Source organism: Achromobacter sp. EG18 (assembly GCF_059759395.1).
In genome coordinates this window covers 1-57,671 of the sequence record NZ_CM186213.1, presented here as the reverse complement: position 1 = coordinate 57,671, position 57,671 = coordinate 1, and the positions used below count along the sequence as shown (strand labels likewise).

Below are 57,671 nucleotides of genomic sequence, written 5' to 3'. Positions count from 1 at the left end.
CATGCCGTCCTTCTTGAGCAGCACGCGGCGGCTGACCCAGGTATCGGTGCGGACTTCGTCGGCGGTGCCGATCACATCTTTGACATTGCGTACGATCATTGACGTTTTCCTCCAAATTTCAGGATGCGGGCGGACTGCCCCTCTTCGGCCAGCGCGTCGGCCACGCTGGCCTCGATCACTTCCAGGCCCTTGGACAGCAATTCTTCCTCGATGGTCAGGGCCGGCAGCAGCTTGAGCACTTCGTCGTGCGCGCCCGAGGTCTCGATGACCACGCCGCGCTTGAAGGCGTTGGCGGCGATGCGGTTGGACAGCGCCGGGGTGGCGTTGCTCACCAGGCCCTGAATCAGGCCGCGGCCACGCACCGACAGGCCGGCGTTGGGATAGCTGTGCACCAGGTTTTCCAGCCAGTCGCGCACCAGGCGCTCCTTGCGCTGGATCTCGGCGGTGAACGCGGTGTTGGTCCAATAGGTTTCCAGCGCCTGGGTGGCGGTGACGAAGGCCAGGTTGTTGCCACGGAAAGTGCCGCTGTGGGCGCCGGGCTTCCAGACGTCCAGCTCGGGCTTCATCAGCACCAGCGACATCGGCAGGCCGAAGCCCGACAGCGACTTGGACAGCGTGATGATGTCCGGGCGGATGCCGGCGGCCTCGAAGCTGAAGAAGGTGCCGGTGCGGCCGCAGCCGACCTGGATGTCGTCCACGATCAGCAGCATGTCGTGGCGCTTGCAGAGTTTGTCCAGTTCCTTGAGCCAGCGCAGGGTGGCGACATTGACGCCGCCCTCGCCCTGCACCGTCTCGACGATGACGGCGGCGGGCTTGTCCATGCCGCTACTGGGATCTTCCAGCATGCGCTCCAGGTAGGCCATGGTGTCCACGTCCGGGCCGAAGTAGCCGTCATAGGGCATGAAAGTGGTGTTGGCCAGCGGGTAGCCGGAGGCGTCGCGGAACTTCATGTTGGCGGTGACCGCCAGCGAGCCGCCGCTGACGCCGTGAAAGCCGTGCGTGAAGGAGATCACATTGGGACGCCCCTTCACCTGGCGCGCGATCTTGAGCGCCGCCTCGACCGCATTGGTGCCGGTGGGGCCGGTGAACTGCAGGGTGTATTGCCAGTTGCGCGGCTTGAGCAGCACGCGATCGACCGCCTCGAGGAAGCTTTTCTTAGCGCTGGTGGCCATGTCCAGGCCATGCACCACGCCGTCCGCCTGCACGTACTCGAGCAGCTTTTCCTTGAAGATGGGATTGTTGTGACCGTAGTTCAACGTGCCTGCGCCGCTGAAGAAATCGATGTACTCGCCACCGTCCTCATCCACCAGCGTCGAACCCCTGGCCTGGCTGAAGATCACGGGAAACGACCGGATATAGCCTCGTACTTCCGACTCCATCCGGTCAAAGATTTTCAAGTCCATGTGATTAATCCTCCCTTTCATCTCATAAGTTGACAGACGGCCAGATCCCTTCCGCATGCGCGCCGGGCGCAGCCGGATGCGTCAAAGCCATCCCGGTTTTCGACAGGACCGCGTTGCCGCCTAGGGGGCGGGCAGGGTGAACGGGCCTATCCTCAACAACATCTCGTCGTCATGGTCCGCGCCGCCGAAAAGCTGCCGATCGAAGAACGGCTGCTCGGAGACGTGGGCGCCCAGCTCGCTGGCCAGGCCGGCGAAGGTGCGGCGCGAGGCCTGGTTGTCAGGCGCCACCGTGGTTTCAAGATGACGAACATGCACGAGCCCCTCGCGTTGCAAGAGCGCCCGGAGCATGGCGCGGCCTAACCGTTGGCCGCGTGCGCGGGTGTGCACGGCGACCTGCCAGACGAACAACACGTCGGGCCTGTCGGCAAGCACGTAAGCGGAGATAAATCCATCGATGCGTCCTCCGGCGCTTTCGGCCAGGACGCAGGTGCCGCGGTTGTGCTCGCACAGGAGCAGGTACGCGTATAGGGAATTGAGGTCGAGTGGCGGGCACTCGGAAATGAGCTGGTGGATCGCGGCGCCGTCCTTGCGGCGGGGCTCACGCAACAGATGCGTTTTGTTGCCCGCCGCCGGCGCCACGGCACTTGAGGTCGTAGGGTCGTTCAGTTCGTTTGCTCTCATACAACCAATCCTGATTCGGGAGGCGCGCCACCCGTGGGCACCTCGAGGATGGGCGACGAGACATCGCCCTGGGTTTCCGTCGCCACCCCGCTCTCTTCTTCCATGAGCGCGACGATGCGCTCGAGCGACAGGGTGATGGTGGCCTGCTCCAGCTCCGGCAACGCGTTGAGCGCGTCGGCCAGGTGCTTCTGCAGCGGCGACGGCGCCTGCTGCGCGACTTCGCGGCCGGCATCGGTGGCCGTCACGAAGACGATGCGGCGATCTTCGCGGCCGCGTTCGCGGCGGATCAGGCCCTTGTCTTCCAGGCGGTCGAGAATGCCGACGACCGTGCTGGGGCTGACGTGGATCTCGCGGCTGATCGCCGTGGCCGTCAGCGGCCCGTTCGCAATGACCGTGCGCAGGCACATCAGCTGCGGCGCGGTAATGTGGCTCACCGCGGACAGCTGGCGCGAATGCAACGCAATGGATCGCGTGATCCGGCGCAGCGCCCGCAGGATGCGCAGGTCGTATTGCTGCGCGGCGTCGGTTACGGTCTGTTTATTCATGACTGAATTAGTTCAGCTAAATTGATTTCTATACGAATGATATGGGTGACCCATCCCCGTGTCAAACCGGATTGACCCTCATTTTGTAATCATTTCCGCGCAATCCGCCGTCAAGTCGCCGGGGGCGTTCCAGGGAAACGCCGGCGTTACGATTTGCCAGAGTTGTTCTACATTCCGCAAATAAAACATCTGTTTTTCTTTTTGCCAAGACGGATGTAGCATTTGTTTTATCTCTCCTTCCCTGCTGCCATGATCGCGCCTCTGCAAGACCATCTGCGCCACCTCAGCGCCACGCTGCCCGCCGAGCTGCAGCGCGCCGCCCAATGGGTGCTGGCCAACCCCGCCGAAGTGGGGCTTTGGTCGATGCGGCGGCAGGCGCAGGCGGTGGGCGTATCGCCCGCCACCATGCTGCGGCTGGCGCGCGCCGCGGGCCACGACAGCTATGAGGCCTTCCGCGCCCCGTTCCAGCGCGCGCTGGCCGGCGCCGCCGAGGATGGTCTGCGCGAGCGCGCGGCGCGCCTGCAAGTCTCGCACGCCCGGCGGTCCGGCGGCCCCGGGCAGGACGCGCTGACGCAATGGCAGACAGCGGCCCTGGCCTCGATCCGGCAGGTCAACGACGCCGCCGCTTTGGACGCCGCCGTCGACACCATGCTGCGGGCCCGCCAGGTCGGCTTCCTGGGCACGCGCTCCGCTTTCGGCATCGCCTTCCAGATGCGCTATGCCTACCACCTGCTGCGCCGCAACGGCATCCTGATCGATGGCCTGGGCGGCGCGTCGGCCGAAGATGCCGACAGCCTGCAGGCGGGCGATGCGCTGGTAGTGGTGTCGCAAGCCCCCTACCCCAGCGCCACCGTGCGCCTGACGGCCCAGATCGCCGCCCGCGGTGTCACCGTGCTGGCGCTGACCGACAGCCCCACCAGCCCAGTGGCCCGGGCCGCTCGCCATGTATTGCATTTTGCCCGCCCCGCCGAGGCCGGCGCGGACGCATCGGCGCCGCGCGGCCCCGCCTCGTTCTTCCACAGCACCGCGGGCCTGCTGGGCCTGGCCGAGCACCTGATCGCGCGGCTCGCGGCCCGTGGCGGCGACGAGGTGCTGCAACGACTGACCGAGATCGAAACACGATTGCGGGACGAAGGCGCCTATTGGCAGGAGCCGGCGCCGCGGGGCGGCCGCGACCGCGCTCCGGTCCCTGATTGAACGCGCCCGCGCCCCGCGCTCACGCCAGCCCCGACATTTCACGCCCCTTGCCAACGTTCCCGTCCCGGAGTCCCTCGCCATGACCAGCACCCGAGTCCTTCATCGTTCCCTGCGCAGCACGCCCCCGGTCGCGGTCCGCGGCCAGGGCGTGTGGCTCTATGACCAGCAGGGCCGCGCCTACCTGGATGGCTCCGGCGGCGCGGCGGTCTCGTGCCTGGGCCACAACCATCCCGACGTGCAGGCCGCGATGCATGCGCAGATCGACGCGCTGGCCTACGCCCACACCAGCTTCTTCACCACCGAGGTGGCCGAAAGGCTGGCGGCGACACTGGTCGCGGACGCGCCCGCCGGCACCTCGCACGCCTACTTCGTCTCTGGCGGCTCGGAAGCCATCGAGGCCGCGCTGAAGATGGCGCGCCAGTACTACGTCGAGATCGGCCAGCCGCAGCGCCGCCATATCGTCGCGCGGCGCCAGAGCTATCACGGCAACACGCTGGGCGCGCTGGCGGTTGGCGGCAACGCCTGGCGCCGGGCGCAGTTCGCGCCATTGCTGATCGACGTGGCCCACGTTGCGCCCTGCTACGCCTATCGCGACCGCCACGACGGCGAAACCGACGATCAGTACGCCGAACGCCTGGCGCAGGAATTGGAGCAGACCTTTCAGCGCCTCGGCCCCGACAGCGTGATGGCCTTCGTCGCCGAGCCGGTGGTGGGCGCGACCTCGGGCGCGGTGACCGCGGTGTCGGGCTACTTCCGCCGCATCCGCGAAGTCTGCGATCGCCATGGCGTGCTGTTGATCGCCGACGAGGTGATGTGCGGCATGGGTCGCACCGGCACGCTCTACGCGGTCGAGCAGGAAGGCATCACGCCCGACCTGATCACCATCGCCAAGGGCCTGGGCGGCGGCTACCAGCCGATCGGCGCGGTCATGGCGCAAGAGCGCATCGTGCAGGCGATGCAGCAAGGCAGCGGCTTCTTCCAGCACGGTCACACCTACCTGGGCCACGCCACCGCGTGCGCGGCCTCGTTGGCGGTACAGGAGGTGATCAAACGCGACCATCTGCTGGCGCGCGTGCGCACCCAGGGCGACGGCTTGCGCCAGCGCTTGCAGCAAGCCCTGGGCGAGCACCCGCACGTCGGCGACATCCGCGGCCGCGGCCTGTTCATGGGCGTGGAGCTGGTGCGCGACCGCGCCAGCAAGGCGACCTTCGATCCGGCGCTGTCGCTGCATGCGCGCATCAAGCGCGAAGCCATGGCGCGCGGCCTGATGGTCTATCCGATGGGCGGCACCATCGACGGCCGCCACGGCGACCACGTGCTGCTGGCCCCGCCCTTCATCATCTCCGACGACGAACTGGACCAACTGACCGAGCGCCTGGCCGGCGCCATCGACGCCGCCATCGCTGGCGGCGGCGCCTGACGCCGCGCTAGCTTCCCTGTTCCGCCGCCACGCGGCGCCAGGCGGGCCAGGCGCCGATGGTCAACGCGCGCAGCAGCCACTCGACCGGGCCGTAGGCATGGCGGCGCAGCCACCATGCCGACAGCGGCAACTGCGCCACGAAGATGGCCACCGCTATCAGCACTCCCGCCCCGGGCGAAACACTGCCCGACAGCCGCAGCCCCCACGCCTTGAAGATCAAGGCGCAAAGCAACGATTGCATCAGGTAATTGGTCAGCGCCATGCGGCCCGCCGGCGCCAGGCAGCGCGCCAGCCAGGCTCCCGGCCGCGTGCGCATCGCCAGCAGGAAGGCGGCGGCGTATGACATGCTCAGCAACGGCGCGGTGAACAGATCCATCGCCAGGCCCGGCGTCTCCCACAGGGCGCTCATCGCAGGCAGCGCGCTGGTCGCATAGGCGGCGGATCCCGCCAGTCCGGGCAAGGCCCCCAGCGCGCACAGCAGCCACAGCACGCGCGGCTGGCGCCATGGATCGGCCAGCGCCTGCCGGCGCCCCAGGGCATATCCGACCAGGAACATCGCGAAAACGAAGGGGCCCTGCACCAGCAGGATGACACCCCAGATACTGGAGGTCAGTTCGTACCAGTGCCGCGCGATAGTGGTGCCGATGGTGCCGCGGTAGGCCGCCAGCGCCGCCTGCGCGTCGGCCACGTAGGCGGCGGCGCCAGAACGGCTCAGGGCTTCGGTGCCGGCGGGGTCCAGCAGGCTAAGGCCGGCCAATAGCGCCCAGGCCAGCGACACCAGCCCGATCAGCCACAACGCCAAGCGCAAGGCGCGGCCCGGCGCCATGCCGCGAACGGCCATCAGGGCGAGCCCCAGCAGCGCGTAGGTCAACAGGATGTCGCCCTGGTAGAACAGCACGGCGTGCGCCAGGCCCAACGCCGCCAGCCCTGCCAGGCGGCGCAGGAAGCGCGGCGCGAAGGCCGCGCCGCCGCGCTCGGCGGCGGCCATCTGCAAGGTGAAGCTATAGCCGAACAGGAACGAGAACAGCAGGTAGAACTTGGTTTCGAACAGCCACGCCACCAGCCACCGCACGGCCAGGTCCGCCCGGCTCGAAAACGCCGGATCGGCGATGCCGTTGGCATAGAACGGCGAGGCGAATACGCCGATGTTGACGACCAGGATGCCAAGCAAGGCGAAGCCGCGCAAAGCATCGACCTGCGCCAGCCGCGGCGGCGCCATCGCGACGCCGCCGGTGGCGCCATTGGCGATGCTGCCGTGGACGGCGCTCATGGCCGTTCTCCCGCCGCGCCCGGCGCCGGCGGCAGGCACCCCTGCAACGCCGCGTCAAGCAAGCGGCCGCCCGCCGCCGCGTCGAATTGCGGATCGACCACGGACCGGCTGTAGATCCCATCCAACAGCAGCAACAGCATGTCGGTCATTTCCGCCACCGGCCGCGGCATGGCGGTTTGCGGCAGGTTGCGCCACACGGCCGCCAGCAGCGCCGAAAGCGACGCCTTGCGTTCGTCCTCGTTGGCCATGACCAGCGCGTGCACCCGAGGATTGCGCACCGCCTCCGCCAGGATCTCCATGCCCAGACGGGCAAAGCCCGGATCACGGTACTGCGCCAGGTTCTCGTCGATCCAGCCGATCAAGGCGGCACGCGCGTCGGCCGCCGGAGGATCCGCCTGCCGGCGTTCGCGCAATGTGTCGGTATCCGAGGCGATCAGCGCCTCGATGATCTCGGCCTTGCTGGCGTAGTAGTGGAACAGGTTGCCGGGACTCATCCCGGCGCGTGCGCAGATCTGCGCGGTCGAGGTGGCGTGGAAACCATTTTCCGCGAAGCACTCGGCGGCCGCGGCCAGTATCTGGCGGCGCCGCTCCAGTTGCCGGGCGGGATCGATCTTGCGCATGCGGCTGACGGAGAATTATTTAATAGACTGATTGATCTATCTATTAAATATCACGCCACGGGCGACGGTCAAGCCAAGGGATGAAAAAACGGCGGACCCGAGGGTCCGCCGTTGATGGCCGCGCCCGCCGGCAGGTCAGCCCAGCACCGGCGACAGCAGCGGCTGCTTGGGCCGCACATCCAGCGCCCGTCCCTTGCGGGCGCGCTTGCCGACGTACTCGGCCAGCGCCGCGCCCGCCAGGATGTCCTCGGTGTGCTTGTTGCGGTAGATGCCCGCCGCGCGCAGGCCGAGCGCGCCGATCGGCACGGTCTGGTCCAGCTTGTCGGCGCCGTCCAGCCCCATCAGGATGGTGCCACGCCCGCCGCCGGACAGCGACTTGACTTCGTCCAGCCCGAACACCAGGAACTTGCCCTTCTGCGACAGCAGCGCCAGTTGCGTGGCGCCCTCGAACAGCGGCACCGGACGCAGCAGTTCGTCGCCCGCCTCCAGCGTGATGAACTGCTTGCCCGCGCGCTGGCGGCTGGTCATGTCCGACAGCTTGGCGGCAAAGCCATAGCCGCCGCGTGTGGCCAGCAGCCAGCGGCTGTCGGCCGCCGCCGCGATGGTGTGGACGATGCGGGTGCCGCTTTCCAGGTCGATCATGGTGGTGACCGGCTGGCCGTCGCCGCGCGCCGAAGGCAGCCCGGCCACCGGCACCGAGTAGACACGGCCGTTGTCGCCCATGGCGATCAGCGTGTCGGTGGTGCGGCATTCAAAGGCGCCATAGAGATCGTCGCCCTGCTTGAAGCCGAACTGCGAGGCATCGTGGCCGTGGCCCTGGCGGGCGCGCAGCCAGCCCTTCTGCGACACGATCACGGTGACCGGTTCGTCCAGCACCTTGGTTTCGAGCACGGCGCGCTCGGCGGTCTCGATCAGGGTGCGGCGGTCGTCGCCATATTGCTTGGCGTCGGCCTCGATTTCCTTGATGAGCAAGCGCTTGAGGGTGTTGGGATTGTCCAGCAGTTCCTGCAGCGCGACCTGCTCCTTGCGCTTGTCCTCGAGCTCCTGCTCGATCTTGAAGCCTTCCAGGCGCGCCAGCTGGCGCAGGCGCATTTCCAGGATGTCCTCGGCCTGCCGGTCGGACAGGTTGAAGCGCTCCATCAATGCCGCCCGCGGCTCGTCCGATTCGCGGATGGTCTGGATCACTTCGTCCACGTTCAGGTAGACCACCATGCGGCCTTCCAGCACGTGGATGCGGTCGATGACCTTGTCCAGACGGAAGCGGGTGCGGCGCAGCACGGTATTGGTGCGGAACGCCAGCCATTCGGTCAGGATGTCGCGCAGGCCCTTCTGGCGCGGACGGCCGTCGGTGCCAATGCAGACCAGGTTGACCGAGGCGCTGCTTTCCATGCTGGTCTGCGCCAGCAGGGTGTTGACGAACTCGTCGCGGTCGACGCGCGAGGTCTTGGGTTCGAACACCAGGCGCACGGCGGCGTCCTTGCCGGATTCGTCGCGCACCGCGTCCAGCAGGTTCAGCATCACGGCCTTGGCCTGCGTCTGCTCGGGCGTCAGGCTCTTCTTGCCGCTCTTGACCTTGGGGTTGGTGATTTCCTCGATTTCTTCGAGCACCTTCTGGCACGAGGTGCCGGGCGGCAGCTCGGTGACCACCAGCTGCCACTGGCCGCGCGCCATTTCCTCGAACTGCCAGCGCGCCCGCACCTTGAGCGAGCCGCGCCCGCCGGCGTAGATCTGCGCGATGTCGGCGGCCGGCGTGATGATCTGGCCGCCGCCAGCGAAGTCCGGGCCGGGGATCATGCCGAACAGCTCGGCGTCCGGCAGTTGCGGCTGCTTGATCAGCGCCACGCAGGCCTGCGCCACTTCGCGCAGGTTGTGCGGCGGGATTTCGGTGGCCATGCCGACCGCGATGCCGGAAGCGCCGTTCAGCAACATCACCGGCAGGCGCGCCGGCAGCATCTGCGGCTCTTGCTGGCTGCCGTCGTAGTTGGGCACGAAATCGACCGTGCCCTCGTCCAGTTCGTCCAGCAGCAGCTTGGCGATCGGCGTCAGGCGCGCTTCCGTGTAGCGCATCGCCGCGGCGTTGTCGCCGTCGCGCGAACCGAAGTTGCCCTGGCCGTCGATCAGCGGATAGCGCAGGGAGAAGTCCTGCGCCATGCGCACCATGGCGTCATAGGCCGCCTGGTCGCCGTGCGGGTGGTATTTGCCCAGCACGTCGCCGACGACGCGCGCGGACTTGACCGGCTTGGCGCCGGCCGCAAGGCCCATGGCCTGCATGGCGAACAGGATACGGCGCTGCACGGGCTTCTGCCCGTCGCCGACGTCGGGCAGGGCCCGGCCCCGCACCACGGACACTGCATAGTCCAGATAGGCCTGTTCGGCATAGCGCGCCAGGGTGATGGCGGCGTCGCCGCCCTCGTCGGGCGCGGCGTCGAACAAACCTTGTTGATTGCTGTCGGTCATGATGGTTTCAGGTAGACAAATTCATTGAAACGGCGTCATTGGGAACGCGCGGCGCCCAGCAGCTGGGAGTCGGCCACGTGCTCGCGCAATTGGGCCCGCACCGCGTCCAGCGTGGCGGCGTCCTGCCCGCGCTTGGGAATGATCACGCCCTGCAGCGTCCCCAGGATGACATACAGATGCTGCGGCGTTTCCTCGACCCGCCGCACGTCGACCCAGTCGATGCGCCCCGAGGCGTCGGCGATGCTGTCCTCGATGCCGTCGGCGCCGAAGACCAGCTGGTGACGTCCCAGGAACATCCCGTCCGGCCGCTTGGCCAGCATGCGGCGCGTGTTCATGCGCACCAGTCCCGGCAGCACGAACTCGTAGGCCAGCGCCAGCAGCGCCAGGATGCCCAGGCCGACCGCCAGCCCCTCGAAGTACACCGGCAGCAGCAGGCCCCAGTTCGGGCCATGCCCGTCCCAGGTCTGCCAGACCAGGTAGCCCAGCAGGACCACCACCATCAACACCGCGAAACGCAGGTGCGACAGGTAGCGGCGGCGGCGCAATTCGGGCCGCTTGTACACATAGGCCGCGAATTCGGCGTAGTCGTCGGCGGTCAGGTCGACCGCCATGGCGGCGGACGGCGGCGGGGACGAGGGCAACGACATCAGATGTCCAGCTCCGCCAGGTTGCCCTTCTCTTCGATCCAGGCGCGGCGCTGCGAGGACTCGCCCTTGCCCATCAGCATGTCGAACATGCGGGTGGTGTCTTCGGGGGTCTGGTCGCCATAGCCCACCGGCAGCAGCCGGCGCGTGTCCGGATTCATGGTGGTTTCCCACAGCTGCTCGGGATTCATTTCGCCCAGGCCCTTGAAGCGGCTGACCGCCCAGCTGCTTTCACGCGAGCCTTCCTTGCGCAGCTTGTCCTGCGCGGCTTCCAGCTCGCCTTCGTCAAGGCAGTAGATCTTGCGCGCCGGGCGCTTGCCCTGCGCCGGCACGTCCAGGCGGAACAGGGGCGGCTTGGCGACGTAGACGTGGCCGGCCTCGACCAGCTTGGGAAAGTGCTTGTAGAACAGCGTCAGCAGCAGCACCTGGATGTGCGAACCGTCGACGTCGGCATCGGACAGGATGCAGATGCGGCCGTAGCGCAGCCCCGACAGGTCGGGGGTGTCGCCCGGGCCGTGCGGATCGACGCCGATGGCGACCGAGATGTCGTGGATTTCGTTGTTGGCGAACAGGCGGTCGCGGTCGACTTCCCAGGAATTGAGCACTTTGCCGCGCAGCGGCAGGATGGCCTGGAATTCCTTGTCGCGGCCCATCTTGGCCGAGCCGCCGGCCGAATCGCCCTCGACCAGGAAAACCTCGGTGCGGGTGGCATCGCTGGATTCGCAGTCGGTCAGCTTGCCGGGCAGCACCGCCACGCCGGAACTCTTGCGCTTTTCGACCTTCTGCGCCGAACGCTGGCGCGCCTGCGCCTGGCGGATGGCGAGTTCGGCAAGCTTCTTGCCGTATTCGACATTGCTGTGCAGCCACAGGTCGAGCGCGCTCTTGGCGAACCCGCCCACCAGGCGCACGGCGTCGCGGCTGTTCAGGCGTTCCTTGATCTGGCCCTGGAATTGCGGGTCCAGCACCTTGGCAGACAGCACGAAACTGGCGCGCGCGAACACGTCCTCGGGCAGCAGCTTGACGCCCTTGGGCAGCAGGCTGTGCAGCTCGGCAAAGCCCTTGACCGCGCCGAACAGGCCTTCGCGCAGGCCCGACTCGTGGGTGCCGCCGGCCGGCGTCGGGATCAGGTTGACGTACGACTCGCGCACCGCGTTGCCGTCTTCGGTCCAGGCCACCACCCATTGGGCGCCCTCGCCTTCGGCGAAGGTTTCGTGGTCGGCGCCGGCGTACTGCTGGCCCTCGAAGAACGGCACCATCAGCTCGGCGCCCGCCAGCGCCTCGGACAGGTAGCCGCGCAGGCCGTCCTGGTACTGCCAGGTCTTGGTGTCGCCGGTCTTTTCGTTGACCAACGAGACCTTCACGCCCGGCAGCAGCACGGCCTTGCTGCGCAGCAGGTGGGTCAGCTCGCCCAGCGGGATATTGGGGCTGTCGAAATATTTGGCGTCGGGCCAGACCCGCACGCGGGTGCCGGATTTCTTGCGGCCGCCTTGGTCGTAGGGCGCCAGCGGTTCGGCAACGTCGCCGCCCTTGAACACCAGCCGGTTGACAGCGCCATCGCGCCACACCACCACTTCGAGGCGGGTGGCCAGGGCGTTGGTGACGGACACGCCGACGCCGTGCAGGCCGCCGGAAAAGGCGTAGGCGCCGCCGCCAGCCTTGTCGAACTTGCCGCCCGCGTGCAGCCGGGTGAAGACCAGCTCGACCACGGGGGCGTTTTCCTCGGGGTGCAGGCCGACGGGAATGCCGCGGCCGTCGTCCTCGACGGAGACGCTGCCATCGATGTGCAGCGTAACCAGGATCTGCTTGCCGTGGCCGGCCAGGGCCTCGTCCGCGGCGTTGTCTATGACTTCCTGCACGATGTGCAGGGGGTTTTCGGTGCGGGTGTACATGCCCGGGCGCTGCCGCACGGGCTCCAGCCCTTTCAGGACGCGGATGGACGCCTCGTTGTAACGTGGAGTGGCCAAGTTATCCCCAACATCTGTGGAAAAAAACCGACATTTTACGGATAAGCCCAGATTCTGCGCGGCTCCGGGTGGGATGCGCACGACCTGACCAGCTCCGAATTCGGTAGGATGACGATAGAGACACAGCCAGCGGATCCGGGTTCAATGCGCCGGATCGCGATAACTGCGCCGCGATATCCTACACAAAAGCGGTGAATACTGTTGTTATAAACAGTGGTATGCCTGTTGTTATTGACAGTGGTATGCTTTAATCCATTCCACAAACAAGAACAACGGCAAGGCGCGTCCCTTTTTACGCGCCTTTTGCTGCCGAACCGAGAAACACCATCATGAGCGACCAAATCAAGAACGTCAGTGACGCCAGCTTCGATGCCGATGTGTTGAAATCCGGCCAGCCGGTGCTGGTGGACTACTGGGCTGCCTGGTGTGGCCCCTGCAAGATGATCGCCCCGATCCTGGAAGAAGTCGCCACCGAATACGCCGGTCGCCTGACGATCGCCAAGCTCAACGTGGACGAGAACCAGGGCACCGCCGCCAAGTACGGCATCCGTGGCATCCCCACCCTCATGCTCTTTAAAGACGGCCAGGCTGCCGCCACCAAGGTTGGCGCGCTGTCGAAGTCGCAACTTACGGCATTCCTGGACGGCGCGTTGTAAACTGCGTGCTGTGAACGAACGCGCCGCCCTGGGGGCGGCGCGCATTCAATACCGCGCGAGCCCGTCCGTGGCGCGCCGCCAGAACCCTCCTTTACTTTTCCCCCAACACTCACCGCGATGCACCTCAACGAACTGAAGGCGCTGCATGTCTCGCAGCTGCTGGAAATGGCCGCTGGCCTGGAAATCGAGAACGCCAACCGCCTGCGCAAGCAGGAGCTGATGTTCGCCATCATGAAACGGCGCGCCAAGCAGGGCGAGCAGATCTTTGGCGACGGCGTGCTGGAAGTCCTGCCCGATGGCTTTGGTTTCCTGCGCTCGCCCGAGACCTCGTATCTGGCCAGCACGGACGATATCTACATCTCGCCGTCCCAGATCCGCCGCTTCAACCTGCACACCGGCGACTCGATCGAAGGCGAGGTGCGCACGCCCAAGGATGGCGAACGCTACTTCGCGCTGGTCAAGGTGGACAAGGTCAACGGCGTGGCGCCCGAGGCGATCAAGCATCGCATCATGTTCGAGAACCTGACGCCGCTGCATCCGAACCAGCCGCTGCGCCTGGAACGCGACATCAAGAGCGAGGAAAACCTCACCGGCCGTATCCTCGACGTCTTCGCCCCCATCGGCAAGGGCCAGCGCGGCCTGATCGTCGCCAGCCCCAAGTCCGGCAAGACGGTGATGATGCAGCACATCGCGCACGCCATCACCACCAACTACCCCGACGCGGTCATGATCGTCCTGCTGGTGGACGAGCGGCCCGAGGAAGTGACCGAAATGCAGCGCACCGTGCGCGGCGAAGTGGTCGCCTCGACCTTCGATGAGCCCGCCACCCGCCACGTGCAGGTCGCCGAAATGGTCATCGAAAAGGCCAAGCGTCTGGTCGAAATGAAGAAGGACGTGGTGATCCTGCTGGACTCGATCACCCGCCTGGCGCGCGCCTACAACACCGTGGTGCCGGCTTCCGGCAAGGTGCTGACCGGTGGTGTCGACGCCAACGCCCTGCAACGTCCCAAGCGCTTCTTCGGCGCCGCGCGCAACCTCGAAGAAGGCGGCTCGCTGACCATCCTGGGCACCGCGCTGATCGAGACCGGCAGCCGCATGGACGAAGTCATCTACGAAGAATTCAAGGGCACCGGCAACTCCGAAGTGCACCTGGAGCGTCGCCTGGCGGAAAAGCGCGTCTACCCGTCCATCAACCTGAACAAGTCGGGCACCCGCCGCGAAGAACTGCTGATCGCGCCGGACCTGCTGCAGAAGGTCTGGGTGCTGCGCAAGTTCATCCACGACATGGACGAAGTCCAGTCCATGGAATTCATCCTGGACAAGATGCGCGCCACCAAGACCAACGCCGAATTCTTCGACATGATGAAGAAGAAGTAAGCCGTCGCCGCCCGCATGCCGGGCGCACGCATCGATTTGGCGAGGATTGCCCCACGGCGGTCCTCGCCAAATGCTTTTTGGGGGTCTGTATCGCCATGCCAGCGATCGCTGGGGCAGCACTGATCAGTGCTCGATGAACTCTTCCAGGCTGCGCGGCTTGGGCGTCTGCTTGGGCGCCGGCTTGCCCGACGCGTCGATCGGGTCGATCTTGGGATCGTCCCAGCTGCCCGTCACGGCGTATTCCATGGTCATGGCGCGGGCCAGCGGCTGCTTGAGCACCCATTGGGTCACGAAGGCGCCCAGGCCGATCAGCGGATTGACCGCCAACGCCGTCACCATGGCTGCGCCACTGGCGTCGAGATTGGGAATCACGACCGCTTTCAGATCCCAACGCTCCTGCACGATGTTGACGCCCCCCGCCAGCACGATGGCCGCGACCGGGCCATTGATCTTGTAGCCCTCGGTATTCAGCGAACCATCGGCCAGCTTGATCTGGCCGCGCACGGTATCGAAAGGAAAGCCGTCGCGCAGCAGGTTGGTCGGATTCACGTCGAGCCGGGCCAGGCGCTGCAGCGACTGCAGCGACAGCAGCTCGAGCAGGCGCGCCGTACGCGAATTCACGTGCATGAAACGGCCCTTGTCCAGGCTGATCTCGGCGTCGCCCACCAGGTCGGCGATGTCATGGGTCCATGGCAGGTTGCGCCAGGTCGCCTTGCCCTTGATGCTGCCGGTCCCGCCGGACACGACCCGGTCAAAGCCGATACGATCCATGAAGCTGCCGACGTTCTCGAACTTGGCGGTGGCGTCCACCGTCAAGCCACGCTCCGGGCCTTCGAGGCGCCAGGCACCGGTCGCATTCAAGGCCGCGGCGTCATTGGTGATCGACAGTTTATCCAGGCGCCACTGGCGACCACGCTCCAGATTCGTGCCCAGCACCTGCAATTCGCCCAGGTTCTTGCCATAGAGGCGGAATTCCTTGGCCTGCAGGTCGATGGCGGGAATGTCCGACAGGTCGTTGCCCGAGGAAAGCGCCTTGTCGGCCTCGTTGGTGTCGTCGGCGCCGCCCAGCGCGAGATACTTGAAACGGGCGGTGATCTGGCCGGCGATCGCGCCGGACGCTTCGCGCCATGACAGCGAACCGGCTGCCTGGCGCGACTGGATGTCCACGCGCCATTGGGCCGGCGCCGGACGGGTGGCGTACAGGGTCAGGTCGTTCAGCGTGTAGCCGCTGGCGCGCAGCAGGCCCGCGCTCAGGCTGACGCGCTCGGCAACCGGCAGCAGCGGCCGGGCCGCCGCGCGCCCCTTGGCTGGCGGCGGGTTGAAGCCGTTGGACACGGCTTCCCAGGCGTCCATGTCCAGTTCCGGCAGGCTGGCGTTCAGGCTCAAGCCGCGTTCGGGCAGGCTGGCGGGACGCTCGATCCCGAGCGCGCCGCGGGTGAAGTATGACGGCGAGGCATCGGCCGGATCACGTTCGAAAAGCGCATTGAGATTGTCGCCCAGGCTGGCGGTGAGCCAGCGCCTGCCCTTGGCTCCCGGATCCTGCGCGGCCCCCCATTGCAACTTCAGGGGCCGGGCCAGCGACGCCGGCTTGCCCACGGGCGCCGGCATATCGATCGCCAGGCCGGTCAGATCGGACTCCACCGACAACTCGACCGAACCGCCGCGCTGGTAGCCGATCCGGCCCTTGTAGGCGGTCTTCCCGGTAAAACGGCCCATCGACGGCGTATTGCTGATCTGCGTCAGCCCGGATCCCGCCAGCACGCCCTCGAAACGCAAGGCATCGGTCGGTTGCGCCAGGCTGCCGCTGAGCTTGACCGGTCCGCCCAGGAACTGGGCGCGGATCTCCTTGGTGCGCACGCCCTTCTCCGAAAAATCCAGGTCGCCATGCATCTGGCTGAGCAAGGGCATTTCCGGCATGAAGGTGAAGGTGTTGTCGGCGAACTGGATCTTGCCTTCCACCTGCGTGTCGTCGGTGTTCATCAACGGCACTTTCAACTTGAGCGGCATGCGCCAGGTGCCGGTGCCGCGCGCCTCGTCCAGCGCGCCATCCAGCAACTGGCCCAGCGGCGAGCTTTCCGAGAGCGCCAGGTAGGCCGGCACCGGACCGCTGGTTTCACCATTGACGGTCAATTGCGCATTGTGTTCCATGTCGGGAATGGAGGCGGTCACCGCGCCCAGCGTCACGGTCTGGCCTGGGCCGGTATGCGCCAGCGCGCCGCCCGGACTGTCGAGCACCAGCCCAACCTTGTCGATGCGGAAGCTGCCCGACAGGTTCTCCAGCATCGGCCAGCCCTTGCGGTGAGGGCGCGCCGGCGCGTAGTCGACCTTGGCGCCGGAATAGGCGCCGGCGATGACGAACTCGCCGCTCGATCCGGCCGCCCCGAAGGGAAATTCGTCCAGGTCGCCCTTGAGCACGATCGACGCCGACTCCATCTGGCCGGCCGGCAGTCCGGTCGCGAGCCATTCGCGCGCGTCCGCGTTCACCTCCAGCGGCAGATAACGATGGATCGCGTTCATGGCGCCGCGCACTAGCGTGCCGCGCATGTCGACGCTACCCGCCGCGCTCTTGCCTTCCCTGCGCCACTGCCCCTGCAGGCGCACATCCAGATCGTCATTGGCGATCCGCAGTTGGGCCACGTCGATGAACCAGTCGTGTTCGCTGGTTCCCTTGATGCGGGCGTCCAGCGCCACCTCGTCGGCTCCCAGCTCGGGTTGTTCGAATATGCCCGGCAGCGCCACGCGCAATTGCTCGGCATGGCCAATGACCGAGAGGTTGGCCGCGCCGGAACTGCGCGCCAGCGGCACGCGCTCGCCGTCGATGAAATCGCCCGGCACGCCCTCGATACGGACTTGCGCATAGCCGGCGCGCACCGCGGTCGCACCAGGCGCCGCCGACCAGTCCACCCCCCGCGTGGCCACGTCGGCCGTGAGCGTGGTGAACTTGCCATGATCGAGCTGCAGCCAGGCGCGGGTGCTGATGCGTCCCTTGATCGGCGGCGGCGACAGCCAGGGCGCCCAGGCCAGGGGTTCGGCGTCATCCAGCGCGGCGTAGAGCTGCCCGCTCCAGTTGGCCGGGCTGGCGGCATTGGCCGAGAACAGGCTGCGATTGAATTCTCCGCGCAGGTCCACTTTGCGCGCCAACACCGGATCGCCGTCGGCGCGCAGCACGAAGCGATGCGACAGGCTGCCATTGCGCACCAGCAGATCGACGTTGTTCAGCACCAGATCCGGCGCCTGGCGCAATTCGTCCTGCCAGCGGATGCGGGCGCCACGGATCTGCACCTCGCGCTGCCCGGTCAGCCAGCGCAGCGCCGGATGATTCAGGTCCGACTGGTGATCGCTGGCATTCAGGTCGATGCCCTGCCCCGCCACCCACAGGCGGTTGGCGGCGTCGCGGCGCAAGGTGAGGTCCGGCTGCTCCACCCGCAGGCGCAGCAACGTGGGCGACAGGGTGAACAGGCTGCGCCAGGCCAGCACCGCCGACACCGAAGGCAGGCTCAGGACCGGCTCCGGCACGTCGTCATAGACTTGCACCGCGCTGAGTTCGAGCTTGGGGTTCAGGCCCTGCCAATCCGCCCGGATGGCCCCGATCGCGACGCGTGCGCCCAGCGCCTGGCTGGCGTAGGCTTCGATCTGGGGGCGCCATTGGTCCACGCGCGGCAAGACCCAATAGCGCACGCCCAGGAGCCCGATGGCCACGACGCCGTACACGGTCAGCGCCACCCAGAACAGGCAGCAGAACACTTTCTTTGAAACAGACACGGATCGGTGGGCAGGAGAATAGTCTTGCGGTATCGTCCCCACTTATACCTGAAACGCGTCCATTCGTCTCCCGTCCGATCGCCATGTCCATGCCCGCCCTGTTCGCCCCCGCCCTTGCCTGGTCCGGCCACCTGCGCCGCCGTCTCGATGCCCATCCGGACCTGGCCGCGTGGCTGGAAGACGCCGTACGGGAACCCGTCACGCGGGAACGGCTGGCGCACTGGCAGGCCGAGCTGGCCGGCCCCGGCGCGCCGGACATCCTGCCGGTGGAATTGTGCCGCCAGGTGCTGCGCAAATTGCGCGAGCGGGTCTTCAGCACGCTGATCGTGCGCGACCTGGCCGGCCAGGCGCCGCTCGAGGAAGTGGTGGGCGCGATGACGGCGCTGGCGGATGCCGCGGTGGCCGCCGCCTATCGCAGCGTGGCCGCCGAATTGGCCGAGGTGCACGGGGTGCCGCGCGACCCGGCCACCGGCCTGCCCCAGGAAATGCTGATCGTGGGCATGGGCAAGCTGGGCGGCGCCGAACTGAACGTGTCCTCCGACATCGACCTGATCATGCTGTACGGCGAGGAAGGCGACACCGATGGCCCGCGCCGCATCAGCCACCACGAGTTCTATGGCCGCCTGACGCGCCGCATGATGCCGGTGCTGTCCGAGGTCGACGCCAACGGCCAGGTGTTCCGCACCGACTTGCGCCTGCGTCCCGACGGCGACGCCGGTCCGCTGGCCTGGAGCCTGGACGCGCTGGAGCACTATCTGATCGGCCAGGGCCGCGAATGGGAACGCTACGCATGGCTCAAGGCGCGCCTGATGCCGGCGCAGGCGTTCGAGGGCAGCGACAGCGCCGCCCAGGCCCGTCAGCTGGAAAGCCTGCGCGTGCCCTTCGTCTACCGCAAGTATTTCGACTTCGACGCCTTGGCCGCCCTGCGCGCCCTGCGCGAGCGCATCCGCCAGGACTGGCAGCGGCGGGCTTCCGCCCGCAACGGCATCGACAGCGCCAACAATATCAAGCTGGGCGATGGCGGCATCCGCGAAATCGAATTCGTGGTGCAACTGGCGCAGTTGATCCGCGGCGGCCGCATGCCGGCACTGCAACAACGCGGACTGTTGCCCGCCCTGCACGCCGAATGCGTCGCCGGCCTGGTTCCGGCGCAAGACGCGCGCCGCCTGGAGGATGCCTACCGGTTCCTGCGGCGCACCGAACATGCGCTGCAATACCGGGAAGACGAACAGACCCATCTCCTGCCGGGCGACCCGGCGCTGCGCGCCGGATTGGCCGCCGCCCTCGGCATGAGCGCGCAGGATTTCGAAACCACGCTGGCAGCGCATCGCCAGTTCGTCTCGCAGACCTTCCGCAACGTGTTCCGCATGGTCGGCATGGACAAGGCGGACAGCGCCGATGCCACCGAAGAAACCACTGCGGACGAAAGCGACGAGCAATGCGAACTGGCCGAGCAGATCCGCCAGGCCTTCGGCGAGCAGGCCGACGACCTGCTGCGCCGCACCGAAACGCTGCTGGGCAGCCATCGCGTGCGCAGCCTGCCCGAAAGCAGCCGGCGCCGCATGGAAACGCTGTTGCCGGCCGCGCTGCGGGCCGCCCGCCAGACCGACGCGCCGCTGGACGCGGCGGTGCGCCTGTTCGACCTGATCGAGAAAATCGCCCAGCGCAGCGCCTATCTGGCCCTGCTGGCGGAATACCCCGACACCCTGGCGCGGGTCGCGCGCATGGTCGCGGCCAGCCCGTGGGCGGCCCAGTACCTGACGCAGCATCCGCTGCTGCTGGACAGCCTGATCGACTGGCGCACGCTGTTCGAACCGCTGGATTTCGCCCAGATCGCACGCCAGCTTTCCGCCGACCTCGACGCCTGCCGCCTGCCCGATGGCGATCCCGACATCGAGCGCCAGATGAACCTGATGCGCGACGTGCAGCGCCAGGCCAGCTTCCAGTTGCTGGCGCAGGACCTGGAGGACGAGCTGACGGTCGAAAAGCTCGCCGACCAGCTATCCGCGCTGGCCGACCTGCTGCTGACGGAAACCATCCGCCGCACCTGGCCGCTGGTGAACAAGGTCGCGGGCGCCGAACCGCGTTTCGCCGTGATCGCCTACGGCAAGCTGGGCGGCAAGGAACTGGGCTACGCCTCCGACCTGGACCTGGTGTTCCTGTATGACGATGCGCGCGAGGACGCCGCCGAGGTCTACGCCAAGCTGGGCCGCCGCATGACCTCCTGGCTGTCGACCATGACCTCGTCGGGCCGCCTGTATGAAGTCGATCTGCGCCTGCGCCCGGACGGCGACGCCGGGCTGCTGGCGGTATCGGTCGAAGCCTTCGAGCAGTACCAGCAAAAGCACGCCTGGGCCTGGGAACACCAGGCCCTGACCCGCGCCCGCTACGCATCCGGCGATGCCGCGGTCGGCCAGCGCTTCGAGCAGATCCGCGAAGCCATCCTGGTGATGCCGCGCGATACCGCCAAGCTGCGCGAGGAAGTGCTGGCGATGCGCCAGAAGATCAACGCCGGCCATCCGAACAGCACCGACCGGTTCGATCTCAAGCACGACGCCGGCGGCATGGTCGACGTGGAATTCGTGACCCAGTACCTGGTGCTGAGCCATGCCGGCACCCACCCGGTGCTGGTGCGCAACCTGGGCAACATCACCCTGCTGCGGCTGGCCGGCGAGGCCGGGCTGATCGATCCGGCATTGGCCGCGCGCGCGGGCGACGCCTACCGCACGCTGCGGCGCGTGCAGCACCAATTGCGCATGCAGGGGGTGGAAAAGGCGCGCGTGGCGCCGGACCAGTTGCAGGCCGAGCGCACGGCCGTGCGCGAACTGTGGGATGCGGTGCTGGGCTGAACAACGGGGGACGCCCCCCTCCGCTTGCCACGCGCCGCCCGCCGTCACGGCAACTCGGCGTAAAATAAGGGGTTTTCCGCCTCATTGCCCGCTTTGACCATGTCCGAATTCGTGCGCCCCAAACTCGACCTGCCCGTCGGCCGCAGCAAGGTGCTGTTGCACTCGTGCTGCGCGCCCTGTTCCGGCGAAGTCATGGAAGCCATGACGGCTTCCGGCATCGACTACGCGATCTACTTCTACAACCCGAACATCCATCCGGTCAAGGAATACGAGATCCGCAAGCAGGAGAACATCCGCTTCGCCGAGCAGCACGGCATCGAATTCATCGACGCCGACTACGATATGGACAACTGGTTCGAGCGCGTCAAGGGCATGGAAGACGCGCCCGAGCGCGGCGAGCGCTGCACCGCCTGCTTCGACATGCGCTTCGAGCGCACCGCGCTGTATGCCCACGAGCATGGCTTCGACACCATCACCAGCTCGCTCGGCATTTCGCGCTGGAAGGACATGAACCAGATCAACGGCTGCGGCGAACGCGCGGCCGCGCGCTACGACGACCTGGTCTACTGGACCTACAACTGGCGCAAGGGCGGCGGCTCGTCGCGCATGATCGAGATCAGCAAGCGCGAGAACTTCTACCAGCAGGAATACTGCGGCTGCGTCTATTCGCTGCGCGACACCAACCGCCATCGTCGCGCGCAGGGCCGCGAGCGCATCCACATCGGCGTGAAGTTCTACGGCAAGGAAGACCTGATCAACGCGGAAGAGCTTTAAGGCCTGCGTGGGTCCGCGCCGGCCCCGCCCGGCCGCTCAGTCCGGCTCGTCCGTCCGGCGTCCCTGGCGCCGGTATTCCGACGGCGACACCCCATAGCGATTGCGGAACGCGTGGCTGAAGCGCGCCGCGTCCGAGAACCCATGCCGGAAGGCGATCTCGCCGATCTGCCGCGCGGTCTGTGCGGCGTCGGCCAGCATGTCGCGGCAACGCTCCAGCCGCGCGCCGAGAATGAAGTCGGCCGGCGTGGTGGCCGCCTGCGCGAACAGGTTGTACAGATAACGCCGCGACACGCGCAGCGCCTCGGCCGCCGTGGCCGGCGACAGATCGGGGTCATGCAGGTTCTCGATCAGGTACTGCTGCACCCGCCGCAATTGCGCCTGCCGCAATTCAGCGGGGTCTTGCGCCCCGCCCCCGCCCGCCCGCTCACTGATGTCGAGCCCCATCATCTGCATCACCGCGTTGGCGGCGTCGCGCGCGGCGCTTTCGGACAGGTGCGCGTGTTCGCTCAGGGCCACCCGCAGCAGATCCATGGCCATCCGGCCGCAACCATGGCGGGCGCTGAAACTGCGCGCCACGGCGTTGCGCATGGCCGGCAGCCAGGCTTCGGACTGCTTGGCGGGCACTTGCATCACCAGGAAATGCGCATTGTCGTCGACATCGACCTCGTACGGCCGGGTGGTGTCGTAGATGCCCCATTCGCCCGGCATCAGCAAGGCGGTGCGCGCGGCCTGGCGGATTTCACTGCGGCCGTCGAGCTGCAGCGTCACCTTGTAGCCGGACGCTTCGGCCCGCTCGGCCAGCAGCCGGGTGCGCCGCACGCGCTGGGCCCCCGTGCGCATTTCGCAGATCTGCATCCATCCCAGCGCATCCACCGCCACGCTGCTGCGAAAGTGCTTGGGATCGGCGGCCGACACTTCCAGCGGCACGAACGTGTTGCTGATGTTTTCCTTCCAGCTGGCGCAATCCAGGAACTGCTGGGGCGCGCTGCGTACGAGGGGGGGTGACATGGCGACTCCGGCGCGCGGCATGGAACAAGTGGCGGTCTTCTTTCTATCACCGAGCCCCGGGCGCGGAGTATCGGTGACAACCCCTAGGGCGCAACCGCAATCCAGCATGCCGGGCACCCTCCGCGCCGGCGCTCCCGACAATGCGCGCCTCAGGGCTTGCGGGCGCTGCCATACGAATAGTTGGACAGGGCAAAACCCAGCGCCCCCAACTCACGCGCGAGGCCGTGGCGTACCGGCACCACATCGTCGTATCGGCGTGGCCGGGCCGCCGCCACCTCGTTTTCGGTGTACGGACGGAACCCGGCCGGCAGTTGCGCCGGGCTGAAGGTGTGGAGCAGCCAGTTCAGCACGTTCGCCAATTCGGCGTTGTTCAATTGTGAATAGGCGGCGCCCGGCACCCGGATGAGGTATTCGCGGCCCGCGGGCAGGTGCGTGAACGCGCCCACCGAATTGCGGAAATCGGGAATGCCGTGCGGTGTGCTGCCGCGCCCGTCGACCCGATGGCACCCTGCGCATTGCAGTATGTAGTCGGCGCGAGCGGCCTGCCACAGCGCACCCGCGCCGGCCGCGCCCGGGGCGTCTGGCGCCGCCGCGGGGACGGCATCGCCGGCGGCCGCGCCGAAGGACACGGCCGCCGCCCCGATGGCCATGGCACAGGCGAACGCAACCCCGGCGCCCCGCCGCCGCGCCCCGCCGCGAGCCCTTGCCGCCGCGACGTTCATGGCTTCTTCTTGGCCAACCCCACGATGACGGAGGTGGTGCAATGGAAGATGGACGATTCGTTCGACATGCACCAGTTGACGTCGTTGTGCAGGAACATCTGGTAGCCGGGCCGCTCGCGCTCGGCCGAGGCGCACATGCACTTGCCGCAGGCGGTCTTGCCGCAGCAGTCGTTGTAGCTGATGAGATAGTCCTTGCCATCGAGCGGGTTGTGGCAGGTTCCCACCCACGATACCGCCGACGGCGAGGTGCCCGGCGGGCATGAGGTCATGCTGCCACCGCAGCATGAGCACAGAAAGCCGTCCACCGCGCAATAGCGCCAGTAGTCGCAAGCGGTCTCGTCGGTCTGCGGCTTCTTGGCCGCCGCGGGCGCCGAGCGGGCCACCGGCAGCACCGGCACCAGGAAGGCGGTGCCGACCAGCACGCGGCCGATGCGGTTGAGCACGCTACGGCGCGAGGTGGTGTGGGCGACGGAGCGCGTGACGCGCTCGCCAAGCTTATCCAGCCAGAGCATTGCCGTTCTCCTTGCGTGAAACACGGGTTTCCTGCAGCGCGCTCCCGGCCAGGAATTCCTGTACCGAGGCCACGCCCAGCTCCTTGGCCGTGAACAGGCTTTCGAGCTGCTCGCGGGAATTGATCAGGCCCTTGGCGCGGATCACGCCGGACTCGTCGATCAGCACGGCATAAGGCAGCTTGCTGATCTGGAACTTCATGCCGAGTTCGGTCGACAGCAGGTAGGGAAAACGCTCCAGGCCGGCCTGGCGGTAGAACGCCAGGTGCTCGGGCATCTCGCCGTCGCTGGCCAGCACGATGCGCAGCCAGGCGTTCTCGGTGCTCGCCACGGACTTCAGGATGGGCAACAGCTTCTTGCACACCGGGCAGGTCGGCGACAGGAAGAACAGCAACTGGCTGTGCTGGCCGCGTTCGCCGATGGTCAGGCGCCGCCCCAGCAGGTCGGCCAGCTCGAACCGCGGCGCGGCCTCGCCCACCGCCGGCCCCTTGTCCATGGTCAGGGCCCCCATCGGCGCCACCCGTTCGTACAGCACGCCGATCTGGCGCGACAGCGCCAGGATGACCAGCAGCAGGCAGAGCACCACGCCCCACAGCAGAAAATTGGAAATGATCAAGGCTTCCATATCGTGTCTCTCCGTTGTTCCTAGATGTGCAGCTGCCGCAGCTTCAGGTGCGAGGCCAGCAGGTGATTGGCGGTGAAGTAAAGGGCCACGGCGCTCATCGCCAGGCCGAACACCGAGGCGGCGTCGGCCCACTGCAGGCTGCGCGACGCGCCCTGCGCCGCGGCGAAAACCGGCAGCGTCCACAACGCCAGCAAGGCGTTGCGCGGCACCATCCACCACGACAGGCCGGCGCCGCGCGCCGCCGCGCCGCGCATGGCGGGACCGCCGCAGCCGCAATCGATGTCGCGGCGGCCGCGTGCCAGGTTCACCGCCACGCCGACGGTGGCCAGCGCCAGCACCAGCAGCGCCAGCGCCGCCCCCGGCGAACGCAGGCCGGGCGCCAGCAGCAAGGCGCCAGCCAGCGCTTCGGCGAGCACATAGCCCCAGGCAAACAGGCCACCGAACGCTGCCGGCACGATCTCATAGGCCTGCACGGCGGCGGCAAACGCGGCCATGTCCTTGAGCTTTTCCAATGCCCCCAACAGCAGCACGCAGGCCAGCGCGGCGCTGGCGGCATAGAGCAGGACGGGATCGGTCATGGCGTGCCTCCCGGTTGCGGTTCGACCTGCAAGGCGGTTTCACCGGCGCCCTGGATGGTGCCCTTGAACACCGGCGCGGCCGGCGCCGCATCGTAGACGTTGACGTTGCCGCCGTCGATGGTGAACAGGCGCGGCTTGTCGTCCTGCGACACCGACATCGACAACGCGTTCTTGCCCGGGATGCGCGCCAATCGCTTGTGCGTGGCCAGGTCGTAGACCCAGATCTCGGCCGCCGGCGTCTTGTGCGACCCCTCGGCGCCATTCGGATGCATGCCCACGTACAGCCGCTTGCTGGCGCGGTTCACCGCCAGCAGGTTGTAGCCGCCGGGGCGCCAGCCGCGATCCTTGCCGGAAGCATCCAGCAGCGACCAGCGCTCGCCGAAGCGGGCCTCGGCGCCGCTGAAGTCGGCGCTGTAGACGTTGCCGTTGTACGAGACGAAATAGAAGGTGTCGCCCAACCGGTCGGTATGGGTGAAGATCGGGTCCTTCTCCACCTCGAACATCGGCTTGCTGCGCTGCTGGCCGGATGGCTTGCCGGCGGCATCAAGGTCGACCGTGACGAAAGAGCCGTCGCCGCAGATGCTGGCGAAGCTGCGCGGCCGCGATGGCGGCACGATGATGCTCCAGCAGCCCGCCGCCGCGGTCACTTCGTCGGTGAACTTGCGCGTCTTCAGGTCGACCACCGTCACCGACGACGCGGGCGTGGCGTTCTGCACGAACAGCAGGCCGCCGTCCGAACTCTGCTGCAGGTAATTGCGATAATTCAACGCCTGCGCGCGCTTCTCCGGGATGGGCACCTCGTACTTGGGCGTCAACGTCTCGGCATCCCAGGCCTCGACCACGTCGGTGCGCTTGCCCCGATTCAGGCGCTCGTAGTAGGTGGTCATGATGTAGATGTCCTTGCCGTCCGCGGACACCGTCATGTGGCCGTTGAACGACGAAGGCACCAGCCCCAGGAATTTCATCGTATCGCCGTCATAGATGTTGATGCGGCTGTCGACCAGGTGGTTGAACACCGCATCCATCACGTACAACCGATGCGGCGTGGCCGGCGGCAGGCGCGTGCCGCCCTTGAGTTCCTCGACCGGCAGGTCGGCGCGGGCAAGCCCGGCCGCGGCGGCCAGCGCCGCGCACAGCGCCCACTTGCCGGCCCGCCCGGCGCTGCCCTTGGCACAAAGCGCAATCATTGGCTTTCTCCTGGTGTCATGTCCATTGCTCCTAGAAGGCGTAGACGTAGCGCATCTGCACGCCCCGCATGCGCGGGCCGTTCTCGACCTTCAGGTCGTGGATGTACTGCATCTGGATCTGGTTGGCGTCGTTGATCTGGTGGGTAAGCTCCAGCGCCAGCTGGTGGTTGCGCGCGCGGCTGGTCACGGTTTCGCCGCTGGAGCGTTCGCGCCCGCCGGTCTCATAGCGGTAGCGTATGCCCGTATAGGTGTCGGGCGTGAGGTTGGTGGAAGCCAGCGCAAAGAAGCGGAAGGACGGGTCCTTCTTGAGCGTCTGGCTCATCCAGTCGGTGTTGCGTCCGTAGATTTCCACTTCGGCGATGGCCTCGAGGAAGGTGGACTCGCCCACGCCCTTGACGAACGAAAAGTCCTGGACCGTGGACCAGCGATTCTTGCCTGGCGAGGTGTCGGGGCGCGAACCGTCGTAGCGGCCAAGCGGCACCACCACGAAGGGTTCCCAGGCGAACCAGGTCTTGGTCTGCTCATTGTTGTAAAGCCAGATCGCGGAACCCAGGGTAACGTCGCCGATACCGGTCTGGCGATCGCGCGAGGCGCCCGGCATCTCCATGGTGGTGCGCGACATCGGCACGATGAACTCCAACTGCACGGTCTTGCCGAACAGTTCGCGATAGTGCATCTGGCGGTAGATCAGCGCGTCCACGTCCACCGAGGCGCCGTCGACGCGCTTGCCGGCCGAGTACAGCCCGGACGAACGCAGTCCGGACAGGTAGCCGGCGATGATATTGGTGCCCACCGGCGCGGGTATCCAGTCGCGCGCGCTGGGATCTCCGGCCCATGCCGTCTGCGCCATCGCCAGGCACGCCAGCAGCAATGCTGTGCGCGCCCGGGCCCGGCAAATGGTCTTGCCTGCCATGCACTTCCCCTTGGTTGCGCGGCCTGCGCGCGCCGGTATCTCCCGGCTTGTCCCGCGCGGCCGTCAGTCTAGTAAGCGATACAAACGGACTTCTTCTCCAGGTACAGATCGAGGACGGCGCGGCCATGTTCACGGCCGACACCGGACTGCTTGAAACCTCCGAACGGCATGTTCGGGTCCAGCATGTTGTGGGTGTTGATCCAGAGCGTGCCCGCGTCGATGCGCGGAATCAGCCGCTGGACCCGCGCCAGGTCGTTGCTCCAGAGACTGGCGCCCAGCCCGAACGCGCTGTCGTTGGCCAGCCTCACGGCGTCGTCCAGCGTGTCGAAGGACTGGGCCACCACCACCGGCCCGAAGATCTCCTCGCGGGCGATGCGGGCGTCCTGCGGCAGATCCGCGAACACGGTCGGCCGCACGAAATAGCCGCCGCCCTTGCCCGCCTCGCCGCCGGCCAGCACCTTGCCGCCTTCGGCGCGGCCGATACCGATGTAGTCCATCACCCGTTGCTGGTGGCGGGCCGACACCAGCGGACCGACCTGCGTATCCGGGGCAAAGCCGGAACCCAGCTTCATGCCGCTGGCCAGGTCGGCCAGCCGCTCCACCACCTTGCCGTACAAGCCTTTCTGCACATACAAGCGCGAGCCGGCGGTACAGACCTGTCCCTGGTTGAAAAAGATCGCGGCGGCGGCTCCCTGTGCCGCCACATCCGCATCGCAGTCATCGAGCACGATGACGGGCGATTTGCCGCCCAACTCCAGCGAGACGCGCTTCATGTCGTCCATGGCGGCGCGGCCGATGAGCTTGCCGACTTCGGTGGAGCCGGTGAAGGCGATCTTGTCCACGCCGGGATGCGCAACCAGCGCCGCGCCAGCGGTCTCGCCACGGCCGGTCACCACGTTGACCACGCCCGGCGGGACCCCCGCCTCCAGCACCAGTTCGGCCAGGCGCAAGGCGGTCAGCGGGGTTTCCTCGGCCGGCTTGAGCACCACCGTGCAACCGGCGGCCAGTGCCGGCGCGATCTTCCAGATCGCCATCAGCAGCGGAAAATTCCACGGAATGATCGCGGCCACCACGCCCACCGGCTGCGGCAGTGTGTAGGCGCTGTACTTCACCCCGGGCGGGAACGGGATCGACAGGGCCAGCGTGTCGCCGGTCAGCTTGGTGGCCCAACCCGCCATGTAGCGCAGCCATTGGGCGCCGGAGCCGACCTCCAGGCCCTGCGCCACGCCCAGCAGCTTGCCGTTGTTCAGGGTCTCCAGGCGCGCCAGTTCCTCGCCATGGCGTTCCACCAGGTCCGCCAGGTTCAGCAGCAGGCGCTCGCGTCCGGCCGGCAGCATCTCGTGCCAAGGGCCACCGGCGAACGCCCGGCGCGCGGCCTGCACCGCCAGGTCGACCTGCGCCGCGCCAGCGTCCAGCTGCATGGCGATGATCTCGCCGGTTGCCGGATCGTGGACGGGAATGGGATCGCCCTGCCCCTCGCGCAGCGGCTTGCCGTCGACGATCATGTATTCCCGGATGGCGGCCAATTCCGGACGGCCGGTGGCGGAAACGCTGGCGGAGGGGCGGGCGGACGACATGCGAAAGCTCCAACGGATAGTGTCGGGCCAGCATAGCAACGGCCCATCGCGTTCGCTTGTCCGCCCGTGCATGGCGATTTGTCCCGGTGCGCACGGCCCAAAAAAAAGCGGGACGCTCGCTGCGCCCCGCCTTGCCAGTCGCGCGCCCCGGGGGCGCGCCGGATCAATCCAGCATCAGCACGGTGGCGCCGGTGGTCTTGCGCGAGGCCAGCGCGGTCTGCGCTTCGCCCGCCTGTTCCAGGCCGTAGCGCTGGTCGATACGCACCTTGATCTTCTTCTTCAGGACCAGGTCGAACAGCTCATCCGAGGCGGCCTGCAGCTTTTCCAGCGTGTTGACGTGCACGCCCAGCGACGGCCGCGTCACGTACAGGCTGCCCTTCTGGTTCAGGATGCCCAGGTTGACGCCGGCCACCGGACCGGACGCATTGCCGAAGCTGACCATCAGGCCGCGCGGCTCGATGCAGTCCAGCGAGGTTTCCCAAGTGTCCTTGCCGACGCCGTCGTACACCACCGGCACCTTCTTGCCGCCGGTCAGGGCCAGCACGCGCTCGGCGACGTTCTCGCGCGAGTAGTCGATGGTTTCCCAGGCGCCGTTGGCGCGCGCCAGCTCGGCCTTCTCGGGGCTGGAGACGGTGCCGATCAGCTTCACGCCCAGGGCGCGCGCCCATTGGCAGGCGATCAGGCCGACGCCGCCCGCGGCGGCGTGGAACAGGATGGTCTCGTTGCCTTGCAGGCGGTACGTCTGGCGGAACAGGTACTGCACGGTCAGGCCCTTGAGCATCACCGCCGCCGCTTCGTCGAAGCCGATGCCCTTGGGCACCTTCACGACCTGGTTGGCCGGCACGTTGCGGGCCTTGGCGTAGGCGCCGATGGGGCTCTGGCCATAGGCCACCCGGTCGCCCTTTTTCAGGTGCTTGACGTCGGCGCCCACGGCGGTGACCACGCCTGCGCCTTCGAAGCCCAGGCCATGCGGCAGCGGATGGGGATACAAGCCCGTGCGGAAATAGATATCGATGAAGTTCAGCCCGGCCGCATGCTGGTCGATGGTGACCTCATTGGCGGCCGGCGGCGGCACTTCGACTTCGACCAGTTTCAGGACTTCGGGACCGCCATGCTGCTCGATACGGATTGCCTTGACGAGATTGCTGGCCATGCTGGCCTCCTTTCATTGGATTGTTGCGACGCAAGCTTGAGAATCAAACGGGAAGCCCGGACTTCAACGCGGGGCAGCGTTGCCGCCGGGCGCGGCGGGCGAAGGCCTGGCGGCCCCGCCCCCCATCAATACGAATACCCCCGCCAGTACCAGTGCGGTCCCGGCCATCTGCCAGACCGTAATGGGCTCTTGCAGGAACCACGACGCCAGGAACAACACCGACACCGGCCCCAGCATGCCCAGGAGCGAGGCGGTCGGCGCGCCGATCAGCGCCACCGCCCACATCAGCATGAAGACGGGCACCACCGTGTTCAGGGTGGCGTGGATGATCGAGTAGCCGTACACGCCCATCGGCTGGACCAGCACGGAGGCGGGATGGATCACGAAGAACTGCACGATGCAGGCCACGCAGGACACCAGCATGGCATAGGCCACCAGCCGCGTGGGTCCGATGCGCTTGATCAGTTCCCCGGAACAGATCAGGTACACAGAATAGCTGAGCGCCGAACCGAAAACGAACAAAGACCCTGACAACACCTCGGCCGAGCCGCCGAAGCTGAGGTCATGGGCAAAAACCAGCACCACGCCGGCGTATGACAGCGTCATTGCCAGCCACTGGCGGCGCTCGACCGGGCGCTTGAACCAGAACGCCGAAATCAGCACCACCAGCGACGGCGACAGGAACAGGATCAGCCGCTCCAGGCTGGCGGTGATGTAGCGCAGGCCGAGGAAATCCAGGAAGCTGGACAGGTAATACCCGAGCAACCCCAGCAGGCAGACCTGCAGGCGCTCTTTCCAGGTCATGACGACGATCTCGCCGCGTGCCGCCAGGCGAGACTGGTGCCAGGCCACGGCCGCGAAAAACGGCATGGCGAACAACATGCGGAAAGCGATGAGGGTGACCGCGTCGATGCCGTAGCGGTAGGTGAACTTGACGACGATGGCCTTGGCCGAAAACAGGATGGCGCCAAGCGCGGCCATGAAGAACCCGGCCGCGCGGCTGGAGGGGCGGGAGACCGGCAAAAGCTTGGCAATACGATTCATGCGATGATTTTAGATTCAGCGCCACGGGATTTGCACGCCCGCGCGCTTTTTTTAGCCACTTGCCCAGCCTTCCCCACGCCCTGCCGTCCCATTGCGAATGACCCGACACCGCGCCCTCACCTACATCCACATCGCCGCCGTCCTGTTCGGCCTGACCGGCGTCTTCGGCGAACTGATCCAGGCCAGCGCGGCAGTCATCACATTGGGCCGGGCGGTCTTCGCGGTGATTTCGCTGGGGCTTTTTGCCCGCATGCAGCGGCGCCCGCTGCTCGGCGCCCTGACGCCGGCCCAGCTGTTCGTGCTGGTGATCGCGGGCGCCCTGCTGGCGGCCCACTGGGTCACCTTCTTCATTTCGGTGAAAGTGGGCGGGATCGCCATCGCCACCTTGGGCTTTGCCAGCTTTCCCGCCTTCATCACGCTGTTCGAGGGCCTGATCTTCCGTGAGCGCGTGCGGCTGGCCGAATGGTTGCTGCTGGGGCTGGTCACCGCCGGCCTGGTGCTGGTCACGCCCTCGTTCGATCTCGCCGACCAGGGCACCATCGGCCTGGCCTGGGGCCTGCTGTCGGGCCTGACCTTCGCGCTGCTGGCCCTGAGCAACCGCCGCTCGGCCTCGGGCATGGATCCGATGCAGGTGGCCTGCTGGCAGAACCTGGTGGTGGCGCTGGTGATGCTGCCATTCGCCGTCGGCCAATTGCCCGCCCTGCCCGCCATGGACTGGTTCTGGCTGGCATTGCTGGGCGTGTTCTGCACCGGCCTGTCGCATTTCCTGTTCGTTTCCAGCCTGACGCGCCTGAACGCGCGCAGCGCCGGCCTGGTGATCGCGCTGGAGCCGGTCTACGCCATCGCCTTCGCCTGGCTCCTGTTCAGCCAGCAGCCGACCGTGCGCATGATGGCCGGCGCGGCCCTGATCGTGGCCGCCATCGTCTGGTCCGGCCTGCGCAAGACGCCTGCTCCTCTCCCGGAAAGCGAGCCTGGAAAGCAGTCTTGACAATTACTGTCTAGGCAGTAAAATTCGCGGATGAACGCCCCGCCCCGCCCTGATTCCTCCGAACATCCGATCCATTATCGCGGCGACACGCGCTGCATGATGGAAGAGAACGCCGGCTACCTGATCAAGCTCGTCGCCAACTCCCTGAACCGGATGCTGGACCAGGAAATGGCCCCGCTCGATCTCACCGCCATGCAGTGGCGTCCCATAGCCATGGTCTCCCTGGGCCGTGCCGACACGCCCGCCGAGCTGGCCCGGCTCAACGGGGTGGACACCGGCGCCATGACGCGCACGCTCGACCGGCTCGAGGCCAAGGGCCTGCTGCGCCGCGCCCGCAGCCAGCAAGACCGGCGCGTCGTGAAAATCGAACTGACCGAACTGGGCGAAGCCAAGGCGCGCGAAATCCCGCCCAATATCGCCCATGTGTTGAACCATCATCTGCGCGGTTTTTCCGCCGACGAAGTCACGCAACTGATGCACTTCCTGCGCCGCATGCTCGCCAACGGTTCCGCCTCCGCCCCCGAACGCTGACGGCGTCGGCCGGCACCGCCCCACCCCTGTAAAAGGGGTTTTATTTGACGTAATATTTGCCTAGGCAAATACAGATTAATCAATTACTTTCAGCAGATTGTCAGGATGAAACGCCTTCTTTCTACCGCATTAGTGTTGGCTTTGAGCGGTTGCGCCCTGATGGAACCCGGCCCCGAGCCGGTGGCCGCCCTGAATGAAGCCAAGCTGGGATTGACGGGCCAGGCAGTGGCCTGGCCCGAAACGAAATGGTGGCAGCGCTACGGCGACAGCCAGCTCGACACGCTGATGGACGAGGCGCTGGCCAACAGCCCCTCCATGACCGCAGCGCAGGCCCGCCTGGCCAAGGCCAACGCGGCCGTCAGTACGGCCCGCGCCCCGTTGATGCCGCGCGTCGACGCCAACTACACGCTTAACCGCGAGCACCTGTCCGCCGACTACATCTATCCGGCCCCGCTCGGTGGCTCGGTGGTCAGCGAAAACCGCCTGGCGCTGGACTTCAGCTACGAGCTCGATTTCTGGGGCAAGAATCGCTCGCACCTGAAGGCCGCCGTCTCGCAGCAGGCCGCCGCCGAAGCCGACGCCCAGGCCGCGCGCAACGTGCTCGCCAGCGCCACCGTGCGCGCCTACCTCAATCTGCAAGACGCCTTCGCCCAGCGCGACGTCATCAAGCGCGTGCTGGCCCAGCGCGAGGAAGTGCTGTCGCTGACCCGCGGCCGCTACTCCGCCGGGCTGGACACCCAGGTCGAGGTCAAGCAGGCCGAATCGTCGCTGGCCGCCGGCCAGGTCGAGCTGACCCAGACCGAAACCACGCTGGCGCAATTGCGCAACCAGGTCGCGGCGCTGGCGGGCGCCGGTCCGCAGCGCGGCCAGTCGCTGGTGGCAACGGCGCTGACCGCCCCCGCCGGCGGCGTGCCCGCCAGCGTGCCGCTGGAGCTGCTGGGCCACCGCCCCGACGTGGTCGCGGCGCGCTGGCGCGCCGAAGCCGCCCGGCACCAGATCGACAGCGCCCGCGCCGAGTTCTATCCCAACGTCAATCTGGTGGCTTTCGCCGGCTTCCAGGCGATCGGCACCGGCAACCTGCTCGGCGCCGCCGCCCGCACCGCCGGCATCGGCCCCGCCATCACCCTGCCGATCTTCCACGGCGGCGAATTGAACGCCAACCTGGCCAGCCGCCGCGCCGACGCCGACCTGGCCGTGTCCGACTACAACCAGACCGTGCTCGATGCCGTGCACCAGGTCGCCGACGCGCTCGACGGCCTGCGCCTGCTGGAACAGGAAAGAGCGCAGCAGCGCCAGGCGCGCGAAGCCATCGAGGCGGCCTATGAACTGGCCGTCAATCGCTACAAGGCGGGCATGGGCAACTACCTGACCGTGCTGATCGCGCAGACCGGCGTGCTGACGCAGGCGCGACTCGACACCGACCTGCGCATCCGTGCCTACCAACTCGATGCCAACCTGGCCAACGCGCTGGGCGGCGGCTATGCGCCCGCCCCCGCGACCGACGCCGCGCCCGCCACGAACTCCACTCATTGAACGCTCCGGATTCAGACGTCATGAACGCAGCCACTCCCACGACCAATCCCGCCCGCAAACGCCTGCTGCTGATCGCGACCGGCGTTTTCCTCCTCATCGCGATCGCCTACGGCATCTGGTGGGTCCTGTTCGGCGCCCACTTCGAGAGCACCGACGACGCCTACGTGCACGGCAACCTGGTGCAGATCACGCCGCAGGTGCCCGGCACCGTGGTGGCCATCGAGGCCGATGACACCGAGACCGTCGCGGCCGGCCAGCCGCTGGTGCGCCTCGATCCGGCCGACACGCAGGTCGCCCTGCAGCAGGCCGAGGCCAAGCTGGCGCAGACCGTGCGCCAGGTCCGCACCTACTATGTCCAGAACGACGCGCTGGCCGCCGACGTCGACCTGCGCAACGCCGACATCCTGCGCGCCCAGGCCGAACTGACCCGCGCCCAGAGCGACGTCAGCCGCCGCCAGCAGCTGGCCAAGTCGGGCGGCGTCAGCGGCGAGGAAATCCTGCACGCCGAAGCCGCGCTGAAGACCGCGCAATCGGGCCTGGCCCAGGCCCGCGCGGCACTGGCCGCCTCGCGCGCCAAGCTGGCGACCAACCAGGCATTGACCCAGGGCACCACGGTGGCGGACCACCCCGACGTGCGCCAGGCCGTGGCCGGCCTGCGCAACGCCTGGCTGGCGCAATCGCGCACGGTGCTGCCGGCCCCCGTCGGCGGTGTCGTCGCCCGCCGCAGCGCGCAGGTGGGCCAGCGCGTGGCGCCCGGCGCCGCGCTCATGACCGTGGTGCCGCTGGACCAGGTCTGGGTCGAAGCCAATTTCAAGGAAGGCCAGCTGCGCAAGATGCGCGTCGGCCAGCCGGTCAAGATGGTCGCCGACCTGTACGGCAGCTCGATCACCTATCACGGCACTGTCGAGGGCCTGGATGCCGGCACCGGCAGCGCCTTTGCCCTGCTGCCGGCCCAGAACGCCACCGGTAACTGGATCAAGGTGGTGCAGCGCGTGCCCGTGCGCATCAAGCTCGATCCCGAAGACCTGAAAACGCACCCGCTGCGCGTGGGCCTGTCGATGGATGTGGAAGTCGACGTCGGCAAACAGGAAGGCGAAGCGCTGACGGCCGCCACCCGCAAGGAACCGGCCTGGTCGACGCGCGCCTTCGAACCCGCCCATGACGAGCTCGACGCCATGATCCAGAAAATCATCCAGGCCAACCTCGCCTCCGACGAATTCACCCCGCAGGCGGACGCCTCGCCCGTGGCCAAAGCCGGCTTGGCGCGCGGCGCCAAGTAAGGGAGCGCTCCCATGAGCACCACCGCGCAGCCCGCGGCCGGCGGCGCCCCCGCCGAACCCACCGTACTTCCGCCGGGCACCTACCCGCCGCTGGAGGGCGCCACCCGCATCATCGGGTCGATCGCCCTGTCCACGGCGGTGTTCATGAACGTGCTGGACACCTCGATCGCGAACGTGTCCATTCCCACGATCTCCGGCGACCTGGGCGTCAGTTCCAGCCAGGGCACCTGGGTCATCACCTCGTTCGCCGTGGCCAACGCCATCACCGTGCCGCTGACCGGCTGGCTGACGCAGCGGTTCGGCCAGGTCCGGCTGTTCCTGATCTCCACGCTGCTGTTCGTGCTGGCCTCGTGGCTGTGCGGCTTCTCGCCCTCGCTCGAAGCGCTGATCGCCTTCCGCGTGCTGCAAGGCGCGGTGGCCGGGCCGATGATCCCGCTGTCGCAAACATTGATGCTTGCCAGCTTTCCCAAATCCAAGGCCGGCATGGCATTGGCGGTTTGGTCCATGACGACACTGGTCGCGCCGGTGGCGGGGCCGCTGCTGGGCGGCTGGATCTCCGACAACTACACCTGGCCGTGGATCTTCTACATCAACGTGCCGGTGGGCCTGCTGGCCGCGTGGATCAGCTGGCGCATCTATGGCAATCGCGAATCGCTGACCCGCAAGCTGCCGATCGACAAACTCGGCCTGGTGCTGCTGGTGGTGTGGGTCGGCGCCTTGCAGATCATGCTCGACAAGGGCAAGGAACTGGATTGGTTCGCCAGTCCCACCATCATTGCGCTGGCGGCGATCGCCTTCGTCGCGTTCGTCTTTTTCCTGATCTGGGAACTGACGGATGCGCATCCGGTGGTGGACCTGCGCCTGTTCAAGGTCCGTAACTTCACGGTGGGCGCGCTGACCCTGGCGGTGGCGTACGGCGTGTTCTTCGGCAATGTGGTGCTGCTGCCCCTGTGGCTGCAGAGCTACATGGGCTACACCGCCACCTATGCCGGTCTGGTGACCGCGCCGGTGGGACTGCTGGCCATCCTGCTCACACCCATGGTGGGCAAGATGCTGGCCACGCGCGACCCGCGTCAGATCGTCACGGTGGCATTCCTGATCTTTGCGCTGGTCTGCTTCATGCGGTCCGGTTTCAATACGCAGACCGATGTGCGCACGCTGATGGTCCCCACCATCATCCAGGGTGCGGCCATGGCGGCGTTCTTCGTGCCGCTGACCTCGATCACGCTGTCCAGCATCGAACCCTGGCGCATACCCGCGGCCTCCGGCCTGTCGAACTTCCTGCGCCTGACGGCCGGCGCATTCGGCACCTCGATCGCCACCACGTTGTGGGAAAACCGCGCCACACTGCACCATGCGCAGCTGACCGAAGTCGCCAAGCCCGGTCAACAGGCCTTCGACCAGACCGTGAACCTGCTGCAGAATAGCGTGGGCATGTCGCACCCGCAGGCGCTCAGCACCGTGGACCGGATGATCAACTCGCAGGCCTTCACCATGTCGGCGGTCGATGTCTTCTACGCCTCGGCGGTGATCTTCCTGCTCCTGACCGGACTGGTATGGTTCGCGCGGCCCCGCTCGGCCAAGGCGGGCGGTGGCGGCGGCGCCGCGGAAGCCGCGGCAGGCGCTCACTGAACGGCGCTACACCCGCGAAACACGCGAAAAAAAGCCCGGCGAGCGCCGGGCTTTTTTTCAGTTCTTGAGAAGCGCCTGCCAATCCTGCCGCTCGATCACCTCCGGCGGCAACGCGCTCACCGGCGACAGGTTGATCACCGACACGCCTCGGCCGCGCCACTGCTGCGCGGCAAAACGGAACGATGGCTCGATCATGCGGGCAAAGTTGCGCACCAGGCGGCTGGTCTGCGGCGTGGCGCCCTCATCGTAGAAACGCATGCCGTGCTGCAGTGTCAGGTCGAGACCATGCAAGTAGACCTTGCGCGCTCCGCCCGAAATCAAGACCTGCAGCGCCACATAGGCCACCGTATCGGCATCGAACACGCCCAGCGACGCGTCGAAGCTGTAGCCCAATCCTTGCTTGGCATCCAGCAATTGCAGGTCGGGTGATGCCGCCACCATGCGCTTGAGCACCGCCGGCGCGGCGCTGCGCTCGTAGGCGCGCTCCGAGATCAGCTCGATGATGCAGATGCGGCAGCGGATGAGGTCCTGCGGAATGCCCTGCATGATGTAGCGCAGGACTTCCGGCAACACATACAAGGTCAGGTCGCAGGCGACGATTTCACGCACCAGGTCGATGCGATCACGCACGAAATTCTGGTCGATGATGCAGTAGTACTTGAACGGCAACTTGAACTTGCGAGCCAGCGCGATCGAGCCATTGACGCCCATCGCCGTCCGGATATCCAGGCGGTCGTATGGAATCTGCGCAATGGAGGGTCCGCTCAGGATCAGGTGCACCTCTGCGTCCGCCGGGTCATAACCCTGCTGCAGCGGGGTGATGGGAAAGGTGCGTCCAAACGCCCGAAAACCGCAGATCACGCCCGACGGATCGCGCCAGATGCGCACGAACGGCCACAGGTGCTGGTTGTGTCGCTGCGTGCGCGAGCGCAGCATGCGAAACAGCTTGCGGGCGAAGCGGTCGGCCCGGCTCCCGCCCACCGGCGCGGGCGGAGAGGCAATCGAATCGACCAAGTTATCGGCCCCTGGCAGATGCATCGCTACGCCGTGGGAATCAGCGACGCAATGGCGTCGCCCACTTCAGCCGTGGATGCGCTGCCCTTCATGTCGCGTGTGCGCGGGCCGTCGGCCAGCACGGTTTCGATGGCGCGAACCACCGCCGCCGATGCGTCCGGATAACCCAGGAAGTCCAGCATCAGCGCGCCGCTCCAGATCTGGCCGATCGGGTTGGCGATGCCCTTGCCATAGATGTCGGGCGCGGATCCGTGCACCGGTTCGAACAGCGACGGAAACTTGCGCTCGGGATTCAGGTTGGCCGACGGCGCGATGCCGATCGTGCCGGTGCAAGCCGGCCCAAGATCGGACAGGATATCGCCGAAAAGATTGGAAGCCACGACCACGTCGAACCAGTCAGGATGCTGCACGAAATGCGCGCACAGAATGTCGATGTGATATTTGTCCCAGCGGACGTCGGGGAAGTTCCCCGCCATGTCGGCCACGCGTTGATCCCACCACGGCATCGAGATCGAAATGCCATTGGACTTGGTTGCCGCGGTCAAGTGCTTGCCGCGCTTGCGGGCCAGTTCGAAGGCGAACTTCAGGACCCGGTCGGCGCCGACGCGGGTGAACACGCTTTCCTGGATGACCACCTCGCGCTCGGTGCCGCCGAACAGTACGCCACCACTGTTTGAATACTCGCCTTCGGTGTTCTCACGGACGATGAAGAAATCGATCTCGCCCGGCTTGCGATCGGCCAGCGGCGACGGCACCCCGGGCATCAGGCGCACCGGGCGCAGATTGATGTACTGGTCGAATTCGCGACGGAACTTGAACAGCGAACCCCAGAGCGCTTCATGATCGGGCACGGTGGCGGGCCAGCCGATGGCGCCGAAGAAAATCGCCTCGTGCTGGCCGATCTGCTGCTGCCAGTCGTCCGGCATCATCTTGCCGTGCTTGGCGTAATAGTCGCAGCTCCAGTCGAAATGATCCCACTGGAAATCGATGCCGAAGCGCTTCGCGGCGGCCTCAAGCACCTTCAAGCCTTCCGGCACGACCTCCTTGCCGATGCCATCTCCTGGAAGCACTGCAATCTTGTGTTTTGCCACCACTTTTTCCTTTGGATTTCCGGGTTATATCGCCCAGAATCATAGGCATAAATGGTGCCAACGCAACACCCCCAGTTACAAACAACACAATACCTCGGGTTACAACACGCGGGGGCCCGAATTTGTCCTAAAAATGGAATACAGCGTTCAGCGGCGGGATTTGGATCCCAGCAGCGACCCCAGGATACCCCGGGCCAATTGCGTCGCGATAGAACGGGCCGTGCTCTTGGCGAAGGTCTGCACCACGCCGTCGCGTTTGCCGCCACGCGGTCCGGTCGAACCGAACAGCACGTCATTCAGGCTGTCCATGAGACCACCGCCCTGCTTCTCGGCCGGCGCGCCCCCCGCCGTTGGCGTGGGCGCGGCCTTCCCGGGCGCCTGATCGGCAGGCGCTGCGGCGCGTCCGGCCAGCACTTCGTAGGCGGATTCGCGGTCGATGGCCTTGTCATATTTGGCCGACATGGGACTGCCCTGGCGCAAGGCCTGGCGCTCGGCGTCGGTGGCCGGCCCGATGCGGCTGGCCGGCGGCACGATCCAGGCGCGCTCCGTCGGCATCGGCCGGCCCTTGGCATCCAGCAGCGACACCAGCGCTTCGCCCACGCCCAGTTCAGTGATGGCCGCCTCGATATCCAGCCCCGGATTGGGCCGCATGGTCTGGGCCGCGGTCTTGACGGCCTTCTGGTCGCGCGGCGTGAAGGCCCGCAACGCGTGCTGCACCCGGTTGCCCAGCTGGCCCAGCACCGTGTCCGGGATGTCCAGCGGATTCTGCGTGACGAAATACACGCCCACGCCCTTGGAACGCACCAGGCGCACCACCTGCTCGATCTTGTTCAGCAGCGCGGGCGGCGCGTCGTTGAAAAGCAAGTGCGCTTCGTCGAAGAAGAACACCAGCTTGGGCTGGTCGGGATCGCCCACCTCGGGCAGCTTCTCGTACAGGTCGGCCAGCAGCCACAGCAGGAAGATCGCGTACAGCCGCGGCGCCTGCATCAGCTTGTCGGCGGCCAGCACGTTGACGATGCCGCGGCCCTGGGCGTCGGTGCGCATCAGGTCGGCCACGTCCAGCATGGGTTCGCCGAAGAATTTCTCGGCGCCCTGTGACTCCAGCGCCAGCAGGCTGCGCTGGATCGCGCCGACGCTGGCCGCCGACACATTGCCGTAACGGGTCTTCAGTTCGGCGGCGCGATCGGCGACGTTCTGCAGCATGGCGCGCAGGTCTTTCAGGTCCAGCAGCAACTGGCCTTCGTCGTCGGCCACCTTGAAAACCAGGGTCAGCACCCCTTCCTGGGTATCGTTCAGTTCCAGGATGCGCGCCAGCAACAGCGGGCCCATGTCGGTAATGGTGGCCCGCACCGGCGTGCCCTGCTCGCCGAACACGTCCCACAGCGTGACCGGGCTGGCGCCCCACGCCGGCTCCGACAGGCCCAGGTTTTTCAGGCGTTCCTGCAATTTGGGACTGGCCACCCCCGCCTGCGAGATGCCGGTCAGGTCGCCCTTGACGTCGGCCATGAAGACCGGCGTGCCGATGCGGGAAAAGGACTCGGCCAGCACCTGCAGGGTGACGGTCTTGCCCGTCCCCGTGGCGCCGGTGATACAGCCGTGGCGATTGGCCAGGGCCGGCAACAGGGCCAGCTCGGTCTGGGCGTTCTTGGCGATGACGATGGGATTGGGCATGGACTGCTCTCCGGACCGGAATGACTCAGATGCCCAAGTGTAGAGCCTGCCGCGGCGCTTGTGCGCGTGGCAATATGGACACAGGCGGTCGGCAGCCGGGCGCACCGGCCGCCGGCACGGTAAAATGCCCGTTTTGCAGACAATTTATCCTGGGAAGCCATGGCCGGACACAGCAAATGGGCCAATATTCAGCACCGCAAAGGCCGCCAAGACGCCAAACGCGGAAAGCTCTGGACCAAGATCATTCGTGAAATCACCGTGGCGGCGCGCGCCGGCGGCCCCGACCCGGACAGCAATCCGCGCTTGCGCATGGCCTGGGACAAGGCCACCGACGCCAACATGCCCAAGGACAACATCCAGCGCGCCATCCAGCGCGGCGCGGGCGGCGCGGACGGCGACGCCTACGAGGAAGTCCGCTACGAAGGCTACGGCATCGGTGGCGCGGCGGTCATCGTCGACTGCATGACCGACAACCGCACCCGCACCGTGGCGGAAGTGCGCCACGCCTTCGCCAAGAACGGCGGCAACCTGGGCCAGGAAGGCTCGGTGGCCTTCATGTTCAAGCACTGCGGGCAGTTCGTGTTCGCTCCCGGCACGCCGGAAGACCAGGTCATGGAAGCCGCCCTCGAGGCCGGCGCCGAAGACGTCACCACCGATGAGGAAGGCGTGATCGAAGTGGTCTGCGCCCCGGCCGACTACGCCGCCGTGCGCAAGGCCTTCGACGACGCCGGCCTGAAGGCCGAAGTCGACGGCATCGTCATGAAGGCCCTGAACGAAACCGAACTGGCCGGCGAAGACGCCATCAAGATGCAGAAACTGCTCGACGCCCTCGAAAGCCTGGACGACGTGCAGGAAGTCTATACGACCGTCATTTTCGACGAAGCGCAATAATTTTCCGCAGTCTTGTCGACGCTGCTTTTCCACGCAGTTTTTCCATTACCCGGCGCGCCGCAGGCCTGGCCTTCCCCGCGCCCCGCTGTCACCGGATCCGGGCCCGCCCGGATCCGTGGCCTATTTCTCGGGCAGGTGTCTGACGACACTCGACTGGCAACCTTAAGAATCACGCAACAATGAAACTCCTGGTAATTGGCTCGGGCGGCCGCGAACATGCCCTCGCCTGGCGGTTGGCCCGCTCCCCGCGCGTACACAAGGTGTACGTGGCGCCGGGCAACGGCGGCACGCAACGGGCCGAGCAGATGGAAAACATCCCGCTCACCAATGCCGAGGAACTGGCCGATTTCGTCCAGCGCGAAGGCATCGCCCTGACGGTCGTCGGCCCCGAGGCGCCGCTGGCCGCTGGCGTGGTCGACGTCTTCCGCGCTCGTGGCCTGAAGATCTTCGGCCCGACCAAGGCCGCCGCGCAGCTGGAAAGCTCCAAGGACTACGCCAAGGCCTTCATGGTCCGGCACAACATCCCGACCGCGCGCTACGAGACCTTCACCGATCCGGCCGCCGCCCACGCCTACATCGACCAGGAAGGCGCCCCCATCGTGATCAAGGCCGACGGCCTGGCCGCGGGCAAGGGCGTGGTAGTCGCCGCCACGCTCGAAGAAGCGCACGCAGCCGTCGACGCCATGCTCGGCGACGGCTCCATGGGCGAGGCCGGCGCGCGCGTCGTCATCGAGGAATGCCTGGTCGGCGAGGAAGCCAGCTTCATCGTCATGTGCGACGGCCGCAACGTGCTGGCGCTGGCCACCAGCCAGGACCACAAGCGCCTGCAAGATGGCGACCAGGGTCCGAACACCGGCGGCATGGGCGCCTATTCGCCCGCGCCCATCGTCACGCCCGAGCTGCATCACCGCATCATGCGCGAAATCATCCTGCCGACCGTGCAGGGCATGACGCGCGACGGCATCCCCTACACCGGCTTCCTGTACGCCGGCCTGATGATCGCCCCCGGCGACGATCCCGACCGCGACATCAAGACGCTGGAATTCAACTGCCGCATGGGCGACCCGGAAACCCAGCCCATCATGATGCGCGTCAAGAGCGACCTGCTGGACGCGCTCGAGCACGCCGTCGAAGGCACGCTGGACCAGGCCGACATCACCTGGGACCGCCGCACCGCCCTGGGCGTGGTGCTGGCCTCGCACAACTATCCCAATACCCCGCGCACCGGCGACGTCATCCGCGGCCTGCCCGCAGACGCCGACGACTGCATGGTGTTCCACGCGGCCACCCGCCTGGAAGGCGACGAAACCCAGACCACCGGCGGCCGCGTGCTGTGCGTCACCGCGCTGGGCGACTCGGTCAAGATGGCGCGCGACCGCGTCTACGAAGCCATCGACGGCATCCACTTCGACGGCCGCCAGTACCGCAGCGACATCGGCTGGCGCGCGCTCAAGCCGTCGCAGCAGAAGCCCAAGTCCAACGCGTAACCGGAAGCGCCGATGAACGCATTGCCCGTCGCCGACGTCCGCGGCTACTTCACCGGCCTGCAGGCCCGCATCGTCGGGGCGCTGGAAGCCGCCGAGGGCGGCCCGTTCCGCACCGACGAATGGATCCGGCCCGAAGGCGGCGGCGGCGTGTCGCGCCTGCTCGAAGGCGGCCAGTTGTTCGAACGCGCCGGCGTGCTGTTCAGCCACGTCCAGGGTTCCAAGCTGCCGCCCTCGGCCAGCGCGCACCGGCCCGAACTGGCCGGCCGCTCATGGCAGGCCATGGGTGTCTCGATGGTGCTGCATCCGCGCAACCCCTACGTGCCCACCACGCACATGAACGTGCGCATGTTCGTCGCCACGGCCCGTCCCGGCCATGACGAAACCGACGTGTTCTGGTTCGGCGGGGGGATCGACCTGACGCCCTACTACCCCTTCGAGGAAGACGCGCGCCACTTCCACGCAGTGTGCCGCGACGCCCTGGCGGGCCACGGCGCCGACTACTACCCGCGCTACAAGCGCTGGTGCGACGAATACTTCTTCCTCAAGCACCGCAACGAAACCCGCGGCATCGGCGGCATCTTCTTCGACGACCTGAACGCCCCCGGTTTCGACGCCTCCTTCGCCTTGACGCGTTCGGTCGGCGACGCCTTCCTCGACAGCTACCTGCCAATCGTCGACCGCCGCCGCCACACGCCGTATGGCGAGCGAGAACGCGACTTCCAGGCCTATCGCCGCGGCCGCTACGTCGAGTTCAACCTGGTGTTCGACCGCGGCACGCTGTTCGGCCTGCAATCGGGCGGCCGCACCGAGTCGATCCTGCTGTCGATGCCGCCGCTGGCGCAATGGCGCTACGACTGGCAGCCCCAGGCAGGGACGCCCGAGGCCGAACTGGCCGCCTACCTGACGCCGCGGGACTGGGTGTGAAGCGTATCGGGCTCCTGGGCGGCAGTTTCGACCCCGTCCACGTCGCGCATGTCGCCCTGGCCGAAAACGCACTGCGCGCGCTCGATCTGGCGCAGGTGCAATTGATCCCGGCCGCCAACCCGTGGCAACGCGCCGCCCTGCACGCCACCGCGCAACAGCGCCGCGCCATGCTGGAACTGGCCATTGCGGGCCGTGACGGCCTGGCGGTCAACCCGATCGAACTGGAGCGCGGCGGCGCCACCTACACCATCGACACCCTGCGCGCCCTGCCCGCCGATGCGCGCTACGTCTGGCTGCTGGGCGCCGACCAACTGGCCAATTTCTGCACCTGGCAGTCCTGGCGCGACATCGCCAGCCTGGTCGACCTGGCCGTGGCCACGCGCCCCGGCACGCCGCTGACGCCGCCGGCCGAACTGGCCGACTGGCTGCGCGGCCAGGGGCGCGAACTCGAAGAATTGCCTTTTGCCCCGATGCCGGTCTCGGCCTCGCAGATCCGCGAGCGCCTGGCCCGGGGCGAACCGACCGACGGCCTGCTGGCCGCCCCTGTCGCCGCCTATATTGCGGCGCACCATCTTTACCGATAAACCCACCCCCGCCTCGGCGCGCGGCGCCGCGGAACCGGCTCCCACCGCCCGTCAGCGGGTTATATTTGCAGCTATGGATATACAGAAACTCCAACGCGCCGTCATCGACGCCCTCGAAGACGTCAAGGCGCAAGACATCAAGGTCTTCAACACCACGCATCTGACCAGCCTGTTCGATCGCGTCGTGATTGCAAGCGCCACCTCCAACCGGCAGACCCGTGCGCTGGCCTCCAGCGTCTCCGACCGCGGCCGCGCGCTCGGCCTGTCGGGCATCACGATCGAAGGCGAAGACACCGGCGAATGGGTCGTGGTCGACCTGGGCGACGTTGTCGTCCACATCATGCAGCCCGCCATCCGCCAGTACTACAACCTGGAAGAGATCTGGGGCGGCAAGCCGGTGCGCGTCAAACTGTTGCCCGAATCCACCCGGTCCGCGCCGATCGCCGGCGACAGCGGCTACGACAGCACTGACGACTGAGGCGCGTCGTGAAACTGATCGTCGCGGCCGTGGGCACCCGCATGCCGGACTGGGTGCAGACAGCCTGGGACGACTACGCCAAGCGCCTGCCGCCGGACTGCGCGCTGGAACTGCGTGAAATCAAGCCCGAACCGCGCACCACCGGCAAGACCCCGGCACAGATGATGGCGGCCGAAGCCAAGCGCATCGAGGCCGCCCTGCCGGCCGGCGCGTTGCGCCTGGCGCTGGACGAACGCGGCCGCGATCTCACCACCATGGCGTTATCGCAAAAGCTCGAGCAATGGCGCGCCGGCGGCCAGGACGTCGCCTTCCTGGTCGGCGGCCCCGACGGACTCGACGCCGACCTCAAGGCCTCGTGCAGCGGTCAACTGCGCCTGTCATCCCTGACGCTGCCACACCCCATGGTGCGCGTGGTGCTGGCCGAACAGCTCTACCGCGCCTGGGCCATCATGACCAACCATCCCTATCACCGCGCCTGAGGCATGACGCCCGGCGCCAGCCTCGCGCGCCTGCAGCGCGCCGCCTCCCATGACTGACGCCTTGCCCGCACGCCTCTACCTCGCCTCCGCCAGTCCTCGCCGGCGCGAATTGCTGACACAGATCGGCCTGCCGCACGAGGTGCTGCGCGTGCCCGCGCCGCCCGGCGAAGACGAACCGCAACACCCCGGCGAAAGCGCCGCCGACTACGTCCGGCGCACGGCCCGCGACAAGGCCGAACGCGGTCGCGACTGGCTGCGCGCCCAATCCTTGCCCATCATGCCGCTGCTGGCCGCCGACACCACGGTCATCCTGGACGGCCAGGTGCTGGGCAAGCCCGCCGACCGCGACGACGCCATCCGCATCCTGCAGGCGCTGTCGGGCCAGACGCACCAAGTGCACACCGCCGTGGCGCTGTGGAGCCGCGAACGCCTGCTGGAGTCGGTCTCCATCACCGAGGTGCAAATGCGGCCGCTGCAAGCGGACGAAATCGCGCGCTATTGCGACAGCGGCGAACCCTACGGCAAGGCCGGCGCCTACGGCATCCAGGGCCTGGCCGGCACTTTCATCGCGCGCATCGACGGCAGCTACACCGGCGTCATGGGCCTGCCCCTGTTCGAAACCGCCAACCTGCTGCGGGCCGCCGGCATCGCGATTCCCTGATTCGCGCGGCAACATGAAAAAAGCCCCCGGGACCTTGGCGATCCCGGGGGCTTTTTTGTAGCGATCCGCGGCAGCGATCAGCTTTGCGAGGTCGACACCTGCGCCATCGCCTGCGGTTGCACGCCGGGCGCCGGGGCCTCGCCTTCCAGCGCCGCATGCAACTGGTCCTTGTCCAGCTCGCCTTCCCAGCGCGCCACCACCACGGCGGCGGTGGCGTTACCCACCAGGTTGGTCAGCGCGCGGCATTCGGACATGAAGCGGTCCACGCCCAGGATCAGCGCCATGCCGGCCACCGGCACGGTCGGCACCACCGACAGCGTGGCTGCCAGCGTGATGAAGCCGGCGCCCGTCACGCCCGCGGCGCCCTTGGAACTCAGCATCGCCACCAGCAGCAGCAGGATCTGGTCGCCCAACGACAGCGGAATGTCGCAGGCCTGGGCGATGAACAGCGCCGCCATCGTCATGTAGATGTTGGTGCCGTCCAGGTTGAACGAATACCCGGTGGGCACCACCAGGCCGACCACCGACTTCGAGCAGCCGGCGCGCTCCATCTTCTGCATCAGCGTCGGCAGTGCCGCTTCCGACGAGCTCGTGCCCAGCACCAGGAGCAGTTCTTCGCGGATGTAGCGCACCAGCTTCAGGATCGAGAAGCCGTTGTAGCGCGCCACCAGGCCCAGCACCACGACCACGAACAGCACCGAAGTGGCGTAGAACGTGCCCACCAGCATCGCCAGGTTGATGATCGACTTGATGCCGTACTTGCCGATGGTGAACGCCATCGCGCCAAAGGCCCCGATGGGCGCGGCCTTCATCAGGATGGCGACCAGCTTGAAGATGGGCTGGGCCAGCGCCGTCAGGAAGTCCAGCACCGGCTTGCCGCGCTCGCCGACCTGCGCCAGCGCGATGCCGAACAGCACCGCCACGAACAACACCTGCAGGATGTCGCCGCCGACGAAGGGGCTGAAGATCGTGGTGGGGATGACGTTCAGCAGGAAGCCAGTGATGGTCGAGTCATGCGCCTTGGCGACATAGCCCGACACCGCCTTCTGGTCGAGCGTGGCCGGATTGATGTGCATGCCGGCGCCCGGCTGCACAAGGTGGCTCACCAGCATGCCGACGATCAGCGCCAGGGTCGAGAACACCAGGAAGTACAGCATGGCCTTGCCGGCCACGCGGCCGACCTTCTTCAGGTCGCTCATGGCCGCGATGCCGGTCGCTACCGTCAGGAAGATCACCGGCGCGATGATCATCTTCACCAGCTTGATGAAGCCATCGCCCAGGGGCTGCATCGCCTGGCCGAGATCGGGCTTGAAATAGCCCAGCAGAATGCCGACCACAATGGCGAACAGCACCTGCACGTACAGGATTTGATAGAACTTGAGCTTGCGCGCAGGCGCGCCTTGATCCACTTCGATCATTGGGATTTGTCCCCACCAGGGGCCCCTGTTCCCCCGCGTCGTGGCGCAGCGGATATCGGGGCGTTATCTCTTTTAGAGCCTTGCGTATTGGCGCAGGCCGATTTCACCCGGTGTGCGATGTGGCCGGGCTTGGAGGGACATACGCAAACCCCGTGCCAGCAGCAAGCCTCCCTCGCCGCCGCCTCAAGTGTTTGATTCGACTTGGAATTTTTTCCACCCCACGGTACACCGATAAAATATCGAGCGAAATACCGCACAGAAACCGGATAAAATGTGCGAAAAACCGCACAACACCATGCCCCTCCCCTCAGCCTTCCCGCCGACGCAGCCGGATCCGGACGCCATCGGCCCACGCCGCCTTCCCGCCTGGGCCTGGATCCTGCTGGCCTTGGTGGCGGTGGCCGCCGTCTTTGGCATCCTGCACGCCGTCAGTCAATGGGCGCGGGAAGGAGCGCTCAAGGAGGCCTACCAGCAGGCCCGCAGCGCGGGACAGATCAATGCCGCCCTGCTCCGCAACAACCTGGACAAGTTCCGCGCGCTGCCCTTCGTCCTGACGCGCGACGTGGACCTGCGCGCCACGCTGCAGGCGCCCTCGGCAGCGCAGATCGAAGCGCTCGACGAGAAACTCGATACCTTGAGCCGCGGCGTTGGCGCATCCGCAATTTACGTACTGGACCGCAGCGGCTATGCGATCGCCGCCAGCAACTGGCGCGAGCCGGCCACCTTCGTCGGTGTCGACTACCAGTTCCGGCCGTATTTCCGCGGCGCAGTGGCACATGGCTCCGCCGAACACTTCGCCCTGGGCACGGTCAGCCACGAAGCCGGGCTGTACCTGTCGCGCCGTGTGGACGACGCCAATGGCGCCATGCTGGGCGTGGTGGTATTGAAAGTCGATTTCCGCGATCTCGAGGCCGATTGGCGCCAGTCGAACGCGCCCATCTTCGTCACCGACGAGCATGGCGTGGTGCTCCTGGGAAGCGTGCCCGACTGGCGCTTTCGCGTCGTGGCGCCGCTCGCGCCCGACCTGGCCCAGACCCTGCGCACCAGCCTGCAGTTCGGCGATGCCATGTTCCAGCCAATCCCGTTGCAGCCGCCCCTGCAAACCGTCAGTGGCGGCCAACTGGTGCGGGCCGGCGAAGCCCTGCCGCAAATCCCGGCCAGTGCGCCGCTGCTGCACACCACGCTGCCCATTGTCGAATCGCCGGGCTGGACGTTGCATCTGCTGTCGCCGGTGCAGTCGGCCCTGAACCGCGCCACCGCCAACGCGCAGCTGGGCGCGCTGCTGGCGCAAGGCGTGCTGTCCGCGGTGATCGGCATCCTGCTGTACCGCCGTCACCGGGGCCGCGAGCGCAGCGCGCAGCAATTGGCCGTACGCCAGCAACTGGCCGCGCAGGTCGAGGAACGCACCGCGCAGTTGCGCGCGGCCAACCAGCAATTGGTCGCGCAGATGGACGAACGCCAGCGCACCGAAGCGCGCCTGCACACCATGCAGGACGAACTGGTGCAGGCCAGCAAGCTCGCGCTATTGGGACAGGTGGCCGCCGGCGTGGCGCATGAAATCAACCAGCCGGTGGCCGCCATCCGCGCCTATGCCGACAACGCCGCCGAATTCCTGCGCCGGCGCGACAATCCCTCGGTCGAGGAAAACCTGGCCACCATCGCCTCGCTTACGGAACGCATCGGCCATATAACCGGCGAACTGCGGGCCTTTTCGCGCAAGGCCGGGGCGTCGGTGGGCCCGACCAGCCTGCAGGAAGCGCTGGACGGCGCGCTGCTGCTGGTCGGCCCGCGCGCCAGGCGGCAGGGCGTGGTCCTGCAGCGGCCTCCCGTCGAACAGGATCATCGGGTGTGGGCCGACCGCATCCGTCTGGAGCAGGTGATGGTGAATCTGCTGCAGAACGGTCTGGATGCGCTTGAAGGCCGGGCCGACGGCCGCATCGTCGTCGCCATGCAGGACATGGGCGCATCGGTGCAGTTGTTCGTCAGCGACAACGGCCCGGGTCTGTCGGCCGAAACCAGCGCCCGGCTGTTCACGCCGTTCCACACGACCAAGGCCGAAGGCCTCGGACTGGGGTTGGTGATCTCGCGCGACATCGTCGCCGAGTTCGGCGGCGACCTGCGTGTCGCCCATCCCGGCGACGCCATTTTCCCCGCGCCCCACGGTCCCGACCGCGGCGCGATGTTCACCCTCACGCTGCGCAAGTCGCCGCCCGCCGATCCATGACCCGCGTTCCTGACTCCCCTTCCCGCCCGCCGACCCGGCTAGATCCGGCGACGCCGGCATCAGACACCAGACACCTGGAACACACCGAGGCCGAGCCGGCCATGGCCGCAATGTTCGAAGCGGCTGCCGGCAACCGGCCGGCGCCCCTGGTGGCTTTCATCGATGACGACGACGAACTGCGTCGCGCCAATGTGCAGACACTCAAGCTGCGCGGCATCGACGTGCAAGCCCACGCCAGTGCGCGCGGTGCGCTGGCCACCTTGAATCGTGATTTCGATGGCGTGGTGGTCACCGACATCCGCATGCCCGATATCGACGGCCTGCAACTGTTCCAGCGCCTGCGCGCCATCGATCCGGAAATTCCCGTCATTCTCATTACCGGCCATGGCGATATCGCCATGGCGGTGCAATGCATGCGCGACGGCGCCTATGATTTCCTGGCCAAGCCCTATCCGCCTGACCGCCTCGTCACCGCCATCACCCACGCCGCCGAAAAGCGCCACCTGGTGCTTGAAAACCGCCGCCTGCGCGAAGCGGCGTTCGCCGTCGAAGCCGATGAAGTGCCCTTTATCGGCACCACACCGGCCATGCAGCGCATCAAGCAGACCTTGCGCCACATCGCCGATGCGGACGTCGATGTCCTGGTGGAGGGCGAGACCGGCACGGGCAAAGAGGTGGTCGCCACCGCCCTGCATCGCCTGAGCCGCCGCCGTCACCGGGCGTTGGTTGCGATCAACTGTGGCGCGCTACCCGAAAGCGTGATCGAAAGTGAGCTGTTCGGCCACGAGGCCGGCGCCTTCACCGGCGCACAGAAGCGCCGCATCGGGCGCATCGAGCATGCCAGCGGCGGCACGCTGTTCCTGGACGAAATCGAAAGCATGCCGCTCGCCGTGCAGGTCAAGCTGCTGCGGGTACTGGAATCCCGCCAGATCACGCCGCTGGGCAGCAACGAGGTCCGCAGCCTGGATCTGCGTGTCGTCGCCGCCACCAAGGAAGACCTGGGCAATCCCGCGATCCGCGCCAAATTTCGTGAAGATCTCTTCTACCGGCTCAACGTCGTCACCATCCGTATCCCGCCGCTGCGCGAACGCCGCGAGGACATTCCGCTGCTGCTGGCCCATTATCTGGGTCACGCCTCGCGCCGCTTCCAACGCGACATTCCCGATATGCCGGCCGACATCAAGCGTCACCTGTTGACGCACGACTGGCCCGGCAACGTGCGCGAACTCGCCCACTTCGCCGAGCGCTTCGTGCTGGGCGTGCTCAACACGCCGGCTGCAGTCTCGCCAACCGCGGAAACCGCGCCAGGCACCCTGCCGGAAAAGATGGAACGCTTCGAGGCCCAGCTCATCCGCGACGCCCTCGCCGCCCACCAGGGCGATGTGCGCGCCACGCTGGAAGCGTTGGGCATTCCGCGCAAGACCTTCTACGACAAGCTGCAGCGCCACGGCATCGATCGGCAGGATTACACCGGCGCCACCAACTGAACCGTCCGCGCTGAATTTCCGTGGGATCAAGTAAAAACCCCCGTGCGGCGCCAGCCGCACGGGGGTTCTTTTGGGGCAAAAACAAAACCCCACAGGCGCGAGCCTGTGGGGTTTTGAGCAATAAAAGCCTGACGATGACCTACTTTCACAGACGTCCGTCCACTATCATCGGCGCAAAGGCGTTTCACTGTCCTGTTCGGGATGGGAAGGAGTGGTACCACCTTGCTATGGTCGTCAGGCGTAACGGGTTGAGAGATTGTCTTTGAGGGACAACCGCTCCAATCTTGGAAGAAGCGCAACGTGTGGTGATCAGAGTGTGACTCGATGATCAACGCACAGTGGGTGTAATTGGTGTTGGCTGGCTGCTGACGGGGCAGCCAGATTTTGTATTGAACGACACTTGGAACGCTATATCACCAGGTCATAACCATCAGTGTTATAGGATCAAGCCTCACGAGCAATTAGTATCGGTTAGCTTAACGCATTACTGCGCTTCCACACCCGACCTATCAACGTCCTGGTCTCGAACGACTCTTTAGGGGGATCAAGTCCCCGGGATACCTAATCTTCAGACGAGTTTCCCGCTTAGATGCCTTCAGCGGTTATCTCTTCCGTACTTAGCTACCCGGCAATGCCATTGGCATGACAACCGGTACACCAGAGGTACGTCCACTCCGGTCCTCTCGTACTAGGAGCAGGCTCCGTCAAGTATCCAACGCCCACGGCAGATAGGGACCAAACTGTCTCACGACGTTTTAAACCCAGCTCACGTACCTCTTTAAATGGCGAACAGCCATACCCTTGGGACCGGCTACAGCCCCAGGATGAGATGAGCCGACATCGAGGTGCCAAACACCGCCGTCGATATGAACTCTTGGGCGGTATCAGCCTGTTATCCCCAGAGTACCTTTTATCCGTTGAGCGATGGCCCTTCCATTCAGAACCACCGGATCACTATGTCCTGCTTTCGCACCTGTTCGACTTGTCAGTCTCACAGTCAAGCACGCTTATGCCATTGCACTATCAGCACGATTTCCGACCGTACCTAGCGTACCTTCGAACTCCTCCGTTACACTTTGGGAGGAGACCGCCCCAGTCAAACTGCCCACCATGCACTGTCCCCGATCCGGATAACGGACCAAGGTTAGAACCGCAAACAAACCAGGGTGGTATTTCAAGGATGGCTCCACGTGATCTAGCGACCACGCTTCAAAGCCTCCCACCTATCCTACACAGGCCGGTTCACAGTCCAATGCAAAGCTACAGTAAAGGTTCATGGGGTCTTTCCGTCTAGCCGCGGGTAGATTGCATCATCACAAACACTTCAACTTCGCTGAGTCTCAGGAGGAGACAGTGTGGCCATCGTTACGCCATTCGTGCAGGTCGGAACTTACCCGACAAGGAATTTCGCTACCTTAGGACCGTTATAGTTACGGCCGCCGTTTACCGGGGCTTCGATCAAGAGCTTGCACCCCATCACTTAACCTTCCGGCACCGGGCAGGCGTCACACCCTATACGTCGACTTTCGTCTTTGCAGAGTGCTGTGTTTTTAATAAACAGTCGCAGCCACCGATTCTCTGCGACCCCATCATGCTAAGCGCGCAGGCGCTTCACACTACCGGGGTATACCTTCTCCCGAAGTTACGGTATCAATTTGCCGAGTTCCTTCTCCTGAGTTCTCTCAAGCGCCTTGGAATATTCATCCCGTCCACCTGTGTCGGTTTGCGGTACGGTCTCGTACAGCTGAAGCTTAGAGGCTTTTCTTGGAACCACTTCCAATCACTTCGCAAGCAATGCTCGCTCGTGCCGTACCCTTGATTTACGCGCCCGGATTTGCCTAAGCGCCATCTTCGATACGTCAACAGGGACATCCAACACCCTGATGATCTTCCGCGATCCGTCCCCCCATCGCACTGTACGACGGTGCTGGAATATTAACCAGCTTCCCATCAGCTACGCATCTCTGCCTCGCCTTAGGGGCCGACTCACCCTGCGCCGATGAACGTTGCGCAGGAAACCTTGGACTTACGGCGAGGGGGCTTTTCACCCCCTTTATCGCTACTCATGTCAGCATTCGCACTTCTGATACCTCCAGCAGCCTTTACAAGCCACCTTCGCAGGCTTACAGAACGCTCTCCTACCGCGTGCACAAAGTGCACACCCGCAGCTTCGGTTTATCGCTTAGCCCCGTTACATCTTCCGCGCAGGACGACTCGATCAGTGAGCTATTACGCTTTCTTTAAAGGATGGCTGCTTCTAAGCCAACCTCCTGACTGTCTATGCCTTCCCACTTCGTTTCCCACTTAGCGATAATTTGGGACCTTAGCTGGCGGTCTGGGTTGTTTCCCTCTTGAGTCCGGACGTTAGCACCCGGTGCTCTGTCTCCCAAGCTGTACTTGCGGGTATTCGGAGTTTGCCATAGTTTGGTAAGTCGCCATGACCCCCTAGCTATAACAGTGCTCTACCCCCCGCAGTAATACTTGAGGCACTACCTAAATAGTTTTCGGAGAGAACCAGCTATTTCCAGATTTGTTTAGCCTTTCACCCCTATCCACAGCTCATCCCCTAATTTTTCAACATTAGTGGGTTCGGTCCTCCAGCACGTGTTACCGTGCCTTCAACCTGGCCATGGATAGATCATCTGGTTTCGGGTCTACACCCAGCGACTGAATCGCCCTATTCGGACTCGCTTTCGCTACGGCTTCCCTATTCGGTTAACCTTGCCACTGAATGTAAGTCGCTGACCCATTATACAAAAGGTACGCAGTCACCCCACAAGGAGGCTCCTACTGTTTGTATGCATACGGTTTCAGGATCTATTTCACTCCCCTTCCGGGGTTCTTTTCGCCTTTCCCTCACGGTACTGGTTCACTATCGGTCGATCACGAGTATTTAGCCTTGGAGGATGGTCCCCCCATCTTCAAACAGGATTTCACGTGTCCCGCCCTACTTTTCTCACGCTTAGTTCCACACACAAAATTTCGTCTACAGGGCTATCACCTGCTACGGCCGGACTTTCCATTCCGTTCGACTATCTTGCATGCTAAAACGTGAAGGCTCTTCCGATTTCGCTCGCCACTACTTTCGGAATCTCGGTTGATTTCTTTTCCTCGAGCTACTGAGATGTTTCAGTTCACCCGGTTCGCTTCCACTGACCTATGTATTCAGTCAGGGATACTGCTTGCGCAGTGGGTTTCCCCATTCGGATATCTGCGGATCAAAGCTTGTTTGCCAGCTCCCCGCAGCTTTTCGCAGGCTACTACGTCCTTCATCGCCTGTGATCGCCAAGGCATCCACCATATGCACTTAGTCGCTTGATCCTATAACGCTGTAGGCTATAGGACCTGAGTATTAGCGTTTGTGCCGTTCATAAGTTTCAAAGCAGTCTGAGGTTATTCACCCCAGTCTTGAGAACTTGGAACAAAATTAATGCAATCACAACCCGTACCCATCTTCATCAGCAAGCTGATTACTCGATGAGCACATTTCGTTGTGCTTCTTCCAGATTGTTAAAGAACAAATATAGCTGTCAGGTAAAACCTAACTCATAGCACTGCTCGCAGTGTTATGAGTTAGCCTCTACATCCCACCAGGCACAGGTCTTGGTGGAGGTGAACGGGATCGAACCGATGACATCCTGCTTGCAAAGCAGGCGCTCTCCCAGCTGAGCTACACCCCCATATCCACGGCATCTCTACCTGCGAATACTTGGTGGGTCTGGTTGGATTCGAACCAACGACCCCCGCCTTATCAAGACGGTGCTCTAACCGACTGAGCTACAGACCCAAAACCTTCCCGGATCAGTAGTCAGAAGTCATGGACACAGGGAGGAGTCCCTCTACCCAAGCCCACAACCGATCCCAGCTATATCAAACAACCGATAAGAGTGGACGCTTAACACGAGCACTAAGCTCTGAAAGGAGGTGATCCAGCCGCACCTTCCGATACGGCTACCTTGTTACGACTTCACCCCAGTCATGAATCCTACCGTGGTAATCGCCCCCCTTGCGGTTAGGCTAACTACTTCTGGTAAAACCCACTCCCATGGTGTGACGGGCGGTGTGTACAAGACCCGGGAACGTATTCACCGCGACATGCTGATCCGCGATTACTAGCGATTCCGACTTCACGCAGTCGAGTTGCAGACTGCGATCCGGACTACGATCGGGTTTCTGGGATTGGCTCCCCCTCGCGGGTTGGCGACCCTCTGTCCCGACCATTGTATGACGTGTGAAGCCCTACCCATAAGGGCCATGAGGACTTGACGTCATCCCCACCTTCCTCCGGTTTGTCACCGGCAGTCTCATTAGAGTGCCCTTTCGTAGCAACTAATGACAAGGGTTGCGCTCGTTGCGGGACTTAACCCAACATCTCACGACACGAGCTGACGACAGCCATGCAGCACCTGTGTTCCGGTTCTCTTGCGAGCACTGCCAAATCTCTTCGGCATTCCAGACATGTCAAGGGTAGGTAAGGTTTTTCGCGTTGCATCGAATTAATCCACATCATCCACCGCTTGTGCGGGTCCCCGTCAATTCCTTTGAGTTTTAATCTTGCGACCGTACTCCCCAGGCGGTCAACTTCACGCGTTAGCTGCGCTACCAAGGCCCGAAGGCCCCAACAGCTAGTTGACATCGTTTAGGGCGTGGACTACCAGGGTATCTAATCCTGTTTGCTCCCCACGCTTTCGTGCATGAGCGTCAGTGTTATCCCAGGAGGCTGCCTTCGCCATCGGTGTTCCTCCGCATATCTACGCATTTCACTGCTACACGCGGAATTCCACCTCCCTCTGACACACTCTAGCCCGGTAGTTAAAAATGCAGTTCCAAAGTTAAGCTCTGGGATTTCACATCTTTCTTTCCGAACCGCCTGCGCACGCTTTACGCCCAGTAATTCCGATTAACGCTTGCACCCTACGTATTACCGCGGCTGCTGGCACGTAGTTAGCCGGTGCTTATTCTGCAGGTACCGTCAGTTTCGCGGGGTATTAACCCGCGACGTTTCTTTCCTGCCAAAAGTGCTTTACAACCCGAAGGCCTTCATCGCACACGCGGGATGGCTGGATCAGGGTTTCCCCCATTGTCCAAAATTCCCCACTGCTGCCTCCCGTAGGAGTCTGGGCCGTGTCTCAGTCCCAGTGTGGCTGGTCGTCCTCTCAAACCAGCTACGGATCGTCGCCTTGGTGAGCCGTTACCCCACCAACTAGCTAATCCGATATCGGCCGCTCCAATAGTGCAAGGTCTTGCGATCCCCTGCTTTCCCCCGTAGGGCGTATGCGGTATTAGCTACGCTTTCGCGTAGTTATCCCCCGCTACTGGGCACGTTCCGATACATTACTCACCCGTTCGCCACTCGCCACCAGACCGAAGTCCGTGCTGCCGTTCGACTTGCATGTGTAAGGCATCCCGCTAGCGTTCAATCTGAGCCAGGATCAAACTCTTCAGTTTAATCTCTGTATTTGTTTCGTATTTCTTAGTTCCGAAGAACCGAGTCATACGTCGCTACTCAAAGGAAGTGAGGTATGTGCTTAGACTTGACATCTAAGGTACTTCACTTCTAGTGAGCACTTGATTTCATTGTGCTTGTGAAAGGGTTTAAAACCCAATCACTGTGCACTCGCATCAAGCGCCCACACTTATCGGTTGTTTAATTGTTAAAGAGCGGTACTGCCAAATTCTGTACTACCAAACTACTTACTGCATCTTCTGCTTTCTTCGGCGATTTCGCTTTCGCGTCGATCGCTGTGTCAGCAGCAGAGAAACGAGATTATGAAGAAGTTTTTATCGTTTGTCAAGTCAGCGTCGCTTGCTTCACTTCGCTGCCTTGCCTACGACCCCTTCAGGTCTCACCAGGCTCACACCCGGCTTTCTCTTTAGCAGCTATCGAAATATCAGGGTTAACCCTAAGTTTTCGGTAACTGCCAAGCCTGAAACTATAACACAACTTTTGCAGATTATGCAACCGGCTTTTGCCTAACTTGCATCCTATCTTGCAACCCCGCCGCTTCGTGAATCACTTCACTTTCGCAGCAGCCCCAAATCGCTTCGGAGGTTGGTTACCGCCCCAGCTGGCTTGCAACGCTGGCCAGACCACCCTACCGGGTAAACCCTGATTCGCCGTCACCAGCCAAGCCCAAGACTATAGCACAATTTTTGCAGATCGTGCAACTGGCTTCTGCCTGATTCGCACCATCCTATGCAAAACTCGCTGACCGCCGGTTCGAGAGAATCATCGCTGATTCACCGCCTTGCTGCCCTGCGACAGATCCGCTTGCCTTAGCACTCGGATCCGTTGCACTTGCCTGGCCTCGCCGCTCAACAAAACTGCTTGAACTGCGAAGGAGCGAGACTATAGCACAGAAT

44 protein-coding genes, 2 tRNA genes and 3 rRNA genes (1 of these 49 running past the window's edge) are annotated in these 57,671 nt (G+C 65.4%); 20 read left to right on the top strand and 29 right to left on the bottom strand.

Translation table 11 applies throughout. The annotated features are described in order from the left end of the window. The 4 genes from AC6CR5_RS00245 to AC6CR5_RS00230 form a co-directional block, all read right to left on the bottom strand. Positions 1 to 99, bottom strand: the 5' portion of a protein-coding gene (locus AC6CR5_RS00245; RefSeq protein ID WP_006387829.1) for an ectoine synthase. The gene continues 306 nt to the left of window position 1, outside the view; 99 of the gene's 405 nt are visible here — the first part of the coding sequence; its start codon is at positions 97 to 99; its stop codon lies off the left edge, out of view. Then, complete coding sequence (ectB, locus tag AC6CR5_RS00240) at positions 96 to 1,403, bottom strand: diaminobutyrate--2-oxoglutarate transaminase (protein WP_054503936.1); 1,308 nt, start codon at positions 1,401 to 1,403, stop codon at positions 96 to 98. The genes AC6CR5_RS00245 and ectB overlap by 4 nt, the downstream gene beginning before the upstream one ends. Positions 1,404 to 1,523: 120 nt before the next feature. Then, the gene (ectA, locus tag AC6CR5_RS00235) at positions 1,524 to 2,084 is read right to left on the bottom strand and encodes a diaminobutyrate acetyltransferase (RefSeq protein WP_045953051.1); all 561 of its coding nucleotides are present in this window, start codon (positions 2,082 to 2,084) and stop codon (positions 1,524 to 1,526) included. Next, a complete protein-coding gene (locus AC6CR5_RS00230) occupies positions 2,081 to 2,629 on the bottom strand; it encodes a MarR family winged helix-turn-helix transcriptional regulator (RefSeq protein WP_241059934.1) in 549 nt (182 codons plus the stop codon). Before AC6CR5_RS00230 ends, ectA begins: the two co-directional genes overlap by 4 nt. 249 nt (positions 2,630 to 2,878) lie before the next feature. On the opposite strand from AC6CR5_RS00230, the gene AC6CR5_RS00225 reads away from it, so the two are divergent. Both AC6CR5_RS00225 and AC6CR5_RS00220 read left to right on the top strand, forming a co-directional pair. After that, positions 2,879 to 3,826 (top strand): MurR/RpiR family transcriptional regulator, encoded by a 948-nt coding sequence (locus AC6CR5_RS00225; RefSeq protein WP_498085144.1) that lies wholly within the window; start codon positions 2,879 to 2,881, stop codon positions 3,824 to 3,826. Between the two features lie 79 nt (positions 3,827 to 3,905). Continuing rightward, positions 3,906 to 5,246, top strand: coding sequence for an aspartate aminotransferase family protein (locus AC6CR5_RS00220; protein ID WP_498085143.1), 1,341 nt, complete (start codon positions 3,906 to 3,908; stop codon positions 5,244 to 5,246). 7 nt (positions 5,247 to 5,253) lie between these two features. Here AC6CR5_RS00220 and AC6CR5_RS00215 read toward each other — a convergent pair whose 3' ends face one another. The 5 genes from AC6CR5_RS00215 to parE all read right to left on the bottom strand — a co-directional run bounded on the left by AC6CR5_RS00215 (position 5,254) and on the right by parE (position 12,201). Further along, on the bottom strand, positions 5,254 to 6,516 hold the full coding sequence (locus AC6CR5_RS00215; RefSeq protein ID WP_498085142.1) for a DUF418 domain-containing protein: 1,263 nt from the start codon (positions 6,514 to 6,516) through the stop codon (positions 5,254 to 5,256). After that, entirely contained in the window at positions 6,513 to 7,136 is a 624-nt protein-coding gene (locus AC6CR5_RS00210; RefSeq protein ID WP_238920865.1) for a TetR/AcrR family transcriptional regulator, read from the bottom strand. Before AC6CR5_RS00210 ends, AC6CR5_RS00215 begins: the two co-directional genes overlap by 4 nt. A gap of 135 nt (positions 7,137 to 7,271) precedes the next feature. Further along, entirely contained in the window at positions 7,272 to 9,593 is a 2,322-nt protein-coding gene (gene parC, locus AC6CR5_RS00205) for a DNA topoisomerase IV subunit A (RefSeq protein ID WP_498085141.1), read from the bottom strand. 35 nt (positions 9,594 to 9,628) lie between these two features. Further along, positions 9,629 to 10,240, bottom strand: coding sequence for a YcxB family protein (locus AC6CR5_RS00200; protein ID WP_020926907.1), 612 nt, complete (start codon positions 10,238 to 10,240; stop codon positions 9,629 to 9,631). After that, complete coding sequence (gene parE, locus AC6CR5_RS00195; protein ID WP_026383474.1) at positions 10,240 to 12,201, bottom strand: DNA topoisomerase IV subunit B; 1,962 nt, start codon at positions 12,199 to 12,201, stop codon at positions 10,240 to 10,242. Before parE ends, AC6CR5_RS00200 begins: the two co-directional genes overlap by 1 nt. 329 nt (positions 12,202 to 12,530) lie before the next feature. Between parE and trxA the strand changes: the two genes are divergently transcribed. Both trxA and rho read left to right on the top strand, forming a co-directional pair. Then, entirely contained in the window at positions 12,531 to 12,857 is a 327-nt protein-coding gene (gene trxA, locus AC6CR5_RS00190; RefSeq protein ID WP_006387817.1) for a thioredoxin TrxA, read from the top strand. A gap of 117 nt (positions 12,858 to 12,974) precedes the next feature. Beyond that, positions 12,975 to 14,234: a transcription termination factor Rho gene (gene rho, locus AC6CR5_RS00185; protein ID WP_006387816.1), complete on the top strand. Its 1,260-nt coding sequence runs from the start codon at positions 12,975 to 12,977 to the stop codon at positions 14,232 to 14,234. Positions 14,235 to 14,357: 123 nt separating this feature from the next. Here rho and AC6CR5_RS00180 read toward each other — a convergent pair whose 3' ends face one another. Continuing rightward, a complete protein-coding gene (locus AC6CR5_RS00180; RefSeq protein ID WP_024068332.1) occupies positions 14,358 to 17,996 on the bottom strand; it encodes a YhdP family protein in 3,639 nt (1,212 codons plus the stop codon). Between the two features lie 83 nt (positions 17,997 to 18,079). On the opposite strand from AC6CR5_RS00180, the gene glnE reads away from it, so the two are divergent. Next, a complete protein-coding gene (gene glnE, locus AC6CR5_RS00175) occupies positions 18,080 to 20,845 on the top strand; it encodes a bifunctional [glutamate--ammonia ligase]-adenylyl-L-tyrosine phosphorylase/[glutamate--ammonia-ligase] adenylyltransferase (RefSeq protein WP_498085140.1) in 2,766 nt (921 codons plus the stop codon). A 99-nt stretch (positions 20,846 to 20,944) separates the two neighbouring features. Then, the gene (locus tag AC6CR5_RS00170; protein WP_006387813.1) at positions 20,945 to 21,619 is read left to right on the top strand and encodes an epoxyqueuosine reductase QueH; all 675 of its coding nucleotides are present in this window, start codon (positions 20,945 to 20,947) and stop codon (positions 21,617 to 21,619) included. 36 nt (positions 21,620 to 21,655) lie between these two features. Here the strand turns inward: AC6CR5_RS00170 and AC6CR5_RS00165 are convergent, their stop codons facing one another. From AC6CR5_RS00165 to AC6CR5_RS00120, 10 genes are all read right to left on the bottom strand, one after another. Then, entirely contained in the window at positions 21,656 to 22,627 is a 972-nt protein-coding gene (locus tag AC6CR5_RS00165; protein ID WP_006387812.1) for an AraC-like ligand-binding domain-containing protein, read from the bottom strand. Positions 22,628 to 22,776: 149 nt separating this feature from the next. Next, entirely contained in the window at positions 22,777 to 23,349 is a 573-nt protein-coding gene (locus AC6CR5_RS00160) for a c-type cytochrome (RefSeq protein WP_498085139.1), read from the bottom strand. Continuing rightward, complete coding sequence (locus AC6CR5_RS00155) at positions 23,346 to 23,861, bottom strand: methylamine dehydrogenase light chain (RefSeq protein WP_026384885.1); 516 nt, start codon at positions 23,859 to 23,861, stop codon at positions 23,346 to 23,348. Before AC6CR5_RS00155 ends, AC6CR5_RS00160 begins: the two co-directional genes overlap by 4 nt. Continuing rightward, positions 23,845 to 24,483, bottom strand: a complete 639-nt coding sequence (gene mauD, locus AC6CR5_RS00150) for a methylamine dehydrogenase accessory protein MauD (RefSeq protein ID WP_020926902.1) — start codon at positions 24,481 to 24,483, stop codon at positions 23,845 to 23,847. Before mauD ends, AC6CR5_RS00155 begins: the two co-directional genes overlap by 17 nt. Before the next feature lie 20 nt (positions 24,484 to 24,503). Continuing rightward, positions 24,504 to 25,061, bottom strand: coding sequence for a MauE/DoxX family redox-associated membrane protein (locus tag AC6CR5_RS00145; RefSeq protein ID WP_026384883.1), 558 nt, complete (start codon positions 25,059 to 25,061; stop codon positions 24,504 to 24,506). Continuing rightward, positions 25,058 to 26,248, bottom strand: coding sequence for an amine dehydrogenase large subunit (locus tag AC6CR5_RS00140; protein WP_026384882.1), 1,191 nt, complete (start codon positions 26,246 to 26,248; stop codon positions 25,058 to 25,060). Before AC6CR5_RS00140 ends, AC6CR5_RS00145 begins: the two co-directional genes overlap by 4 nt. A gap of 31 nt (positions 26,249 to 26,279) precedes the next feature. Continuing rightward, complete coding sequence (locus tag AC6CR5_RS00135; RefSeq protein ID WP_024068328.1) at positions 26,280 to 27,161, bottom strand: transporter; 882 nt, start codon at positions 27,159 to 27,161, stop codon at positions 26,280 to 26,282. 68 nt (positions 27,162 to 27,229) lie between these two features. Next, complete coding sequence (locus AC6CR5_RS00130; RefSeq protein WP_238920871.1) at positions 27,230 to 28,738, bottom strand: aldehyde dehydrogenase family protein; 1,509 nt, start codon at positions 28,736 to 28,738, stop codon at positions 27,230 to 27,232. Between the two features lie 163 nt (positions 28,739 to 28,901). After that, positions 28,902 to 29,891: a quinone oxidoreductase family protein gene (locus AC6CR5_RS00125; RefSeq protein ID WP_006387805.1), complete on the bottom strand. Its 990-nt coding sequence runs from the start codon at positions 29,889 to 29,891 to the stop codon at positions 28,902 to 28,904. Positions 29,892 to 29,954: 63 nt separating this feature from the next. Continuing rightward, a complete protein-coding gene (locus AC6CR5_RS00120) occupies positions 29,955 to 30,935 on the bottom strand; it encodes a DMT family transporter (RefSeq protein WP_076414021.1) in 981 nt (326 codons plus the stop codon). A gap of 97 nt (positions 30,936 to 31,032) precedes the next feature. Here AC6CR5_RS00120 and AC6CR5_RS00115 point away from each other — a divergent pair, with 97 nt between their 5' ends. The 5 genes from AC6CR5_RS00115 (at position 31,033) to AC6CR5_RS00095 (ending at position 36,899) form a co-directional block, all read left to right on the top strand. Further along, positions 31,033 to 31,923: a DMT family transporter gene (locus tag AC6CR5_RS00115; protein ID WP_238920872.1), complete on the top strand. Its 891-nt coding sequence runs from the start codon at positions 31,033 to 31,035 to the stop codon at positions 31,921 to 31,923. A gap of 30 nt (positions 31,924 to 31,953) precedes the next feature. Further along, positions 31,954 to 32,454: a MarR family winged helix-turn-helix transcriptional regulator gene (locus tag AC6CR5_RS00110; RefSeq protein WP_006387802.1), complete on the top strand. Its 501-nt coding sequence runs from the start codon at positions 31,954 to 31,956 to the stop codon at positions 32,452 to 32,454. A 105-nt stretch (positions 32,455 to 32,559) separates the two neighbouring features. Further along, the gene (locus AC6CR5_RS00105; RefSeq protein ID WP_026384881.1) at positions 32,560 to 33,987 is read left to right on the top strand and encodes an efflux transporter outer membrane subunit; all 1,428 of its coding nucleotides are present in this window, start codon (positions 32,560 to 32,562) and stop codon (positions 33,985 to 33,987) included. A 20-nt stretch (positions 33,988 to 34,007) separates the two neighbouring features. Continuing rightward, positions 34,008 to 35,267: an HlyD family secretion protein gene (locus AC6CR5_RS00100; protein ID WP_020926895.1), complete on the top strand. Its 1,260-nt coding sequence runs from the start codon at positions 34,008 to 34,010 to the stop codon at positions 35,265 to 35,267. Between the two features lie 12 nt (positions 35,268 to 35,279). Continuing rightward, a complete protein-coding gene (locus tag AC6CR5_RS00095; protein ID WP_047993439.1) occupies positions 35,280 to 36,899 on the top strand; it encodes a DHA2 family efflux MFS transporter permease subunit in 1,620 nt (539 codons plus the stop codon). Positions 36,900 to 36,956: 57 nt separating this feature from the next. On the opposite strand, the gene AC6CR5_RS00090 is transcribed toward AC6CR5_RS00095, so the two are convergent. The 3 genes from AC6CR5_RS00090 to AC6CR5_RS00080 all read right to left on the bottom strand — a co-directional run bounded on the left by AC6CR5_RS00090 (position 36,957) and on the right by AC6CR5_RS00080 (position 40,675). Then, complete coding sequence (locus tag AC6CR5_RS00090) at positions 36,957 to 37,913, bottom strand: WaaZ-like lipopolysaccharide core biosynthesis protein (protein ID WP_498085138.1); 957 nt, start codon at positions 37,911 to 37,913, stop codon at positions 36,957 to 36,959. A gap of 26 nt (positions 37,914 to 37,939) precedes the next feature. Further along, on the bottom strand, positions 37,940 to 39,007 hold the full coding sequence (locus AC6CR5_RS00085; RefSeq protein WP_047993441.1) for a tartrate dehydrogenase: 1,068 nt from the start codon (positions 39,005 to 39,007) through the stop codon (positions 37,940 to 37,942). Positions 39,008 to 39,151: 144 nt separating this feature from the next. Next, positions 39,152 to 40,675: a helicase HerA-like C-terminal domain-containing protein gene (locus AC6CR5_RS00080; protein WP_024068320.1), complete on the bottom strand. Its 1,524-nt coding sequence runs from the start codon at positions 40,673 to 40,675 to the stop codon at positions 39,152 to 39,154. Positions 40,676 to 40,834: 159 nt separating this feature from the next. On the opposite strand from AC6CR5_RS00080, the gene AC6CR5_RS00075 reads away from it, so the two are divergent. The 7 genes from AC6CR5_RS00075 to AC6CR5_RS00045 all read left to right on the top strand — a co-directional run bounded on the left by AC6CR5_RS00075 (position 40,835) and on the right by AC6CR5_RS00045 (position 46,179). Next, positions 40,835 to 41,566 carry a YebC/PmpR family DNA-binding transcriptional regulator gene (locus AC6CR5_RS00075; protein WP_006387795.1) on the top strand — a complete coding sequence of 244 codons (732 nt, stop codon included), beginning with the start codon at positions 40,835 to 40,837 and terminating at the stop codon, positions 41,564 to 41,566. A gap of 179 nt (positions 41,567 to 41,745) precedes the next feature. Further along, the gene (purD, locus tag AC6CR5_RS00070; RefSeq protein ID WP_006387794.1) at positions 41,746 to 43,053 is read left to right on the top strand and encodes a phosphoribosylamine--glycine ligase; all 1,308 of its coding nucleotides are present in this window, start codon (positions 41,746 to 41,748) and stop codon (positions 43,051 to 43,053) included. 12 nt (positions 43,054 to 43,065) lie between these two features. Then, positions 43,066 to 43,977 carry an oxygen-dependent coproporphyrinogen oxidase gene (gene hemF, locus AC6CR5_RS00065; RefSeq protein WP_006387793.1) on the top strand — a complete coding sequence of 304 codons (912 nt, stop codon included), beginning with the start codon at positions 43,066 to 43,068 and terminating at the stop codon, positions 43,975 to 43,977. Next, the gene (nadD, locus tag AC6CR5_RS00060) at positions 43,974 to 44,561 is read left to right on the top strand and encodes a nicotinate (nicotinamide) nucleotide adenylyltransferase (protein WP_024068318.1); all 588 of its coding nucleotides are present in this window, start codon (positions 43,974 to 43,976) and stop codon (positions 44,559 to 44,561) included. Before hemF ends, nadD begins: the two co-directional genes overlap by 4 nt. Positions 44,562 to 44,634: 73 nt before the next feature. Next, complete coding sequence (gene rsfS / locus AC6CR5_RS00055) at positions 44,635 to 45,039, top strand: ribosome silencing factor (protein WP_006387791.1); 405 nt, start codon at positions 44,635 to 44,637, stop codon at positions 45,037 to 45,039. Positions 45,040 to 45,047: 8 nt separating this feature from the next. Beyond that, a complete protein-coding gene (gene rlmH / locus AC6CR5_RS00050; RefSeq protein ID WP_006387790.1) occupies positions 45,048 to 45,518 on the top strand; it encodes a 23S rRNA (pseudouridine(1915)-N(3))-methyltransferase RlmH in 471 nt (156 codons plus the stop codon). 49 nt (positions 45,519 to 45,567) lie between these two features. Continuing rightward, positions 45,568 to 46,179: a Maf family protein gene (locus tag AC6CR5_RS00045; RefSeq protein ID WP_054499779.1), complete on the top strand. Its 612-nt coding sequence runs from the start codon at positions 45,568 to 45,570 to the stop codon at positions 46,177 to 46,179. Positions 46,180 to 46,256: 77 nt separating this feature from the next. Here AC6CR5_RS00045 and AC6CR5_RS00040 read toward each other — a convergent pair whose 3' ends face one another. Further along, positions 46,257 to 47,597, bottom strand: coding sequence for a dicarboxylate/amino acid:cation symporter (locus AC6CR5_RS00040; RefSeq protein WP_006387788.1), 1,341 nt, complete (start codon positions 47,595 to 47,597; stop codon positions 46,257 to 46,259). Positions 47,598 to 47,892: 295 nt separating this feature from the next. Between AC6CR5_RS00040 and AC6CR5_RS00035 the strand changes: the two genes are divergently transcribed. Both AC6CR5_RS00035 and AC6CR5_RS00030 read left to right on the top strand, forming a co-directional pair. Further along, on the top strand, positions 47,893 to 49,821 hold the full coding sequence (locus AC6CR5_RS00035; RefSeq protein ID WP_498085137.1) for a sensor histidine kinase: 1,929 nt from the start codon (positions 47,893 to 47,895) through the stop codon (positions 49,819 to 49,821). Positions 49,822 to 49,922: 101 nt separating this feature from the next. Next, the gene (locus tag AC6CR5_RS00030) at positions 49,923 to 51,308 is read left to right on the top strand and encodes a sigma-54-dependent transcriptional regulator (RefSeq protein WP_020926882.1); all 1,386 of its coding nucleotides are present in this window, start codon (positions 49,923 to 49,925) and stop codon (positions 51,306 to 51,308) included. A gap of 126 nt (positions 51,309 to 51,434) precedes the next feature. Here the strand turns inward: AC6CR5_RS00030 and rrf are convergent. From rrf to AC6CR5_RS00005, 5 genes are all read right to left on the bottom strand, one after another. Further along, positions 51,435 to 51,547: ribosomal RNA gene (gene rrf, locus AC6CR5_RS00025) — 5S ribosomal RNA — on the bottom strand. 201 nt (positions 51,548 to 51,748) lie between these two features. Continuing rightward, positions 51,749 to 54,629, bottom strand: a 23S ribosomal RNA gene (locus tag AC6CR5_RS00020). 283 nt (positions 54,630 to 54,912) lie between these two features. Next, positions 54,913 to 54,988 (bottom strand) — tRNA-Ala (locus tag AC6CR5_RS00015). 30 nt (positions 54,989 to 55,018) lie between these two features. Further along, positions 55,019 to 55,095: transfer RNA gene (locus tag AC6CR5_RS00010), tRNA-Ile, on the bottom strand. 130 nt (positions 55,096 to 55,225) lie between these two features. Next, a 16S ribosomal RNA gene (locus tag AC6CR5_RS00005) occupies positions 55,226 to 56,756 on the bottom strand. Together the 16S, 23S and 5S rRNA genes with 2 tRNA genes alongside form the textbook arrangement of a ribosomal RNA operon. Between the last annotated feature and the right edge of the window lie 915 nt (positions 56,757 to 57,671).

Coding starts and splice junctions, on each gene's coding strand:
- ectB (WP_054503936.1), bottom strand. CDS start 1,403: ATGGACTTGAAAATCTTTGACCGGATGGAGTCGGAAGTACGAGGCTAT.
- ectA (WP_045953051.1), bottom strand. CDS start 2,084: ATGAGAGCAAACGAACTGAACGACCCTACGACCTCAAGTGCCGTGGCG.
- AC6CR5_RS00230 (WP_241059934.1), bottom strand. CDS start 2,629: ATGAATAAACAGACCGTAACCGACGCCGCGCAGCAATACGACCTGCGC.
- AC6CR5_RS00225 (WP_498085144.1), top strand. CDS start 2,879: ATGATCGCGCCTCTGCAAGACCATCTGCGCCACCTCAGCGCCACGCTG.
- AC6CR5_RS00220 (WP_498085143.1), top strand. CDS start 3,906: ATGACCAGCACCCGAGTCCTTCATCGTTCCCTGCGCAGCACGCCCCCG.
- AC6CR5_RS00215 (WP_498085142.1), bottom strand. CDS start 6,516: ATGAGCGCCGTCCACGGCAGCATCGCCAATGGCGCCACCGGCGGCGTC.
- AC6CR5_RS00210 (WP_238920865.1), bottom strand. CDS start 7,136: ATGCGCAAGATCGATCCCGCCCGGCAACTGGAGCGGCGCCGCCAGATA.
- parC (WP_498085141.1), bottom strand. CDS start 9,593: ATGACCGACAGCAATCAACAAGGTTTGTTCGACGCCGCGCCCGACGAG.
- AC6CR5_RS00200 (WP_020926907.1), bottom strand. CDS start 10,240: ATGTCGTTGCCCTCGTCCCCGCCGCCGTCCGCCGCCATGGCGGTCGAC.
- trxA (WP_006387817.1), top strand. CDS start 12,531: ATGAGCGACCAAATCAAGAACGTCAGTGACGCCAGCTTCGATGCCGAT.
- rho (WP_006387816.1), top strand. CDS start 12,975: ATGCACCTCAACGAACTGAAGGCGCTGCATGTCTCGCAGCTGCTGGAA.
- glnE (WP_498085140.1), top strand. CDS start 18,080: ATGTCCATGCCCGCCCTGTTCGCCCCCGCCCTTGCCTGGTCCGGCCAC.
- AC6CR5_RS00170 (WP_006387813.1), top strand. CDS start 20,945: ATGTCCGAATTCGTGCGCCCCAAACTCGACCTGCCCGTCGGCCGCAGC.
- AC6CR5_RS00165 (WP_006387812.1), bottom strand. CDS start 22,627: ATGTCACCCCCCCTCGTACGCAGCGCGCCCCAGCAGTTCCTGGATTGC.
- AC6CR5_RS00160 (WP_498085139.1), bottom strand. CDS start 23,349: ATGAACGTCGCGGCGGCAAGGGCTCGCGGCGGGGCGCGGCGGCGGGGC.
- AC6CR5_RS00155 (WP_026384885.1), bottom strand. CDS start 23,861: ATGCTCTGGCTGGATAAGCTTGGCGAGCGCGTCACGCGCTCCGTCGCC.
- mauD (WP_020926902.1), bottom strand. CDS start 24,483: ATGGAAGCCTTGATCATTTCCAATTTTCTGCTGTGGGGCGTGGTGCTC.
- AC6CR5_RS00145 (WP_026384883.1), bottom strand. CDS start 25,061: ATGACCGATCCCGTCCTGCTCTATGCCGCCAGCGCCGCGCTGGCCTGC.
- AC6CR5_RS00140 (WP_026384882.1), bottom strand. CDS start 26,248: ATGATTGCGCTTTGTGCCAAGGGCAGCGCCGGGCGGGCCGGCAAGTGG.
- AC6CR5_RS00135 (WP_024068328.1), bottom strand. CDS start 27,161: ATGGCAGGCAAGACCATTTGCCGGGCCCGGGCGCGCACAGCATTGCTG.
- AC6CR5_RS00130 (WP_238920871.1), bottom strand. CDS start 28,738: ATGTCGTCCGCCCGCCCCTCCGCCAGCGTTTCCGCCACCGGCCGTCCG.
- AC6CR5_RS00125 (WP_006387805.1), bottom strand. CDS start 29,891: ATGGCCAGCAATCTCGTCAAGGCAATCCGTATCGAGCAGCATGGCGGT.
- AC6CR5_RS00120 (WP_076414021.1), bottom strand. CDS start 30,935: ATGAATCGTATTGCCAAGCTTTTGCCGGTCTCCCGCCCCTCCAGCCGC.
- AC6CR5_RS00115 (WP_238920872.1), top strand. CDS start 31,033: ATGACCCGACACCGCGCCCTCACCTACATCCACATCGCCGCCGTCCTG.
- AC6CR5_RS00110 (WP_006387802.1), top strand. CDS start 31,954: ATGAACGCCCCGCCCCGCCCTGATTCCTCCGAACATCCGATCCATTAT.
- AC6CR5_RS00105 (WP_026384881.1), top strand. CDS start 32,560: ATGAAACGCCTTCTTTCTACCGCATTAGTGTTGGCTTTGAGCGGTTGC.
- AC6CR5_RS00100 (WP_020926895.1), top strand. CDS start 34,008: ATGAACGCAGCCACTCCCACGACCAATCCCGCCCGCAAACGCCTGCTG.
- AC6CR5_RS00095 (WP_047993439.1), top strand. CDS start 35,280: ATGAGCACCACCGCGCAGCCCGCGGCCGGCGGCGCCCCCGCCGAACCC.
- AC6CR5_RS00080 (WP_024068320.1), bottom strand. CDS start 40,675: ATGCCCAATCCCATCGTCATCGCCAAGAACGCCCAGACCGAGCTGGCC.
- AC6CR5_RS00075 (WP_006387795.1), top strand. CDS start 40,835: ATGGCCGGACACAGCAAATGGGCCAATATTCAGCACCGCAAAGGCCGC.
- purD (WP_006387794.1), top strand. CDS start 41,746: ATGAAACTCCTGGTAATTGGCTCGGGCGGCCGCGAACATGCCCTCGCC.
- hemF (WP_006387793.1), top strand. CDS start 43,066: ATGAACGCATTGCCCGTCGCCGACGTCCGCGGCTACTTCACCGGCCTG.
- rsfS (WP_006387791.1), top strand. CDS start 44,635: ATGGATATACAGAAACTCCAACGCGCCGTCATCGACGCCCTCGAAGAC.
- AC6CR5_RS00045 (WP_054499779.1), top strand. CDS start 45,568: ATGACTGACGCCTTGCCCGCACGCCTCTACCTCGCCTCCGCCAGTCCT.
- AC6CR5_RS00040 (WP_006387788.1), bottom strand. CDS start 47,597: ATGATCGAAGTGGATCAAGGCGCGCCTGCGCGCAAGCTCAAGTTCTAT.
- AC6CR5_RS00035 (WP_498085137.1), top strand. CDS start 47,893: ATGCCCCTCCCCTCAGCCTTCCCGCCGACGCAGCCGGATCCGGACGCC.
- AC6CR5_RS00030 (WP_020926882.1), top strand. CDS start 49,923: ATGGCCGCAATGTTCGAAGCGGCTGCCGGCAACCGGCCGGCGCCCCTG.